The sequence below is a fragment of the Pseudomonas sp. B19(2017) genome, assembly GCF_002113165.1.
GTDB lineage: Bacteria > Pseudomonadota > Gammaproteobacteria > Pseudomonadales > Pseudomonadaceae > Aquipseudomonas.
Genome location: NZ_NEJR01000020.1, coordinates 1 through 56,617, shown reverse-complemented (window position 1 = coordinate 56,617; position 56,617 = coordinate 1). Strand labels below are relative to the sequence as shown.

Below are 56,617 nucleotides of genomic sequence, written 5' to 3'. Positions count from 1 at the left end.
GTCGCGCACGTACAGCGGCAGGCTTTCGCCGCAGTGGGTGCCATTGACCGCCAGCTGCACCTGGTGGCCCTCGCGCACCAGGCGTTCGGCGATACCAGGGCCGATCCAGTCGCAACGCCAGTCGATCACCAGCACTGAACGCCCCGGCTTTGCCTCGTTGCGCAGTATCTGCCAGGCATCCACTACCTGAAGCTCACCGGTGCGCTCGAAGGCTGGCCAGTAGGGGGTGGCACCGGTGGCGGCGATCACCAGGTCGGGGCGTTCTCGCTCGACCAGTGCGCGATCGACCCGGGTGTTGCGCACCACTTCCACACCCGCCAGGGCCAGTTCCCGTTGCAGGTTGGTGCTGGCGCCACCGAACTCGCTGCGCCGAGGCAGCAACTGGGCCAGCAGCACCTGCCCGCCGAGCTGCGGGCCCGCCTCGTACAGCGTGACCTGGTGCCCGCGCGCCGCGGCCACGGCGGCGGCTTTCATGCCGGCGGGTCCGCCGCCGGCCACGAGGATGCGTTTGGGGCGGGTGGTGGGTGTCAGTTGCCCATACTGCAATTCGCGGCCGGTTTCCGGCCGCTGGATGCAGGAAATGGGCAGGCCACGGTGGAAGTGGCCGATGCAGGCCTGATTGCAGGCAATACAGGCGCGTACGTCCTCGACCTGGCCATGCTCGGTCTTGTTCGGCATTTGCGGGTCGCAGATCAGCGCGCGGGTCATGCCGCAGACATCGGCCTGGCCACGGGCGAGGATCAGTTCGGCTTCCTGTGGCTGGTTGATGCGCCCGGTGACGAACAGCGGGATGCCCAGGCGTTGCTTGAAGGTGCCGGCCTCCCGGGCCAGGTATGCGGGCTCGATGGCCATCGGTGGCACGATATGTACGGCACCACCCAGGGACGCCGACGTGCCGGCAACGATGTGCAGGTAATCGAGCTGGCCCTGCAAGGCAACCGCGGCGGCCAGTGACTCGTCCTCGCTCAGCCCTTGGCTGTCGCGCTCGTCGGCACTGATGCGCAGGCCGATGATGAACTGTTCGTCGGTGGCCGCGCGCACGGCGGCCAGTACTTCGCGCAGGAACCTCAGGCGCTGCTCCAGTTCACCGTTGTAACCATCTGTGCGCTGGTTTACCCGTGGGTTGAGAAACTGCGCGGGCAGGTAGCCATGGCTAGCCACCACTTCAACGCCGTCCAGCCCGGCCTGGTGCAGGCGGCGTGCAGCGCTGGCATAACCCTGGACGATCCCGTCGATCATCGCCTGGTCCAGTGCGCGCGGCATCACCCGGAAGCGTTCATTCGGCACCGCGGATGCCGAGTAGGCCACCGCCAGCAAGCCGTCCGCCGATTCCATGATCTCCCGCCCGGGGTGGAACAGCTGCGACAGCACCACGGTACCGTGCTCATGGCAGGCCTCGGCCAGCTGGCGGTAGCCGTCGATGCAGGCATCGTCGGTGGCCATCAGCACATGCGAGGTGTAGCGGGCGCTGTCATGAACCCCGGCCACCTGCAGCACGATCAGGCCGACACCACCAGCAGCGCGGGCGCGCTGGTAGGCGATGAGCTTGTCGTTGACCAGGTTGTCGGTGGGCAGGCAGGTGTCGTGGCCGGTTGACATGATGCGGTTTTTCAAGCGTTTGCCGCGGATCTGCAAGGCGTCGAACAGGTGAGGGAAGGCGGTCTGCATACAGGCGGCTCCGGTGCGCTGTCGTTCTTGTTTTCCCTATAAAAATGCAGCCACAGTAAAAAATCAAACAATTTATTTACTGTGCGCGACTAGGCTTTCACGTCAGCAGGACCAGGATGAACGAATTCAACGCACCGAGAAACGAGTGGAACAGTGGTGGTGTTGCACAATGATGGGCTGCAACTGTACGGGTCCCGGTTTGCGGAATAACCTTATGCTGTAACGAAATATGTCTGAAACGCCTGAAGAAGGAAGTCGCAATGCCGCTCAAGGACCTGCTCATCGCCCTGGTGGTGATTGTCGCCTGGGGAGTCAACTTCGTGGTCATCAAGGTTGGCCTCGATGGCTTGCCGCCGATGTTGCTGGGGGCGTTGCGTTTCCTGCTGGTGGCGTTTCCGGCGATCCTGCTGGTCAAGCGGCCCAAGCTACCCTGGCGCTGGCTGATCGCCTACGGTGCGACCATTTCGTTGGGGCAGTTCGCGTTCCTGTTCCAGGCCATGTATAGCGGCATGCCACCGGGGCTGGCCTCGCTGATCCTGCAGTCCCAGGCGTTCTTTACCCTCGGCTTCGCCGCGCTGTTTCTCGGTGAGCGGCTGCGCCTGGCCAGCGTGCTGGGGCTGCTGGTGGCAGCCAGCGGCCTGGCGCTTATCGGCAGCGAAGACGGTGGCCATGTGCCGATGCTGGCGTTGGTACTAACCCTGTGCGGCGGCGCCATGTGGGGTTTGGGCAACATCATTACGCGGCGCTTTGGCTCGGTTGACCTGGTGGCGCTGGTGATCTGGGGCGGGCTGATCCCGCCACTGCCGTTCCTGGCACTCTCCTGGTGGCTGGAGGGGCCGGAGCGCATTGGCCATGCGCTGGCCAATATCGGCTGGAGTTCGGTATTGGCCCTGGTTTACCTGGCGTTTGTCGCCACCATGCTCGGCTACAGCCTGTGGAGCAAACTGCTGTCGCGCCACCCGGCGGGCAAGGTAGCGCCGTTCTCGCTGCTGGTGCCAGTGATTGGCCTGAGCTCGTCGGCGTTGTTGCTGGGTGAGCGTTTGACCGCGACCCAGGGTTGGGGCGCCTTGCTGGTGATGGCCGGGTTGCTGGTGAATGTATTTGGCGCCCGCATTGGCCAACGGCTGCGCGCGGTCAGCGCGTAGTCGCCCCCTCAAGCCTGCGCGGTCCCTGTGGGAGCGGGCGTGCCCGCGAACACGGGCGAAGCCCGTGCCAACCAATGCGGTGCCTGCTTCGCGGGCGCGCCCGCTCCCACATTGGAGGCGTATCTGCGAGGGGCATTGCGCTCTGTTAGAATCGGCCTCTTTTGCCAGGCCAATGGAGCGCACCCCATGATCATTTCCACCACCAGCCAGCTTGAAGGCCGCCCGATTGCCGAATACCTGGGCGTGGTCAGCTCCGAATCGGTGCAGGGTATCAACTTCGTGCGCGATTTCTTTGCACGTTTTCGCGACTTCTTCGGTGGCCGTTCGCAAACCCTGGAAAGCGCACTGCGCGAGGCCCGGGAACAGGCCACCGAAGAACTGAAGGCGCGGGCACGCCAGTTGCAAGCCGATGCGGTAGTGGGGGTGGATTTCGAGATCAGCATGCCGTCGGTACAGGGCGGCATGGTCGTGGTATTTGCTACCGGCACGGCGGTGCGCTTGAAGTAGAGCGGTCTGCCGCTGGTCGGGTCCGGGGCTTTAGCCCAAGCGGTCCACAAATGACCAGCTAGTCTCACTTTCACAGGTCGCGTTTGGTTGAGCAACTGTTCTGGTTGCCGACGCGTCCGCCACTGGAGGGAGACAGGGCATGAGCGAATCCTTTTTCGAAGACCTGAACGACGTGTTCCCGATCAATAGCCAGGTGCGTTGCGGCCAGGCGGCATTTCGCCTGGGCTTCGCCCACATGACGCTGGATGATTCCGAACAGCTCCAGCCTGCACACCTGCAGCGCAGCAAAAAAGGCCGCTTCATGCCGCGGGTTCCGCTGAAGAAGTGATCCCGCTCCAGCACAACCCCGCCGAGTGGCGGGGTTTTTATTGCCTTTTCTTGATCCGCCTCATGGAATCGCCGGGTAGCGCTCGCAGGATGGCCAAGGCTGTGGTTTTCTTGCGCGGCATTCCAGCAACGGAGGATTGAATGCTCATGCGAGTCAGGGAAGAGACCTATTGGCAGTGGGCCGACGCCCAGCTGCACAGCCGCTGCCATGATGAAGCGCTCAGTGACGGCACCACGCTGGACGTGCAGGTGCGTTTGTCGCGCCTGGGGGCGACCCAACTGTTTCTGGGGCTCTATGCCAGTGATGGGCGAGCATTGCTGGAGGAGTATTACCCTACGCGGCCAGGCGAGACCATGACCCGCGCTCTGGTGTGGGGCGTTGACCGCGCCCGGGCGATGGCAACCGGTGCCCTGCCGCTGCCGGAACCCCGCAGGCGCCAGGCATGAAAAAGCCCGGCCTATGCGGCCGGGCTCAGGTAAGGCTGGGAACCCTCAGTTAAGCGGTTCGATCACCTTGACTGCCTGCTGCTCACGGGCAGCGGGCCATTCTTGTTGCAGGGTCTGCAGGACGCGACCAACGAACTCGGTGTCGGCGGCGGCCTTCTTGCCGACGTAGCCTTGGCCACGGCGGTAGACCTTGAAGCGGGCACGCATGCTGGGCAGGTGCTCTTCGAATTCATCTTCGACGGTGTTCGGTGGCAGGCGGTCGAGGCGCACTTCACCGGTCTGGCTGACCCACAGCAGATGGTCGTCAAGGCTGTCCTTGCGTACCGCGAACAGCTGGGCCAGTTGGTCGATAGTCGGATTGTTGTTCAGGTTCATCATAAAGCCCCCATTACCCAGTCGTAGGTGATTTTTCACAGTTGGCGCTACCACGGTGTAGCGCACTACCAAGGCTGCTACAGCAGCATCGCAACAGGGGCTTTCTCACGCTGCCTTTTGGACAGTTTCCCTCTCCACGGACGGCCTGCGTTACCGCGCAGGCCGTCTGGAACACCCTTGCCACCGCTCCCGATCGGGGAGACAGCTTCATCATGCCCAAGGGCGATGAACGGCGTCAACCATTTTGTAGTGAATATTTTTTCTCACTACATCGTGTCGTTTTGTTCGACAATCGCTGCCCGCACTACAGCCCGGACAGAATGTCGAAAGCAGCGCGCACCCGGACTTCGTTCGGGTAGTTTCGGTTGGCCAGCAACACCACGGCCAGCTGTTCGGCGGGTACGAAGGCGGCGTAGGCGCCAAAACCATTGGTTGAACCGGTCTTGTTGTACCAGGCTGCCGGCAGCGGTGGCAGGGCTGGCTGCAAGCGCGTGGTGGCCTGCGGTTCACGGATGAGCTGCGGGCCGTTGCCATCGACCAGTGTGCTCAGCATGACCGGGTAGGGGTAGCGCTCCCAGCCCAGCCCCTGGATCATGGCGCCGACCTGGAAGTAGCCCCGCCGGGTAATGGCCGTGGCTTGCGCCAGCGCCGGTGGCAGGCCCGCCGGCTGCATGTGCAGGCGCACATAGCGCAGCAGGTCGCTGGCGCTGGTCTTGATGCCGTAGGCTTCGTCGGCGTAGGGGCCCGGGCCGACACGCACCGGTTTGTCGGCGCTGTCGTAGCCTTGGGCGTACAGCCCCTGGGCGCTGGCCGGGACCTGCAGATAGGTGTTTTCCAGGCCCATCGGTTTCAGCAGGCCCTCGCTCATCAGCGTTGCAAAAGGCTGGTGCTGTGCGCGCGCAGCCAGGTCACCGAACAAGCCCAGGCTGGGGTTCGAATAGCAGCGCTGGGTGCCAGGTTTGGCGCGGGGTTGCCAATGACGGAAGAAATCGACCACCTGCTGCGGGGTCTGCACCGCGTCGGGGAACTGTAACGGCAGGCAGTCGGCACTGTAGGCGCCCAGTTCCAGCACGCTCGCGTCGCCGATGGGGGCGCCGGCGAGGGCCGGGTGATAGCGCTTGGCCGGGGCATCGAGGTCCAGCTTGCCTTCGGCACTGGCCAGTGCGGCCAAGGTGGCGGTGTAGGTCTTGCTCAGCGAACCGATCTCGAACAGCGTGTCGCGACTGACCGGCACATTGTCGGCCTTGCTGGCCACGCCATAGCTGAAGTAGTGCGCATGGTCGCGCGCATAGATCGCCACGGCCATGCCGGTGATGCCTTGCGCCTGCATCAGCGGGCGGATGATCTGGTCTACCTTGGCCTGCAACTGGTCGTCGGCCTTTGCGGCACTGTGGCCCAGGGTGAGGGTGATGGCAGCTGCAAGTGCAGCCAGGCGGGAGAAGGGCATGGGCGGGTCCTTTGCTGGAGCGTGTCCGTTGAGCGACACCGGTGGGGGTTCCGGCGTTAGCGGCGAAAAGCCGGAGACCTTATCGTCTGCCCTTGCACAATGACAAGACGGAAACTGTGATGAAGTATTTGCGCATGTTATTCGACAATTTCACCCTGGCCTTGCTCGGGGTGGTACTGATTGCCACAGTGCTGCCTTGCTCGGGCGACGGCGCGGTGTATTTCGGTTGGTTGACCAACCTGGCCATCGGCCTGCTGTTCTTCCTGCACGGTGCCAAGCTGTCGCGCGAGGCGATCATCACCGGTGCCGGGCACTGGCGCCTGCACTTGCTGGTGTTCGCCTGCACCTTCGTGCTGTTCCCGCTGCTGGGCCTGGCGTTCAAGCCATTGTTCGTGCCGCTGGTGGGCAACGAACTGTACCTGGGCGTGCTCTACCTGTGTGCGTTGCCGGCTACCGTACAGTCGGCCATTGCCTTCACCTCGCTGGCGCGTGGCAACGTGCCGGCGGCCATCTGCAGCGCGGCGGCATCCAGCCTGCTGGGAATCTTCCTTACGCCGTTGCTGGTGACGCTGTTGCTGGGGGCCAGCGGTGATACCGGTTCTGGCCTGGACGCAGTGCTGAAGATCACCCTGCAGCTGCTGGTGCCGTTCGTGGCCGGGCAAGTCGCCCGGCGCTGGATCGGCGCCTGGGTCAAGCGCAACGCGCGCTGGCTGAAGGTAGTGGACCAAGGCTCGATCCTGCTGGTGGTCTATACCGCGTTCAGCGAGGCGGTGGTCACCGGGCTGTGGCACACGGTATCGCCGCAGCACCTGGCCGGGTTGTTTGCCGTGTGCGGGATATTGCTGGCGGTGGTGCTGTACGGTACCCGGCTGCTGGGCAAGCTGCTGGGCTTTGACCTGGAAGACCGCATTACCATCCTGTTTGCCGGTTCGAAGAAGAGCCTGGCTACCGGGGTGCCAATGGCGCAGGTGCTGTTCGTCGGCAGTGGCATTGGCGCAATGATCCTGCCGCTGATGCTGTTCCATCAGATCCAGCTGATGGTCTGTGCGGTGCTGGCGCAACGTTATGCCAGCCGTGAGCCGGTGGCTGAAGAGGCTTCTGCGGCGTCCTGACAGGGCACTGGCCTATCTGGCCTGCCCTGACCCACGCTCGCGCAGCGCCTTGCTTACCTCGGCCTCGATCTTGTAGGCCGGCGCTTCCAGGTCGTCGTAGTTGCGCGTGTAGCGCCGGGCGAACTCTTCCACACCCAGCTGCTGATACTGCTGCACATGCTTGAGCTCGTGCGCCCACAACGCGACGTTGTCCTCGGCATCGGCGGGGCGGCGGAAGATGATCGTGTCGATCAGCGTCACGGCGTTCACGTCAGGGTTCTGCAGCAGCGCATTGGCCGCGCTCATCTGCTGTTCGTCACCCACCCGGAAGCGCGCCGCGTCGAGCACTGCAAAGTCATACCAGGGTTCGAGTTGCGCACGGATATGCAACGGGATCGGCTCGACGCCGCTGGCAGTGGCTTCGTCGCGAGCCTGCTGCAAGGCGTAAGTCAGGCTGGAAGAAGCCAGCACTTCCACGTCCTTGAAAATCTGCCCGGCTTGCCCGGGGTCGATGGGCGCACAGAAACACCCCATCAGGCACACTTGGTACTGCCCCGGCGGGCAGGCCTGTTCGGCGAACGCAGGCAGGGCCAGCAGCAGCCCCAGCAGCCCCAGCAGTAGACTAATCCGCTTCATGCAGGGCCTTCTCGACAAAGTGGCGGCTGGCGTCCAGTACTTGCGACTGCACGCTTTCAGTGGCCAGCATGCGCCCAACCAGCAAGGCGCCGACGCACTGGCTGATCAGCACCCAGGCCAACTCGTCGTCCTCCAGGGTCGCGCTCCAGGCCCGGTGCAGTTCCACCAGCCAATGCTCGGCCACCTCGCGCACGGGGGCCTGGGCCCGGGCAATCTCCACCCCCAATGGCGGCAGCGGGCAGCCGCCTTCGGCATTGTGCAGGTGGGCCAGGCTCAGGTACTGCTGCAGGCAACGGCCCAGGCGTTCGCGGCTGGCCTCCTGGTTGGCCAGCCGCGCCAGCGGGCTGTTGCACAGTTCTTGCCGCACGACCTCGGTGAACAGGTCGTCCTTGGACGGGAAGTGGTTGTAGAAGGCGCCGCCGGTCAGGCCGATCGCCTTCATCAGCCCGGCCACGCCGGTGCTGGAAAAGCCTCCGCGTTTGGCCAGCGCGCCGCTGCTGGCCAGCAGCCGCTCGCGGGTTTGCTGCTTGTGTTCGTTGGTGTAGCGCATTCACTTGCCTCTGCTGGCGGGCTTGACGATAGCGGCGATCATAACATAGCGTTCGTTTACTAAACGATCATTCACCAATGGAGGCAGGCATGGCAGAACAACAAAAAGTGGTGCTCGTGATTGGTGCGGGGGATGCTACTGGCGGCGAGATCGCCAAGCGCTTTGCCCGCGAGGGCTACATTGCCTGTGTTACCCGGCGCCAGGCAGAAAAGTTGCAGCCGCTGCTGGACGATATCCGCGCTGCTGGTGGCCAGGCCCACGGTTTTGGCTCCGATGCGCGCAAGGAGGAGGAGGTAGCGGCGCTGGTCGAAACCATCGAGCGTGATATCGGCCCGATCGAAGCCTTTGTGTTCAACATTGGTGCCAATGTGCCCTGTAGCGTACTTGAGGAAACCCCGCGCAAGTATTTCAAGATCTGGGAAATGGCCTGTTTTGCCGGTTTTCTCACCGCCCAGGCGGTGGCCCGGCGCATGGTCCAGCGCGAGCGCGGCACCATCCTGTTCACCGGCGCCACCGCTGGCACCCGTGGCGCGGCGGGCTTTGCGGCATTCGCCGGGGCCAAGCACGCCCTGCGTGCCTTGGCGCAGAGCATGGCGCGCGAGCTGGGGCCGCGCAACATACATGTCGCCCACGTGGTGGTGGACGGTGCCATCGACACTGCTTTTATCCGTGACAATTTCCCCGAGCGCTACGCCCTCAAAGATCAGGATGGCATCCTTGACCCGGCCCATATCGCCGACAGCTACTGGTTCCTGCACGCCCAGCCCCGCGACGCGTGGACCTTCGAGCTGGACCTGCGCCCCTGGCTGGAACGTTGGTAAGCACTTTTCACCAAGCAAGGACCGTAACCATGCACAAGACTGTCGACTTCTTTTTTGACCTTGGCAGCCCGGCCAGCTACCTGGCCTGGACCCAGCTGCCTGAACTGTGTGCCCGCCAAGGGGCCACGCTGCGCTACCGGCCGATGCTGCTGGGCGGGGTTTTCCAGGCCACCGGCAATGCCTCGCCGGTCATGGTCCCGGCCAAGGGCCGTTACATGTTTACCGACCTGGCGCGCTTCGCCACCCGCTACGGGGTTCAGTTCGAGCTGCCGCCGGGGTTCCCGGTCAATACCTTGACCCTGATGCGCGGGGCAGTGGGCACTCAGCTGCGTTCGCCGGAGCGCTTCGAGGCGTTACTGGGGGTGCTGTTCAATGGCCTTTTCGTGCAGCGCCGCAACCTGGGCGATAGCGCCGTCCTCGACGATACGCTCAGCCAGGGCGGCTTCGACCCGCAGGCATTTCGCGCGCTGGCGGCTGATGAGGAGGTGAAGGCTGCGCTCAGGCACGTGACCGAAGAGGCCGTGGCGCGCGGGGTGTTTGGTGCGCCGACCTGCTTTGTCGGTGACCAGATGTTCTTCGGCCAGGACCGCCTGGACTTTGTCGAAGAGGCCCTGCGTGAGGGCGCAAGCAGCCGTTCCAGCTGAGTGCGTGTGGGAGCGGGCGTGCCCGCGAAGGCCCCCGCACGGTGCCTGGCACCGGCTGCGCCGGTGTTCGCGGGCATGCCCGCTCCCACAAAGACCGCGTACGTCGGGGCTGGGAAAGGGCAGCCCCTTCACCACGCAATCAGAAGTTCGCCGGGGTATTGGCGCTGATGATCTCGGCCTCGTCCGGGCCGATGTTCTTGAAGCTGTGCGGCAGGGTGGTGGGGATGTAGTACCCGTCGCCCGAGTTGAGCACGCTCACCTGGCCATCGACCCACAACTCGACGGTGCCGCGGGTGACCAGGCCACACTCTTCGCCTTCGGCATGCACGATCGGTTCGCCCGAATCGGCACCCGGTGCATACAGTTCACGCAGCATGCGCATCTGCCGGCCTTCGACGCTGGCGCCAACCAGCAGCATGCGCAGGCCGTTGCGGCCCAGGTCTGGCTGTTCGCCGCCTCGGAACACGTAACGCTCTTCGCGCACCGGCTCGTCGAAACTGAAGAACTCCGCCAGGCTCATCGGAATGCCTTCGAGCAGTTTTTTCAGGGAGCTGACCGAAGGGCTGACGCGATTCTGCTCGATCTGCGAGATCGTCGAATTGGTCAGCCCGCTGCGGCGGGCCAGTTCCCGTTGGGAGAGGTTGTTGCGTTCACGCACCAGTTTGAGTCGCGTCCCCGTGTCCATAGCCGCCTTGTAATCAGAGGTGTCAATAATAATGAGCGATGCGCATTAAAACACACTCTGCACGCTTGCGCGCTGTGCTTGTCAGGCCCGCTGATCGCGTGGCATCGGCCATAAGCCGACCAGCAGCAACAGCGCCGCCACCGCCAGGAATGGCAAGCGTGGATCGAGCGCATAGGCCAGGGTGCCGGCCAGCGGCCCGATCACTGCGCCCATGCCCTGGGCAGCACCGATGGAGCCGGCCGTGGCGCCTTGCTCGGAGGCGTGCATGGCATTGGCCGCCAGCGCCGAAAACGCCGGGAAGACAAAGCCCATGCCAGCCGCCGCGACGAAATAGCAAACCCACAGCCAAGGCGCCGTGGTGGCCAGCGAGCCGCAGGCAAAACCCAGGGCCGAAACCGTGGCACCAACCCGGATCATCTTCAACGGCGGCCATTCCAGCTGGCGCAGCAGCACCTGCGCCATGATCAGCGCCACACCTACCGTGGTCAGGGCGATGCCGGCGGCCTGGGCAGCTTCGGCAGGGCCCAGGTGCAGGCGGTCGAGGGCAAAGAAACCGACAATGATCTGCGATACCGTGACGCTGAGCATGGCGCTGAACGCCACCAGCAAGGGCCGGCGCAGGCGCGGGTCGTTCAGCCGCACCGGGCTGGGGGCATGGCTGTGCGGCAGCGCTTGCGGCTTGAGGGTGAACAGAAGGACCAGGAAGGCACTGGCCGGCAGCAGCGACATGATATGGAACGGCAGGCTCAGGCTATGCCGCGCCAGCAGCGCCGCCAGTGCCGGCCCAACCACCAGGCCGACGGCATTGGCCGCACCCAGCGAGGCCATGGCCCGGGCGCGTCGTTGCGGTTCGACATGATCGGCGATCAGCGCATTGCAACCTACCGGGATAGCAGCATAGAAAGCGCCAATACAACCGCGCGCGACCATGAGGCCGATAAAGGCCAGGGTCGCCCCCGGCAGCCAGCGCAGCGCGCCTTCGACGAACAGGCACAGCAGCCAGTAGGCGAGGGTGAAGCCGGCGCTGCCCAGCAGCAGGATGCGCCGTCGGCCCAGGCGGTCTGCGGCGCGCCCCCAGGGCCGCGCCAGCAGTACCCAGATCACGCCGGCCACGGTCACGGCGGCACCAGCTTGCCAGGTGGCCATGCCGAGCTGGCGAGCGATCGGGCCGATCAGGGCGACGAAGGCCATCATCGACATGGTACACGCCATGTTGGCCAGCAGCAGGGGGCGCAAGTCCAGGGTGCTGGTGGGTGCGAGTGTGGCAGGATCCTTTGCGGCATTCATAGGGCAGTCCGGGGTGGTATGGCGAATAGAAAAAGCCGATCTTGTTAGGAATCGTTATCGACTGTCGGCCCCTGGGCTGCCGAGCATCATTCGCTGCGGCGCAGTGGGCCAGGCCACATGCTACGCAACACGCCATCGCGGCGCACCCACGCGTGCACCAATGCCGCGCCCACATGCACCAGCACCGTGGCGAACAGCAGGTAGCCGGCCCAGCCATGGGCCTGACGCAGCACGGCATACAGCTGCAGGTCATGCGGGGCGATCGCCGGCAAGCCCAGCGGGCGCGGGTAGCCACCAGCCGACAGCATGGCCCAGCCCAGCAGCGGCATGGCAAGCATCAGGCCATAGAGCACCACGTGGGATGCCCCGGCGGCCCAGCGTTGCACGGTAGGCAGGTCGCGCGGCAGGGCCGGGTGGGGGAGTGCCAGGCGTACGCCGATGCGCAGCAGCACCAGTACCAGCAAGGCCAGGCCAGTCGCCTTGTGCAACCCGATCAGCACGGGGTGGCGCGGCGAAAGGTCGACGACCATGCTCACACCGATAAACAGCATCGCCAGGATCAGCACGGCCATCAGCCAGTGCAACAGGCGGGCGAGGGGGTGGAAGGCGTCGGTTTTCATGGGTGGGCTCCGGTGCCGAGCGATTCGCGGCTGCGGCGGTTGAAGGATTCCGAGTAGGCGGCAGAACGGGCGGCAAGGATCGGGTCGGCGGAGGGCTGGATCCCATGAGGCAGGATCAGCGGGTCGAAGTTGAGGTCGCGGCAGGCGCCTTGCTCGGGGCCGTCGACCTGCTCCAGTACCAGCGTGCCGGCGTCCACGCTGCGCCGCTCGGCAGGCCAGGGGCTGGCAGGGTCGTCCACCGCATCGCCAGGTTCCGCCAGCACCAGGCGCAGGGTCCAGCGTAGCGGGCCTTGGGCCAGGCGTTGCTGCAGGTCATGCTGCAGGAACTGTTTGTCATCGACTTGGCCAGGCAGTGCGGCAAACGCTGTTTGCGGCTCCAGTTGCCAGCGCACGGGGTGAGCCGCGCCGCTTGCGTCGATCAGGCGAAAGGCGTTGATGCTGTGGTACTGCGTGCTGGCGAAGCTGTTGCTGGGCTTGTAGCCCGCCGCCCATTGGCGAAACGCCGCGCTCTCCGGGTGGGCGGCGAAAAACGCTTGCAGTTTGCCCGGGTCCGGTTTGCCGGTGGCCGGGTCTGGCGCCCCCGCCAGCACTTGCTCATAGAAGGCTTGTGGCGTGCTTACCGCCAGCACCGGAGGGTTGTTCATGCCAGTACGCCAGACCTGCCCGTCGTCGGTGCTCAGCTCGATGGCCAGGCTGCGCACCGGTATGCCGGTGTCCGGCGCGAACGGGTTGGCACCGCCGATGGCGAAACGGCCGGTCACCGGCACCCGCGGCTGGCTGAACGCCCGCGCCGTGGACAGGCTGGCGGCCTGCCCGCTGGGCTGGAAGTAGCCGCTGACGCACAGGCCTTTGGCGTGGTTCTTGCGGTAACCCGGGTAATGCCCGGCCTGGGCTTCGAAGGTGTCGATGATGCGCTGCGGGGTCAGGCGGGGCTCGCCGAGCCAGCCGGCGGCATAGGCAAAGGCGGCGCCCGCGCCCAGCACCACGGCGCCGATGGCGGCCAGGCGCAGGGCCTTGGCCGGGCCGTGCAGGGGTGAGTTCATGGTGATGGTCCGGTTCAGTGAAGGTGCAGGTACGACGGCGCAGGGAAAAACTTATTCCCTCGCCGGGAATAAAATTTCCTCACAGGCGTCTGCCTCTTACACTGACAGCCCCAAAGGCCGGGACTTTGCCATGCATGATCTGGACGACCACCAGTGGCGCGAGCTGCTGGCCCGCCTGCGCCGCTTTGCCGTGTGGCTGACCCGTGAGTCGGGCAGCGCCGACGACCTGGTGCAGGCCACGGTCGAGCGGGCCTTGAGCCGGCGCGACCAGCAACGCGACGCCGATGCCCTGCGGGCCTGGCTGTTCACCATCCTGTATCGGCTGTTCCTCGACGGTAAGCGCCGTGAGCGCCTGCATGCGCGCTGGTTGTCCTGGTTCGGCCGCGCCGAGCGCGACGACGAGCCGGTCGGCGGCAACCTCGAGGCGATTGTGCTGGCCCAGGCCGATTTGCAGGCCTTTGCCCGGCTCACAGCTGAGCAGCGGGCGTTGCTGCTGCTGGTCAGCATCGAAGGTTTGAGCTACAAGGAGGCCGCCCTGGCCCTGGGCATTCCGATCGGCACTGTGATGTCGCGCCTGTCGCGCGCCCGCAATGCCTTGCGCGAACTGACCGAGGGCAACCCACAGCCACCGGCCTTGCGGAGACTGAAATGACCCGCCTGATCCCCAGCGAAGATGAATTGCATGCTTACGTCGACGAACGCCTGGAGCCTGTGCGCCGGGCCGAGGTGCAGGCCTGGCTGGCGGCCAACCCGCAGGCTGCGGCCAAGGTAGAGGGCTGGCGTGCCGACGCTCGCCGCCTGCGTACGGCGCTGGCCGGGTTTGGCGATGTGCCAGGGGCTGCGCAGCTGGACCTGAGGCAGTTGCGCCGGCAATTGCGCCAACGCCGCCAGCGGCGCTGGGCCACGGCGGCGGTGTTGTTGTTGGCGGTCGGTGTGGGCGGCCTGGGCGGCTGGCAGGTGCGCGACGCGACCTTGGCGCGTGGCGACCTGCCGATGGCAGATGCCGTCCAGGCGCACCGTTTGTTCGCCGGCAGCCAGGCCCTGGATATCCAGGCCAGCGACCCGGGCCGGTTGCGCGACTGGCTGGGGCGCCATTTCAGCCGCGTGGGCCAGTTGCCGGACCTGGCGGGTTATGGCTTCAAACCGGTGGGCGCGCGCCTGCTCAGCAATGAGCAGGGGCCGGCGGCGTTGCTGGTGTTCGAGGATGCCAAGGGCCAGCGCATCAGCCTGTTCCTGCGCTCACCAGGTGATCACTATCGGCGCATGCCGGACGGGCATCGCGTGGATGGCCAGCTGGAGGCGAGGTATTGGTCGCATGGGGCCTACAACTTTGCTCTGGTCAGCGCGGCGGACGATGTACGCGGGGCGGGGGTGGGGGAGGCGTTGCGGTTGGGGTTGTAAGCAAGGAAGGTTGCTTGAACCGTCTTCACTCCTGTCATTTCGGGGCCGCTTTGCGGCCCATCGCCGGCAAGCCAGCTCCCACCCCGACCGTATTGACCCCAAACCATGGGCAGTACCTGTGGGAGCTGGCTTGCCGGCGATGGGCTGCGTAGCAGCCCTGGGCGATCAGCTCAATTCCAGCCAGATCGGCGCATGGTCCGAGGGCTTTTCCATCCCGCGCAGTTCATAGTCCACACCCGCATCCTTGATCCGCGGCACCAGGTGCTGCGAGGCCATGATCAGGTCGATGCGCAGGCCGCGCTTGGGCTCGTCCTCGAAGCCGCGGCTGCGGTAGTCGAACCAGCTGAAGCGGTCGGTCACCTCCGGGTACAGATGGCGGAAGCTGTCCACCAGCCCCCAGCCTTTCAAACGTTCCATCCACTCGCGCTCTTCTGGCAGGAAGCTGCACTTGCCGGTCTTGAGCCAGCGCTTGGCGTTGTCCGGGCCGATGCCGATGTCGCAGTCCTGCGGCGAGATATTCATGTCGCCCATCACCAACAGTGGCTGGTCATTGCGGAACTGGCCTTCCAGCAGCGCCTGCAGGTCGCTGTAGAAGCGCTGCTTGGCCGGGAACTTGGTGGGGTGGTCACGGCTTTCACCTTGGGGGAAGTAGCCGTTCATGATGGTGATCGGGTTGCCTTCGGCATCGGCGAAGGTGCCCCAGATGAAGCGGCGCTGGGCGTCTTCCTCATCGCTGGCGAAGCCCTTGTACAGGCTCAGCGGCGCCTGGCGCGACAGCAGGGCCACGCCATAGTGGCCCTTCTGACCATGGTAATGCACGTGGTAGCCCAGCGCCTGCACGTCGGCCAGCGGGAACTGATCGTCACTGACCTTGGTTTCCTGCAGGCCGATCACGTCCGGCTGGTGCTTTTCGATCAGCGCCGCCAACTGGTGCGGGCGGGCGCGCAGGCCGTTGATGTTGAAACAGACGATCTTCATGGAAAGACAATCCTGGTAAAAGGCGCGATGCTAGCCGACATCGCTTGCCATCACCAGCATGGCGGCTTCGGCAGGCTGCTGCTAACGTCCTTCCCAGGGCACCGTACGCCCATTCCAGGAGGACTGCCCGCAATGCCCGAAACCACTGCCGTTCCGGCCCGAGTCTGCCTGCTCGATGATGGCTACAGCCGCGAGGCGCGTTCGCTGTTGTACAACGCCTACCGTCATGAACCTACCTTCGCCTACATCTTCGAGGCCCAACGCCCAGGTTATGAGCAGCGCCTGCGGGTGATGGTGCGCGAATGGGTACGCCAGCATTTCTATCTGCAGTTGCCTGCCATCGGCCTGCTGCTGGAGGATCGCCTGATCGCCCTGGCGCTGATCGTGCCGCCGCTGCGCCGGCTGGGGGTGGCCGACAGCTGGGCCTGGCGCCTGCGTATGGTATTGGGTACCGGCCTGCGCTGCACACGCCGCTACATGGACTACCAGGCCGCCCTGGCCAGCTGCCTGCCCACCGATCAGGTGCATGTGCTGCCGCTGTTGGGCGTGCACCCGCAATTTCAGGGCAAGCACTACGGTGAGCAATTGTTACAAGCTGTTCATGACTGGTGCGCAGAGGACCCTGGCACCCAAGGTGTGGTGCTGGACACCGGCAACGAGCACTACCTGGCCTTTTACCAACGCCAGGGTTATGAGGAAATTGGCGAGGTAGCTGTAGGACCAATCCGGGAGAGGGTGTTCTTCCATCCCAATCCGGTCTCCTCCAGTTCTGCTTTTGCCTGAGCAGACAGTGCGGCGGCTCCCATGAGCGCCCGGCTCTGGTAGCATGCGCCGCATGACGTATTCAGGAAGATTGACCTGGGGCCTGGTTATCTGGGCCGCCAGTTTCGCAGCATGGGGCCAGAGCGAGTTGCTGGTAAAGGTCAAACCGGCCAACAAAGCGCTCAAGGCCAATGTCGAAGGCTATATCGGTACCCTTGGCAACCGCGATGAAGAAGCACTGCTTCGTTTCAGTCGCGGCGCCCAGGAGCAGGCGCGCAAAGCCGCGCAGGCACTTGGCTACTACCAGGCGCGGATCGACACCGAGGTCAAGCCCGCCAGCGAGGCTGACCGTTCCCCGCAACTGATCATCACCATCGACCCCGGCGAGCCAATTCGCCTGCGCAACGTGACCGTGCGCATCGAAGGCCCCGCCAGCGAGATGAAAGCCTTTCGCGTGCCCGACAGCAAGGCCCTGCGCGCGGGCGAACAGCTCAACCACGGACATTACGAAGATGCCAAGCGGCTGATCCAGAATCAGGCGTCGCGCTATGGCTTCTTCAGCGGGCGTTTCAGCCGCCAGCGCCTGGCGGTCGACCCCCAGGCCGGGGTGGCCGATATCGAGCTGGTCTACCAGAGCGGCCCGCGCTATCACCTGGGCGCCGTCACCTTTGGTGGCGACACACCGCTGGACGACGACCTGCTGCAGCGCATGGTCTCGTTCAAGCCGGGTACACCTTACGACTCGGAACTGATCGCCGAGCTGAACAATGACCTGCAATCGAGCGGCTACTTCGAAGGCGTGCGCGTGGATGCTGCGCCCACCGCCGCCGTGGGCGAAGAAATCCCGGTGGATGTCCGCCTGGAAACCCGCAAGCCGCGCACCATGGGCCTGGGCCTGGGCTTCTCGACCGACGTCGGGCCACGCGGCAAGGCCAACTGGACCCGCCACTGGGTCAACCCGCAGGGCCATAGCTACGGCTGGGAAACCGAACTGTCGGCACCCCGGCAGAACGTCGGCCTTTGGTACGACATCCCCCTCGACCCGCCGCTGACCGACAAGTTGCGCTTTGCCGGCGGCTACCAGAACGAAGAAATTGCCGGCACCGATACCCTCAGCAAGCTGCTGACGGTGGGCCCTGAGTGGCACAGCAAGCTGCCCAGCGGCTGGCAGCGGGTGATTTCTCTCAAGTACCAGCGCGAGGAGTACCGCCTGGGTGATGACTCAGGGCTGAGCAACCTGTTGATGCCCGGGGTGAGTTACGCCTTCCTGCGCAGTGACAACCGTATCGACCCGCATAACGGTTACCGTCTGCAGTTCGATGTGCAGGCGGCCAAGGAAGGGCTGGTCTCCGACACCAACCTGCTGCATGGCAACGTGCTGCTCAAGGGCCTGACCACCCTTGGCCATAACCACCGCCTGCTCGGCCGGGTGCAGTTCGGTGGCAGCGCGACCAATGGCTTCAAGAACAACATTCCGCCGTCGCTGCGCTTTTTCGCCGGTGGCGACCAGAGCGTGCGTGGCTACGACTACCAGACCCTGTCGCCGAAGAACAGCGACGGCGACCGCATTGGCGGGCGCTATCTGGTCGCCGGCAGTGTCGAGTACCAGTATTCGCTGACCGAAAAGTGGCGGCTGGCTACCTTCGTCGACCAGGGCAACTCGTTCAATGACCTGGAGCTCCCAAGCCTCAAGACCGGTGTCGGTTTTGGCGTGCGCTGGGTGTCGCCGGTCGGGCCGCTGCGCCTGGACCTGGCCAAGGCGCTGGACGATGAAGGAGGAATTCGCCTGCACTTTTCCATGGGGCCTGAGCTGTGAAACGCGTGACCAAGTACATTCTGGCGGGCCTGCTCGGGGCAGCCGCAAGCCTTGGCCTGGCACTCGGCCTGCTTCTTGGGACCGAAGCCGGCAGCCGCTGGGTGCTGGGCAAGGTGCCGGGGCTTGAGGTGGCTGACTTCCAGGGCCGCCTGGCCGGAAGCTGGCAAGCCAGCCGGCTGAGCTGGGCCGATGCCGGCAACACAGTGGAGGTACAGGCACCGCTGCTGGCCTGGTCGCCGGCATGCCTGCTGCGCTCTACCTTGTGCATTGACCACTTGCAGGCGCAGCGCATTGACATGGCCTTTACACCCAGCGCCGAATCGGCCGACAGCGGCCCGTTGCAGTTGCCGGCCCTGCGCTTGCCGCTGGCCATCGAACTGGGTGAGGTCAAGGTTGGCCAGTTGCGCATGGATGGCAGCGACCTGCTTGGCGACCTGGAATTGCAGGCGCACTGGACCAATACCGGGCTGCGCATCGACAGCCTGCACCTGCAGCGCGATGACCTGCAACTGAACCTGCAGGGTGACCTGCAGCCTGAAGCCGACTGGCCGGTGCAACTTCAGGCGCAGCTGCAACTGCCCTCAGTAGACGGCAAACCGTGGCAGCTGGCGCTGACCGCCACCGGCGAGTTGCAGAAGACCCTGAAACTCGCCGGCACCAGCAGCGGTTACCTCGACGCCACGCTGAGCGGGCAATTGCAGGCGTTGGCCGAGCACCTGCCGGCGACCTTGCAGATCCGCGCCGAGGCATTCAAGCCGGCTGCCTCGTTACCTGACACTTTGCAGTTCAACCAGCTCAAGCTCGATGCCAGCGGCGATCTGCTCAAGGGCTATCAACTGTCGGGGGCGGCCAGCCTGCCGGCCGAGCAGTCGCCGATCGCCTTGCTGTTGTCCGGGCTGGTAGACAGCAAAGGCGCCAGGCTCGATGCCCTGGACCTGAACGCCAGCGATACCCAGCGGGTCAGGTTGCAAGCCACGGCTGACTGGCAGCAAGGCCTGGTTGCCGACGCCCAATTGGACTGGCAGGACTTCCCGTGGCTGCGCCTGTATCCACTGGAAACGCCGCCGGAGGTGACACTCAAGCGCTTCATGGCCCAGGTGCATTATCGCGATGGCAACTACCAGGGCACCTTCAATGGCGACCTGGATGGCCCGGCCGGCGCGTTCAGCCTGGCCAGCCCGTTCGAAGGTGACCTGAGCCAGGTGAAGCTGCCGCAGTTGGCGCTGAGTGCCGGGCAAGGCAAGGCTGCCGGCAGTGTCGCCGTGCGCTTTGCCGACACCCTGGCCTGGGATGTCGACCTGCAGTTGTCGGCGCTCGACCCGGCCTATTGGCTGGCCGAGCTGCCGGGCACCCTGGCGGGGCCGCTGCGCAGCAAAGGCGAAATGAAAGGCGACGCCCTGAGCCTCGATGCCCAGCTTGACCTGAAAGGCCGTTTGCGCGGTCAGCCGGCAATGCTCAAGGTGGAGGCCCAAGGGGCAGGGCAGAGCTGGACCTTGGGCGCGCTGGCAATCCAGCTGGGGGATAACCGCATCAATGGCAGTGGCAGCCTGCAGCAACGCCTGGCCGGGCGGGTCGACCTCGACCTGCCGCGCCTGGGCCAGTTGTGGCCAAGGTTGCAGGGCCAGGTCAAGGGCCGGCTGGATGTCGCCGGTACCTTGCAGGCTCCGCAAGGTACGCTGACCCTGCAGGGCCAACGGCTGGCCCAGGCGGAAAACCGCTTGCAGCAGCTGGACCTGGATGCCCGCCTGGACAATGCCCAGCGTGGCGTGATCGAGCTCAAGGCCAGCGGCATTCACCTGGGTGACACGGCATTGGGCACCTTGCAGGCCAACGGCAAAGGCGACATTCGCCAGCAAGCGCTGACCCTTGCGCTGGATGGCCCGCAACTCAAGCTCGACCTCGGCCTTGATGGGCAGCTGAACAATGGCGACTGGCGTGGGCGCCTGGCCAGCGGGCGGGTCCAGGCCGGCGGCCAGGACTGGCAGTTACAGGCGCCGGCGCGCCTGCAGCGGCTGGCCAGCGGGCAGCTGGACTTTGCTGCGCATTGCTGGCGCTCCGGCCAGGCCAGCTTGTGTGGCGACGATCAGCGCCTGGCCCCCGAGCCACGCTTGCGCTACCACCTCAAGCAGTTCCCGCTGGACAGCCTGGCCCAGTGGCTGCCGAAGGACTTCGCCTGGCAGGGCCTGCTCAATGCCGACATCAATCTGGACATCCCGGCCAGTGGCCCCAAGGGCAACATCGTTGTCGACGCCAGTGGCGGTACCCTGCGCGTGCGCGACAAGGACCGCTGGCTCGACTTCCCGTACCAGGCGCTGCGCCTGGACAGCACGCTGGCGCCACGGCGCATCGATACCCGCCTTGCGTTCCGCGGCGAGCGCCTGGGCGAGCTGAACGTCAACACGCGCCTTGATCCACTGGGCAAGAACAAGCCGCTGTCGGGTGATTTCCGCCTGGCCGGCCTTGACCTGTCGGTGGCGCGCCCGTTCGTGCCGATGGTCGAGCGCCTCGCCGGACAGCTCAATGGCAGTGGCCGGTTGTCGGGCACCTTGCTGGCACCCCAGGTCAACGGCAATCTGATGCTCAGCGGCGGCGAAGTCAGTGGCGCCGAGCTGCCGGTCAGCCTCAAGGACCTGTCATTGCAGGCCTTGATTGCCGGCGAGCAGGTACAGCTCGATGGCGGATGGCGCAGTGGCGAGGCGGGGCGGGGCCAGTTGAGTGGCAACCTCACCTGGGGCCAGGCGTTGGGCATGGACTTGCGTCTGCAAGGCCAGCAGCTGCCCGTCACGGTCGAGCCCTATGCGACACTGGAGGTCGCCCCCGACCTGAGCTTGCGCCTGATCGACGACAAGCTGGCGGTGACCGGCAAGGTGCAGGTGCCCAAGGGCACGATCACTGTACGCGAGCTGCCACCGTCCACGGTCAAGGTCTCTGATGACACGGTGATCGTCGGCCAACAGACCGAAGAGGGCAAGCCACCCATGGCGATGGCCATGGACATCGATGTCGAGGTGGGCCGCGACAAGCTTTCGTTCAGCGGATTTGGTCTCACGGCCAACCTGCTGGGCCATGTGCACATCGGCGACAACCTCGACACCCGTGGCGAGCTGAGCCTGGCTGACGGCCGCTACCGTGCCTACGGCCAGCGCCTGACCATCCGCCGTGCGCGGCTGCTGTTCGCAGGCCCGATCGATCAGCCGTACCTGGACATTGAAGCGATTCGCAAGGTCGATGACGTTATTGCCGGTATTCGCCTGAGCGGCAGCGCCGAGCAGCCCACCAGCAAAGTGTTCTCGGAACCGGCCATGAGCCAGGAGCAGGCGCTATCGTACCTGGTACTGGGGCGGCCCCTGGGCGCCTCCGGCGAGGACAATAACATGCTCGCCGAGGCAGCCTTGGGCCTGGGCCTGGCAGGTAGCGCCGGCATCACCGGTAGCCTGGCCTCGAGCCTGGGCATAGATGACTTCCAGCTGGACACCGAAGGTTCGGGCAATACCACCAGCGTGGTTGCCAGTGGCAACCTCACCGAGAAACTGAGCCTGCGCTACGGGGTGGGGGTGTTCGAGCCCGCGAACACCATTGCATTGCGCTACAAGCTGAGCAAGAAGGTCTATCTCGAGGCAGCCAGCGGGCTGGCCAGCTCACTGGATATCTTCTACAAAAGGGATTTCTAGTGTGCTGTTTCGCAAATGGCGCAGTGGCGAGTCAGGCTGCGTCATAGAGCCACGGCAGCTTGCAGGCCTTGTTCTCAGCGAGTAGCAACCTGCCGTTGCCGTCGTAAACGAATGCCTTGCTGTTGTTCTCGTTGTGTGGGCGCACGAGCTGACCGAGCTATTCTCATTGAAAGGTGACGGTGGTGTCATTGGAGTTGTGGCGTTGATCATTCGAATGCGATCCATAAACCCCACCTACTACAAGATGGGGCCTAAGGTTATCGTCGATCGATACTGTGTGCCGCAGTAGCTGAGTAGCACGTTGTCGTTGATCTTGTGTGGCGAGTGCTGGTTCGGTCCCGGTGGCGCGTCGGGGTCCAGCAGGTTGCTCGCCGGGTCGAAGGCGAATGTCTCCTTGCTGTAGTTGTGGGTGGCTTCGAGTAGCCGGCCCACGGGGTTGTTGTTGCCCGCTAGGTCGTAAAACCGCTGCAGCTTCCAGTCCCTATTCTCGGCGAGCAGCAGTCTGCCGTTCCCGTCGTAAGCGAAGGTTTCGGTTTCCCATTCTTTGCCGCCACGCTGCCCAGCGTGCTTTCGACCAAACGGCCTATGGGGTCGTAGTCGAAGTGCGTGCGGTAGTAGGGCGTCGACCCTTAGTTGGGTCGAACGCCTTGATGGATGATTGTGGTTGCAGATATTAGTCCGTTTACCTGTTTGATGTAGTGTGTAAACGATTTTAAAGAGTCATGTATTAATTGAGTGGTGCCTCAAGGCTGTTACTGTTAAGGTGTGTTGGTTGGTTTTTTCTCATTGATTTCGCTCAACAATAAGTCGCCATGATCGTTCTCGGCGAGAATCCAGGTTAGTTCTTTGTTTACTATGTAGTATTCGAAATATCTGCATTCGTTAAGTATGTGAGGTACTTTCTCTAGTGGTGCGCTGAAAATAAATTTATTTTCATTGTCTTCATCGATTATTAGCCAAATATCTTTAGTGCTGGCTGGGGCTAGCTCGCTTAAATGCATGGGCGCGGAGTTGTCATCAAAAACCTGAATTGTGGGTGTTGTTGAAAATGATAGCCACCAGGCTCTTGGGTTGCCTCTAACAAACTTTTTTTCAATATCTTTCAAGAATGCTTCTTTGTTTTTTGGTTCTTCATACGGTAGCCCGTGCTTGCTGAAGGCTAAAGATAGTTCGTCGTGTAACGTTAGGTTGGTAGCGTTCATAAATTTATCTAGGTCAAAAACTCCGGCTATCAGGCTATTTAGCTTTGTCGCTGTTTGGTGCCTATAGGGTGCTCGTTGTAAAGATTGTCAGTCGGGTCGTTGATGCCAAGTATGTGTCGTGGCTCGGCAGGATTCGGCTTGTGAATGAAAGTTATCTCATCAATCAATTCATCGCCTTCTTTCGCAAATATTGAGATGTATCGCTCTACTTTATGATTCATGGTTCGCCGTTGAGGTTAGTATTAGCCATTGACCTAATTACTACGCCTCCGTGAGTGGTTGCGTCACCCATCCTCACAATGTTCTTCACATAAAATCTCTCCTGAGAAATCGCTGCAAATCTATGTTGCTTGCTGTTGTTGTGTTTACGTGTGTATCACGAAGTGATGGAAAGTCGTGGTGGCCTGAGCTCTGTCAGTTGATGCGTTGGCGGGCATTGGGGCGGAGCATCAATTGATGCTCCGTTCAATATCATTACAAATATGGCTGTCGAAGTACTGCAAATACTCTGACGAATTCTTCGTTGCATGCGTCGTCGAAAAATCTACTTTCGTAGAAGGAGAATATAGGTTCTAAGTGGCATTCTATAAATATTTCTCTGATCAAGTTTAATTCCGGCGAATTTTTTTGTGATCCACTTGAGGTTAAGCGTTTTAAGAAGACTTCTCTTGACTCTCTTGCGTGTATAAAGAAATGAGGTATCGGGGGTTCTTCAGGGTTGGTTGTGGTGAAATCAGTAAAGGTTAACGCGTAGAATCGGGTGTTAGTGCGAATTCTGTTTAGTCGAGCGAAAAGCATGGCTGAGTTTAAAGTGAAAAAAGCAGTGTTTACTAAGAATGCTGTGATGGCTGGAGTTTGGAATTCGCGGGTTAGTTTGGATATTTTTTTGTATCGAGATACAAGAGGGATCTCCTCAAATGATTCGTATTCGTCAAAGAATGTGCTTATTTCGTTCCAGGGTTCGTTCTGAGTTATTTCTTTGAAAGTGCTTTGTATGTTCATCATTTTTCAATTTCCCAGCCATGAGTATTAAGCCATTCTATCGTCTTTTTCGAGAATGTGACTTCTCCTTTTCCTTTGTCGTGAATGGATCCGTCTTGGTTGTACCCCGAGCCGCAGGGGCAATGTGCATGCCATTGGCTTTTGGGTACGTCCTTTTCCGGGGCGTCAATTCTTGTAATTTCCGTGGGAGCTTGTTCTCTTCTTACTTTCTGTTGTGCTTGTTTTTCTTGAAGACGCCGCACGACAATTTGCAATAAAGAATTAATAGCCAAACACCACCAGGGCGTTTAAACCGCGAACTTCGTGGGAAGTTTCCTACAAGCCACCCCGATCAATTTTTATTGCATCGGGCTCAACCTCCTTAAATAGAGCGCTCGAAACAATAAACATGAAGTTTAAAGATTGGTTCATGCAGGAGCTGCAGACCCTCCGGGAGCTGGGTGACGACTTTGTCGAAGACGAGCCGCGCCTGGCGCCTTTCTTGGGGCGCACCGCTTCGGACCCGCAAAGTGAGCACGTGTTGGAACACTTCGCCTTCCTGACCGCTCGCCTGGTCATGAAACTTGAAGACCACCTGCCCGAGCTGACACACCCCTTGCTGCAACTGCTCTACCCCAATGTGCTGCGGCCGCTGCCGAGCATGACGGTGATGCAGTTCCAGCCAGTCGACCATGCGCTGAGCGAAACCCAGGTGCTGGCCAAAGGCACACCGGTGTTCTCCCGGCCGGTTGAAGGTGTGAGCTGCGAATTCCGCACGTGTGCGGAGCTGGCCATCGCACCGCTGGAGATCCGCCGCATCACAATGCAGCCAAGTGCCGACGCCCCTGTGGTGCGCATCGACCTGGGCGCTCTGTCCGAACAGCCACTGCGGCGCATGAAGTGCGACCACTTGCAGTTCCATCTGGCTGGTGGCGGCCGCAACGCACTGAACCTCTATCAGTGGTTGGCGCAGCATCTGGACAAGCTCTATCTGCACATCGGCCAGCAACGCTTTGCGCTGCCGCCTTCGGTGACCTTCGTCGGTTTCGAGGTCGATGAAGCCCTGCTGCCAAGCGCAGGCGAGCAGATGGACGGCTACCGCATCCTGCACGAGTTCTTTTGCTTTCCCGAGCGCTTCCATGGCTTTCGCATCGAGGGACTGGGGGCCTACTGGCCGGATGAAGCTGCCGAACAAATCCAGTTGGAGTTGCGCTTCAACGCCCCCTTTCCGACTGACATCCTGATCGATCCGACGACGGTCCTGCTCAACTGCATCCCCGCCATCAACCTGTTCACCTGCCCGGCCAAGCCTATCCCGCTGAATGCAGAGGCAATCCGTGACCGCATACACGTGGGCCGGCAAGGCAGCGATAAGGATGAGATCTTCAGCGTCGATCGTGTCAGCAGCCAACGCCAGAGATCCAAGGACCACGTACAGGAGTTCACGCTTTTCGAATCACTGCACCGCAATTTCCCACTGGGTGAGCGAATACCCACCCGCTACTACCAGCTGGATATCGAGCAGGAACCGGTCAACGACACGGTGCAACACAAGATCCGCCTGGTGCATCACAACCTTGAACCCTATCTGGGCGAACAGGAAGAACTGAGCATCGATCTGACCTGCAGCAACGGCGCTCTGGCGCAGCAGCTCAAGGTGGGCGAGATCGACCTGACGACCCAGGACACGCCGTCGTTCGTCACCTATCGCAACCTGACCCCGCCCACTCGCAGCTACCCGCCGATGCTGCAAAGCGGTGGCCAGGGTGAGCGTCACTGGGCGCTGATCTCCAACCTGGCCTTGAACAATTTGTCGCTGTCCTCCCCAGCTGCGCTCGCCTCAGTCCTGCGAGTGTACGACTTCGTTGGTGTCCATGACCTGCAACAAGCCCGCAGGACCGCCCAGCGCCTATGCGAGCCGCCATGCCTACGAGATGGCGGACTACCGCGTCGAAGATGCATTGGGTCGGGTGTTTACAGGAAAGCTGGATAGCGAGGGATTCGCTAGCGTGGCCGGGCTCGCTGCTGGACCGGCCAAGGTGACATTGGGCAAGGATCCGACTGACACATGGTCGCCAGCGAGCGAGATCAAAGAGCCTAGCGATGCTGCGGTTAGTTCGAAAACCGCTGAGCTCGCAGCCAGGGCGGTCGAGCAGGTTGCAACTGCAGTCCTCTCGAATGCTGCATCCCCCAATTCCTCGATAGCCAAGGGGCTGCTCAACCAACCCCTTGTGAACCGCGCCTCCGAAGAACTGGAGACCTTAGTCACCGCCGCCGCGGGGAAAACAAGACTATGACCGCACCTTCCACACGTCCACACGAGACGGCCGTCGCACCTATCAGAGAGATCCCCCCGGAAGACATTGAAGAAAGTGCGAACAATGTTGACCTCTGGCTCAGGCAACTCAGCGAAAACAGGCTGACCCTCGCCGATCTGAAGATGGCGGCTGAGTTCATTCCCATCGCTAACAACATCATGGCGGCTGTAGACGCCGTCAGCGATATGATCACGCTCGCAGAGAACGAAAACAGAACGCTGCTCGACTGGGTCAGCCTCGGCATAAACCTGATAGGCGTAATTCCAGTCCCGCCCGTGATGGCCTTTGCAAGAAAGAGCCTAAGACCTGCCCTGCACCTAGCCAAGCAGCAGGTCAAAGCAAATCCGAAAGCAGCAATCGGCGAAACCATAGTAACCGTTCTGACCGGACACTTGAACGCGACAATCCTCGGCGAGCTGGAGAACTTCGTCGCCTTCGCAGAAGCCGAACTGTCGCAAATGCTTGCGAAATGCGGCGCGTCTGCGAAGACATTGATGCTTACGATCGCCAAGGGTATCGACGACTTCCTGAAAGGACAGCTGAAGCATGCGCCGGCAACCAAAAGTGACGATCTATCGTGGCTGGAGGAGATTGCAAAACATGCGACGCTTCCGCTGGAAGTCGCTACCGTTGCGGCGCTGAATAGCTTATCGAGACTGATCCCCCCTTACATAAAAGCAATTGGCTTCAAATACGTTGCATTACTTCGACACCTTGCTACCGAGGTGGAGCGAAATCTTAAGGACCTTGGCAACGCTCAAGTAGCCAACAGCATTGGCCACATCCTATTAATGCTGCGAAACGCCGCTGGGCGCAAACGTGCTCAGCTCAATACCAGTGTTCCTCCAACCGGCGTAAGGCAAGCCAGAGGGGTTAGTCGTCAGAACGAACTGGGCGCGATCAACAGGCAGCCTGGCCCGAGGCAGGATGCAAAGCCCGAGAAGAATGGCGCCTGCGCTAGTACATGCCACAACATCACTTTCGCGCGCGGCTCTGAGCAGTTAATTCACACTGATTTTACGCTTCCTGGACCCTTTCCAGTTTCGTGGGCGCGCAACTACCGATCCAGTCAGTCCGCCCTTGATGGTGGCCCATTGGGCACACCCATGGAGCTGACTGACGAGAATGGACAAATGGCTTGGAGCGGGAAATATAAGGCTTGGGGCTTAGTTGGAGAAAAAATAAGTGACATAGCCGAACCGACAGGCATAGACAATGCGTTGCGCTTTCAGGGACAGTACTTTGATATTGATACAAAACTGCATTACAGCAGGCATAGATATTACGACGCGAATATTGGCCGATTCATCAGCACGGATCCGATTGGATTAAAAGGAGGATTGAACCTATATACCTATGCACCCAACCCACTTGAGTGGATCGATCCACTAGGTCTGGCGAAAGTTAAACCAGGCGGCACGCCAAAGTGTTAGTGCTTATTTCATAGTGGTAGGAGTTGATAAGTAATTTCGGGTGCTGTTACTGTCTTTTGCGGTTCGTGCCTTGAGCGTGCGTCAATTCATCGAAAGTGCAGTCGGTAAGGTTTGCCGCTATGAAAGTGAAGAAGGACAGTCTGCTGCGTGGCTTATCGTTGTTGCAGCGTCAGGCGATGCCCGTAGTTGTTATCGCCACAGTGCTCTGCGTGGCAGCTGCCGTGATCGGGGTATGGTGGTGGGGGCCGCAGTGGCAGTGGCGTGACCAGCAGCCACTGGCCGAGCAGCCCATGCGTATTGCCGTCACCGTGCTGCTTGTGGTGTTACCGCTGCTGGTGTGGAGCGCGTGGGTGCACCGTCGCAATCGCTTGATCGTGCGAGAGCAGCAACGACAGCAGCGTGAGGTGGAGGACCCCTGCCTGGTGTACCTGCAGGCCCAGCAGCGCGCCCTCGATGGCAGCCTGACTCGCTTGCGCGACAGCCAAGGCAGCCGCGGGCATCGCTACGATGTGCCGTGGTACCTGATCCTGGGCGAAGAGAATGCGGGCAAATCGAGCTTTGTCAGCCGCTCGGACCAGCGCTTTGCCTTGGCTCGCACCGAGCGCAGTTCGACGCAACGGGCCAGCACCGATCCAGACCTGCTGTTCGATATTGACTGGTGGGTGGGGGACGATGCGGTGCTGATCGATCCGCCCGGCGAGTTCATCAGCCAACCGGAGCGGCCCGTGCCGGTTCCCGATCCGCTGCCGCCTCCGGCAACGCTTGCAGACGGTCAGAACGATGCGCCTGTACCTGCAGAGGCCGCTGCCCCCGTCGAGCTCAAGTCGGCCGATCGGCCAGGGCTGCCGGCAGGTATCGAGCGCCGCCTGTGGCGGCACATGATCGGTTGGTTGGCGCAGAATCGCAGTCGTCGGCCGCTCAATGGCGTGGTTCTGCTGGTGGACATGACCAAGCTGTCCGCGCAAACCGAAAAAGAGCGGCGTGACCTGGCCTTCGTGCTGCGCGCTCGCCTCACGGAACTGGGTGGCGAGTTAGGCACGCGCCTGCCGTTGTACGTGGTGATGAGCAAGTTCGACCTGCTGGACGGCTTTGAGGAACTGTTTGCCAAGCTGCCTGCACGCGAGCGCGAAGAGGTGCAGGGCTTCACCTTTACGCTGGCGTCGGTGAAGGATTTCGACAGCTGGCTGGAGGAGCTGGGCGAGGCCTACCAGCACTTCATCGAGCAGCTTGAGGACACGCTGGAATCCGCCAGTGGTGCGATGCCTCCAGCGGCGCGCAAACGTGCCTACTCGCTGCTCAGGGAGCTGAGTGGTGTCCGCAAGATGTTGCTGAGTTTCCTGGGCGAAGTGTTGAGCAGCAATCGATACACCACGCCTGCGCTGGTGCGAGGGCTGTACTTTTCCTCGGTCTACCAACGCGGCGAGGTACGTAACCTGCTCGCGGACGCCTCCGCTCGTGCTTTTGCCTTCAACCCACCGGCGCTGTCAACCAAGCCACAAGGCACCTCGGTGGTCTATTTCGCTCAGCAGCTGTTGCAACGTGTGATCTATCCCGAGGCTGGCCTGGCCGGCGACAACCAACGGGTGGTCGAGCATAAGGCCCGGTTGTTGAGAGGCGGCGCCATTGCTGCGAGCGTGTGCGGGTTGGCCATGGCCGGTGGTTGGCTGTACTTCTACAGCGTCAACCGTGACAAGGCCGAGCAGGTGCTGGAGAAAAGCCAGGCGTTCACCAACACCCGCGCCGACGGCAAAGGTGACCTGACCGGGCGCAGCCTGCTGGCACCGCTGGATGAGATCCGCGATGCGGTGAGCCTGTACGGTGACTATCGCTCAGGCTGGACCGTCTTCACGGACATGGGCTTGTACCAAGGCAAAGCCATCGGCCCACAGGTGGACCAAGCCTACCTGAATGCACTCGCCCGGCGCTTTCTACCGGCGATCGCGGGTGGCGTGGCGGCGACCATCCAGCGGGCGGCACCCGGTAGTGACGAACAGCTGGCCGCCCTGCGCGTGTACCGCATGATCGAGGATCGCGCCAATCGCCGACCGGAACTGGTTGAGCAGTGGATGGCCCGCGAATGGCAGCAGGTTTATCCCGGTCAGGGCCAGTTGCAGGCCGCGCTGATGCGTCATCTGCAGTACGGCCTGGCTTATGCTGATGTTGAATTGCCAGATTACCAGCGTGTGGTGGCGGATGCTCAACAGCAACTGCGCAAGCTGCCCCTGGCTCAACGCGTTTACATCAGCTTGAGGCAGCAGGCCCAGGAGCAATTGCACGGCGAATTGGACCTGCGCAACGAAATCGGGCCGGCCTTCGATATCGTTTATGTGCCGTTGACTGAGCGCAACCATCAGGCGGCCGTAGATGGCAGCCTGTCGCTGCCACCGCTGCTCACTGCGCGGGGCTTCCGGGACTACTTCGACCAACACAGCCAGAACGTGGCAGACCTCGCCCTGATCGACCAATGGGTATTGGGCGAGCGGCGCACCCTCGACTATTCCGAGGTGGACCGCCAGGCACTGACGGAGCGCTTGCGCGCCTTGTACAGCGCCGATTACATCGACAGTTGGCGGCGGGTGCTGAACCAGTTTTCGGTTACAGAATTTACCGACATGACCCATGCGTTGAGTGTTTTGGAGCAGGTTACCGGCCCGGCAGCGCCCATGCGGCGATTGTTGGAAACGGTGCGCGGCAACACGCTGATCTACCCTGAGCCTGCGGACAGCGAGAAGCAGCCACAAAGCACTCAACCAGGCCGCCTACAGGCCATGGGGATCTATCGGTCGTTTGCCGGGCTTTCGGGGATGCTCGATGTGCAGGGTGACAAGCCGTCCTACTATGACGAAACCCTGCAAGCCGTCAGTGCCGTGTACGACTATGTGAAAGCGGTGCAGGACAACCCGAATCAGGGCAAGGCCGCCCTGGCGGTGGCGCTGAGTCGGTTCTCGGAGAAAGAACCTGATCCCATCCGTAACCTGCAGCGCGTTGCCACTGGCTTGCCGGAACCGCTGAACCGGCATGTTCGACAATTGGCCCACCAGACATCTCAGGTGTTGATGGTCATGGCGCTGCGCGAGCTGGAGCAGCGCTGGGAGGCGGAGGTGTACAGCGTCTACCAGGAGCGCCTGGCTTCACGCTACCCCATCGATCCGGCCGGGCCGGATGTTTCGCTCAAGGACTTCGAGGCGTTTTTTGGCCCGCAGGGGCAGCTCAAGCGCTTTGAGGATCAGTACCTCACAGTGTTTTTGAAAGACAACCTCAATGCGCTCTATTCCAGCGCCGATGACGGCTATCTGGTGCGGCCTGAGGTGATGGAGCAAATGAAGCAGGCGGAATCGATTCGCAACGCGTTCTTCGACAACCGCGGTGAATTGAACGTGAGTTTTGGCCTGGAGCCGGTAGCCATCAGCAGCGGGTTGCGCGGCAGCGTCTTTGGTGTGGATGGTCAACTGCAGGCATTTGCGGACAAGAGTAAAGACCCGATTGGCATGATCTGGCCAGGCCCTGGCGAGGAGAGTGGGCATAGCCGCGTCACCTTGGTACAGGCAGCGGGTACGACGGTCAGCCTGGGCTATCAGGGGCCGTGGTCGTTCTACCGCCTGCTCAGTCGAGGTGGCTTGAACGCTCGCACGCCTACCAGCGTCGATCTAAGCTTCAGAATTGCTGGTGAGACTGGGCGTTACAAGTTCCACGCCACCGGCGCGAACAACCCCTTCACTCGCCAGTTGTTTGCAGGGTTCGCGTTGCCGCAGCGGTTGTTGCGCGACGGTGCGGCAGAGCGCTGACATAGACCCAAAATGAAAAATCCCGATGCCTGGAGTGGATCGGGATTCTTCTTCAGCTACACCAGCGGTTCAGTCTGGCCTGATCGCCCAGAGCTGCATTTCAAGGTTCGGGAACTCCCCCGCGATGTGGAAGCCAAAGCCACTCGCATCCTTGAACTGCTGCCAGGTTTCGTGCTGTCGATCCAGCTCGAAGTACACGAAGCCGGAGTGATGAGGCAGATAGCGGGGCGTTACCAGCTGAGGGATCAACGGTAAACCCGGCATTTGCAGTTGGATGAAGTGGTGCAGCTTCTCAAGCGGGGCGACCTTGCCCTGCTGCTGGAACCGCTTGCGCAGATCGTCGCCGGGCAAGTCGGCACGCACGGCAAGAATGAACGTCGCATCCTCCAGCAGCTTGCGCTCATGCAGAACGGCTGTCAGTTCACCGTACTTTCTCTGCTGGATCGGCAGGGAAACGGCCCGAGGCTGCAGGACGGTGCTCAGTGATCGGCGCAGGGTTTCCTCCAGCACATGGAAGGACTCTGAGAGGTTGTCATGCTGGTAGGCGGGGTATTCCATGGGTAACCGACCGTCATCGGTGAACGTCACCAGTTCACCGCAGGCCTGGCCCAGGGCGATATGCAGCTGTTCGGGGTGCACGTTGCGGCGACGCGCCAGGTGATGGAAGTAAGGGTGTAGGCGGTTCAGTACCTGCAACAGGGCGAAATCGGTGACATCGGCGATGCCGGACTGGCCGGGTGAGCAGATCCGTTCGGCGAGGTTGCGTGCGCGTTCTCGGATGAGCCCCGTGGTTTCCTCAAGGAACCGGTGCAGGGCAGGGGCGCCCTTGAGGGAAACGCTGGTGGGGTAAAAGTGCTGATCGAGCAACAGGCTGCCGTCGGCGCGCTTGTCCAGGACCTTGGCCGTTGCAAGGCAGCTGTAGGCGCTGTTGTCGTCATCCTGAAGCTTGAGCTGCAGGTTAGGAATGGCGACATCCAGGATCATCGAATCGCCGCTGCCGCCGTGGTTGTCCATGACGGGAACGCCTTTGGCGATGAAGCGGCCGTTCACATCCTCGCTGTCGGGCCAGCGTACTGCAGGGGCGCCTGGAGCATGCAAGGGAAGTGTCAGGTACACCTTTTTATTGGCAGTGCCTTGGGGAATTTCCAGTGGCGCGGGCGGTGGCATGTCACCGGGGATGTCGAAAACCGTGCCATCGGGCATCACGCCACGAGCGCGGACGATGGCCACCTTGCCGAAGCTCAGGTACTCCGCATTCAACTCCAGTTCGCTGAACCCATAGAAGGCATCGTTCAAACTGGACACGCGTTGTTGCAGTGCCGATTCGGCGGCGAAGGCCATCTGCTGGAAGTGCTGGGGTTTGACGAACACGCCTTCTTTCCACAGTACAGCGTTACGTGAAGTCATCGGGTATTCCTTCTTTCAATAGGGCTTTACGGGTTGCGGAGAAGTTCGCTGTCCTGACGCAGTTCGACGCCGTTGTTCTCGAAGTGGACGTGCACGGTGTGGCTGTAACCGCGGGGCTTGATGCGTATGGAATCCTTCCACTTGCCCTGTGGGTCATCCAGGCTCGCCACGACAGCGATGTAACGCGTCCGCTCGTTGATCTCTTCATGCTCAATGAACTTGAAATGGCCCGGCATCAACCGGAAGTCGTCAACGCTGATCAGGGTGCTGCCCAGTGCTTTGTCCAGATCTTCTTCCAATTGCTCATACGTGGCGTCCAGCAACAGGGAGTCGTCCCTGAGTTGAAGCACTTTGAACGCGATGGAGGAAGGTGCTTGTCGCTGCGCTTGGCTGGCGGGCTCTGGCGTCTCGGATTGCGCTGCTGTGTAACTGGCCAGCTGGGCAGGCGCACTGGGTGAGGCGAGGTAGTTCTGGTGCAGTTGTTCAGCCAGCGCCCCCATCTTGTCGGTCAACCCAACAGCATCTGTGGCACTGAGGGTCACTGCCAGCCTCGCCGATTGGTCAGGCGGCGGAGCAGGCTCCTCCAGGGTTGCGTGAGCTGAGCGGGCAACAACAGGTGGATCAGCCGCATACAGACTGAGCCCCACATGGCTGATGTCATTGTTGGGCCCGCCGACAGGGAGTGTCGGGTCCTTGATCAACTGGTACGCCTTGCTGATCGAGGTACAGCCGCTGAGTGCCAAGCAGGCCAGAGCCAGGCCGATGCGCTTGTTCATCGCATCTCCCCGCCGAAGATCTCGGCGATGGTGGGGTCAATGCGGGATTGCGCGACCCGGTCCAGATACGCCTGGGGATCAAGCTCATCTGTATGAACGGGCTCTGAGGGGCGGAACAGACTCAATGTATCGGTAGCCGGTTCGCCGAGGACCTGCAGTGGACACAGGCGCTGTGTGGCCTGCATGGCTGAAAGTGGATTGTTGGCAGAATGAAGTTCCGGCCGTTCTTCTACCTCGTTCTCATTGCCCAAGCGAATGGCAATCTGGTAGTCGCCGATTTGCAGCCTGTCGTTGTGCCTGAGGCGGATGGGCGTGCCAGATAGTAGAGCGGTGTCACTGCCGTTCATGAAGCTCATGCTGCTGTGGTTAATGAGGCAGAAATGGCCTTCATGCCAGCGGATTTCGCAGTGCACCGGCAGGATGCGTGCCTTGCGGTCATGCAGCCGCCAGGTCGCTTGCGTGCCGAGGGTGCCACCTGCTGTATCGAAGCGGTGCTGTGGCTCGCTGCCATGCAACAGGGTTTGTGGGTTGAGGACGGCCAGGGTCAGGTTGGGGGAGAGAACATGTGAACTCATGCGCGTACCATGATGCGAACAGGGGGGGGAGTGGAGTCTTTGTGGTCAGCTATGAAGCTGGTCCAACCCAGGTGAGTGCCATGCTCGGCCCGGAGGCTGAAAGGCGGCGCCTCTTCGGCACGCATGCGCAATTCCAGGTCGTACGCCCCGACATCGCGAAGCAGAAACTCCACCAGCCGGGCCAAGCGGTGGTAGTTTTCACCGCTGGGAAGGAATTCGCGAAACTGCTGTTGGTCCAGCCCTGCGATCACGATAGTGAACTTGCTGCTGCGTGACTCGGTGCTGCCGCCCACCAGGAAGTTGTCGTTGAGCGTGCAATTGCGCAAACCCAAGCCATTGCGCTGAGACTGCGGTATCCGCACGACGCGTTTCTCGAACTCGCGGATCGTCACGTCCTGAAGGTCGAAGCAGTGCGCGATCATGCCAGCCACCATGCCCGGTGATCGGCTGCGGCTGGCGATCATTCCCACGAAGCTCAGCAACCGGCTCCAGGGCAGGGGAGTCGCCCCGCGCAATGCCGCGTCATCCAGACCGATCATGGCAAATACGTAGCGGGAGAATCCGTCCGTGGCACCCGGTTGGAAGCGCCGGTAATAGCGATACTTGCGCCAGCCCTGATGCAACAGGGTATGCAGGCGATGATTGAAGAAGTTGAAGTAGGCCGGGCGTACACCGATGCCCTGCGCATTCTCATAGGCCACTTGGTCAAGGTAATAGCTGGGCAGCGGCGAGTCGGTGCCATGCAGGCCCAGGAAGGTGACTTGGATGCGGTAGCGATCATCCTTCAGACGGTCGGCACTCAGCACATCTGCGACGGGGAAGGACAGTTTCGGCGAAACCTCCAGTCGCAGCCGTCGTCGTGTCTCGTGAGACAGTGGGCGTTGCTCAAGATCATCCCCGTGGATTTGATACATTAGCTCCAAGAGCTGGAAGTACGAATACTGGTGGGCGTTGTTTAACAGGATAACCCTCAATCGCACGGATAGCCGCTCAGAAGGCTGGCGCTGCGCAGGTAGGCTTGGGGTGTCTCGCGCATGCCGTGTGGCAGCGTGCGCCAGTCGACCAGCAGGCATAGCGCATGCAGCGGCTGCCCGTCGCGATGGCCGATGACCATCCCGGCGAAGCTGCGGCGATACAGCGCCTGGGTCTGGTGCAGCGGGCGTGCCTGGTCGGCCCGGGCCAGGGTTTTCCTGGCCAGTTCGGGCAGTTGCGCCGGCGGTACGCTGAAATGCAGCGGAGCACCCTTGTCTTGCAGGTAACCCGCCTGGCGCACGCGCTGCCAGAGTTGTTGCCATTGGCTGGCGCCAGCGTGGGTAGCCAGTTCGCGGCCGAGTTCGAGCAGTTGCTCGGTCGGGACCTGGCGGGTGTCCAGTGCATGAAGGGAAAAGGGTGTCAGAAACAGCGAGGCGAACAGCAGGGGTTTGTACATGGAGCCTCCGGCATGAGTGGGAGCCCCATGCTTTCAGGCAGGCGCCGCCCCACCCAGCAGGAAATGCAGCGCCGGGGCCGGTGGCCGTTGTATCATTGCCGCGGCTTGTTGCGAGCCATTTGCCCCTGATGTTGCAAGGAACCTTCGATGACACACGTGCAGCGCCTCAAATATTCCCTTCTGATCATCCTGGTGGTACTGGGCCTGATGCTGGGCCTGTCCCACCTGCAGAAGGAGGGCACGATCAGTGAGCAGACCTTCCAGATGCTGGCCATCGCCATCGCCGTGGTGGTCGTGGTGATCAACGGTATTCTGCGACGCAAGGTCAAGCCTTGAGCCTGGCGGGCCGGCCAGTCATGGCCGGCCATGCGCTCAGCGCGAAGGCGTTTGCTCCAGCACGGCGCGCGCCTGGGGGTTGAGGCTGTAGCATTTGTCGCTGCCCAGCTGGATGACGCCCTCGGCGCACAGCCGCTTGAGCACTTCGCGTACGCTGAGGAATGACAGGGGGATGTCCAGTTGTTCCAGCTGCGCATGCACGCCGCGTACGCCAATGCTACGGCCATTGCGGTCGGCGGCGTGCAAGGCATCGATGACTTTCAGGCGGATCAGGCTGGTGCGCAGGCCGAAGCTGCGCAGTAGCTCGCGGATCTGTTCGTTGCCGATGCGTTCGTCAGCCAAAACGCCCTGTCCATTGGGCGCGTTGCCTGGGACGCGCCCAGCCTGGGTCGAGGTATGCGGGTTGTACATGTGAATGCTCCTTTTCGTGGACGAACCCGAAATATGGGTGCCTCACTTACTAGGACGAATGAGAACGGAAAAACTGCAGCCCGATCGCAAAAAAAATGCCTGGTTCTGTTCAAGACGTTCCATTGGCTTGTAGTACGTAAAATTTTCATTTGGCCATTCGTCTGATCGGGATGACCCCGAATCCGAGGAGTGCCTGTGTTTCCACTTTCCCGTCCCATGACTTGCGCTGGCCTGGTCGCGGCCCTGGTAGCCGTCAGCGTCGCTGCAGTGCCGGCGCAGTCCGCCGCAGCCGATGCCAGTGCGCAAATTCGCCGAACCAGTTACGGGGTGCCGCACATCGTGGCCAAGGACGAACATGGCCTGGGCTATGGCATCGGCTACGCCTACGCCCAGGACAACCTTTGCCTGTTGGCCAATGAAGTGCTGACCGTGAGCGGCGAGCGCTCACGCTACTTCGGTGCCAAGGGCAAAACCCTGGAGCAGCGTGACAACCTGGCCAGCGATGTGTTCTTCACCTGGCTCAACACGCCGGCGGCAGTCGATGCGTTCCTGCAGGCGCAGCCGGCGCCGGTAAAGGCGCTGCTGGCAGGCTATGCCAGCGGTTACAACCGTGCGCTGGCCGAGCGCCGCAGCCAGGGTTTGCCCGCCGAATGTGGCAGCGGCGAGTGGCTGCGGCCGATCAGCAGCGAAGACCTGGTCAAGCTGACCCGTCGGCTGCTGGCTGAAGGCGGTGTCGGGCAGTTCGTCGAAGCACTGGCGGGTGCGCAACCGCCAACATTGGCCAGCCGGCAAGCGTCGACAGGGTTCGCCACGGCGCTGGCCCGGCAGCAACGTTTTGCCGCGGAGCGCGGTAGCAATGCAGTGGCCGTCGGGGCGCAGCGTTCGGCCAATGGACGCGGCCTGTTGCTGGCCAACCCGCACTTCCCGTGGATGGGCGGCATGCGCTTCTACCAGATGCAGCTGACCATTCCCGGCCAGCTCGATGTGATGGGGGCAGCATTGCCGGGCCTGCCAGTGGTCAATATCGGGTTCAACCAGCATCTGGCCTGGACGCACACCGTCGACACGTCGAAGCACTTCACCCTGTACCGCCTGCAGCTCGACCCCAAGGACCCGACCCGCTACCTGCTGGATGGCAAATCGCTGCCGCTGACCCGGCAAACCGTCAGCGTTGCGGTCAGGGCCGAGGATGGCGGCCTGAGCCAGGTGCAGCGCCAGATCTACAGCTCGCAGTTCGGCCCGCTGGTGCAGTGGCCCGGGCGCCTGGACTGGGATGCACAGGCGGCCTACAGCCTGCGCGACGCCAACCTCGAGAACACCCGGGTGTTGCAGCAGTGGTACCAGATCAACCGTGCCGACAGCCTGGCGACGTTGAAAGGCTCGATTGAACAAGTGCAGGGCATTCCCTGGGTAAACACGCTGGCGGTGGACCAGGCTGGCAAGGCCTTGTACCTGAACCAGTCGGTGGTGCCTTATGTGGATCAGCAATTGCTGGATGCATGCAGCAACCCGCAGGCACAGGGGCGCCTGGTGGTACTGGATGGATCACGCAGCGCGTGCCAGTGGAAGGTGGATGCGCAGGCCGCACAGCCGGGGATCTTCCCCGCACGGCTGCTGCCAAGTCTGGAGCGCGAAGACTTCGTGCAGAACTCCAACGACCCGGCCTGGATGGCCAACCCGGCGCAGCCGTTGACCGGTTATTCGCCGCTGGTCAGCCGCAGTGACCAGCCGCTGGGCATGCGTGGCCGCTTTGCCCTGCACCGCCTGCAGGGTAAAGCCCGGTTGGGTGCTGACGACCTGCAGCGCATGGTGACCGATGATGAGGTTTATCTGGCCAGCCTGGTACTGCCAGACCTGCTGCAATGGTGCAAGGGCGCCGATGCGGATGTGCGGGCTGTATGCAGTAGCCTGGCGACCTGGAATGGCAAGGCTGACCTGGAGAGCGGCATTGGCCTGGTGCATTTCCAGAACCTGTTCGATGCCTTGGCCGAGCACCCGGAAAGCTGGCGGGTGGCCTTTGACCCGGCCGATCCGCAGCATACCCCGCGTGGGTTGGCGGTCGAGCAAGCAGCCGTGCGCAAACTGCTGCACCAGGCCGCGCTGGCTTCGCTCAAGCAGGTGAGTGACAGCGGTATAACAGGGGAGGCGCGTTGGGGGCAGGTGCAACATGCGAGCAATGGCACGCCGGTGCCGGGTGGCCCGCAGGCATTGGGCGTATACAACGCGATCTACAGCGTGCCGCACGGGCAGGGCAAGCGGCTGGTGGTCAGTGGTACCAGCTACCTGCAACTGGTCAGCTTTACCGACAAGGGGCCAGAGGCTCGTGGGCTGCTGGCGTTTTCCCAGTCCAGCGAGGCGGCTTCGGTGCATGCCAATGACCAGACCAAGGCGTTTGCGGCCAAGCAACTGGCGGTAATTCCGTTTACCGAGGCGCAGATCAAGGCGGATCCCGAGTACCGGGAAGTGGTGATCAGCGAGCGGGACAAGGGGGCAGTGGTTCAGCAGTAAGGCATTCCGGCCTCTTCGCGGGCTCGCCCGCTCCCACAGGTGCTGTACTGCTTTCAAGGGCGACGCAATCCCTGTGGGAGCGGGCGTGCCCGCGAAGCAGGCACCGCGGTGCATGGCACGGGCTTCGCCCGTGTTCGCGGGTAACCCCCACAGGGATCGCACCGCCTGTAACCTTGGTGCAATACCTGTGGGAGCGGGTTCACCCGCGAAGAAGTCGACTCGATCTGTCAGGAAAACTCGAACGGCGCCAGCTGGAACCCTTGCTCGTCAACCTGCAAGGCCCAGCCCCGGCGGTCCCAGTCGCCCAGCACGATACGCCGTGCCGGTTGCCCGTCCACCACCAGCTTGTGTATCGCCGGCCGATGGGTATGCCCATGCACCAACGTGCGCACACCATGCGCCGCCATCACCTTCGGCACTTCCTCCGGCGTGACATCGACAATCTCGGTGGACTTCATTCGCGTTTGCGTGCGGCTTTCGCTGCGTAGCTTGCGTGCCAGCTTGTAGCGGGCCGACAGCGGCAGGTGCCGCAACACCCACAGGCTCAGCCGGTTGCGCAGCAGACGGCGCATTTTCATGTAGGCCAGGTCGCGGGTGCACAAGGTATCGCCATGCATCAGCAGCACCTGTTCACCGCCCAGTTCGATCACGCAGGGGTCGTGCAGCAACCTGCAGCCGGCAGCGTCGCAGAAGGCCTGGCCGATCAGGAAGTCACGGTTGCCATGCATCAGGTAGATGGCCGTGCCGCTGTCGCTCAGCCGACGCATGTCGTGGCAGACCGACTGCTGGAAGGGGGTCATGGCATCGTCGCCGATCCAGGCTTCGAAGAAGTCGCCAAGGATGTATAACGCCTGGGCGTGACGGGCGCGGCCATCGAGCAGATCAAGAAACGCCCGGGTAATGTCCGGGCGTTCTTCTTGCAGGTGCAGATCGGAGATCAGCAGGATCACTCAATGATCTCGGCTTTCTCGATGATGACGTCGTCTTTCGGCACGTCCTGATGGCCAGCCTTGGAACCGGTGGCGACCTTTTCGATGGCGTCGACGATTTCACGGCCTTCGATCACTTCGCCGAATACCGCGTAGCCCCAGCCTTGCACGTTCTTGCCGCTGTGGTTGAGGAAGTCGTTGTCGGAGGAGTTGATGAAGAACTGCGCCGAGGCGGAGTGCGGCTCCATGGTACGTGCCATGGCGATGCTGTACTTCTTGTTTTTCAGGCCGTTGTCGGCTTCGTTCTGGATGCTGGCGCGGGTTTTCTTCTGGCTCATGCCCGGCTCGAAGCCGCCGCCCTGGATCATGAAGCCCTTGATTACGCGGTGGAACACGGTGCCATTGTAGTGGCCGTCCTTGACGTACTGAACGAAGTTTTCGGTAGTCAGCGGCGCTTTCTCGGCGTCCAGTTGCAGGACGATGTCGCCGTGGTTGGTGCTCAGTTTGACTTTGGACATGCTGAAACTCGCTCTTTCAAGGCAATCGGGAATTAGGGTGCGCAGGGCGCGGGTTATCACCTGACGCAGGATCAGGCGATCGCGACACATGGCGCGCACTGGCCATTTTGCCAGGCTGCGGCAAAAAGCCGTGATAAATCACGCCAGTTTGTCCGGGCCCGGCTGTCAGCAGCTTGACTGCTTCGGCTATGATAGGCCCTTTGATTCAATCGGCCTACCCAGGCCGGACACGTGCATTCAAGGATCCTATGAGCAAGCCCACTGCCGACAACGCGCCCAACGCCGCTGCCAAAGGCGCCCCCGCTGTCCCTGCGAACTTCCTGCGGCCGATCATCCAGGCTGACCTGGACTCGGGCAAGCACAGCAGCATCGTCACCCGTTTCCCGCCGGAACCCAATGGTTACCTGCACATCGGTCACGCCAAGTCGATCTGCGTCAACTTCGGCCTGGCCAAGGAGTTCGGGGGCGTTTGCCACCTGCGTTTCGACGATACCAACCCGGCCAAGGAAGACCAGGAGTACATCGACGCCATCCAGAGCGATGTCAAGTGGCTGGGCTTCGACTGGGCCGGCGACGTGCGCTACGCCTCCGACTACTTCGACCAGCTGCACGACTGGGCGGTCGAGCTGATCAAGCGTGGCAAGGCCTACGTTTGCGACCTTACCCCTGAGCAAGCCAAGGAATACCGTGGCAACCTCAAGGAACCGGGCAAGAACAGCCCGTTCCGCGAGCGTAGCGTCGACGAAAACCTCGACCTGTTCGCCCGCATGAAGGCCGGCGAGTTCAAGGATGGCGAGCGCGTGCTGCGGGCCAAGATCGACATGGCCTCGCCGAACATGAACCTGCGCGACCCGATCCTGTACCGTATTCGCCATGCCCACCATCACCAGACCGGTGACAAGTGGTGCATCTACCCGAACTACGACTTTACCCATGGCCAGTCGGACGCCATCGAGGGCATCACCCACTCGATCTGCACCCTGGAGTTCGAAGGGCATCGTCCGCTGTACGACTGGTTCCTCGACAACCTGCCGGTGCCGGCACACCCGCGCCAGTACGAGTTCAGCCGCCTGAACCTGAACTACACCATCACGTCCAAGCGCAAGCTCAAGCAGCTGGTCGACGAAAAGCACGTTGAAGGCTGGGACGACCCACGCATGTCGACCCTGTCCGGTTTCCGTCGCCGCGGCTACACCCCGGCCTCGATCCGCAATTTCTGCGAAATGATCGGTACCAACCGTTCCGACGGCGTGGTCGACATGTCGATGCTCGAGTTCAGCATCCGTGACGACCTTGACCGCACCGCGCCGCGCGCCATGTGCGTGCTGCGCCCGCTGAAAGTGGTCATCACCAACTATCCGCAAGGCCAGGTCGAGCAGCTCGAACTGCCGCGCCACCCGAAGGAAGACATGGGCGTGCGCGTGCTGCCGTTCTCCCGTGAGCTGTACATCGATCGTGACGACTTCATGGAAGAGCCACCGAAGGGCTACAAGCGCCTGGAACCGGCCGGTGAAGTGCGCCTGCGCGGCAGCTACGTGATCCGCGCCGACGAGGCGATCAAGGATGCCGATGGCAACATCGTCGAGCTGCGCTGCTCGTACGACCCGGACACCCTGGGCAAGAACCCCGAAGGCCGCAAGGTCAAGGGCGTGATCCACTGGGTGCCGGCCGAGGGCAGCGTCGAGTGCGAAGTGCGCCTGTACGACCGCCTGTTCCGCTCGCCGAACCCGGAAAAGACCGAGGAGGGCGGCAGCTTCCTGGACAACATCAACCCCGGCTCGCTGCAAGTGCTCAGCGGCTGCCGTGCCGAGCCGTCGCTGGCACAGGCGCAGCCCGAGGACCGCTTCCAGTTCGAACGCGAAGGCTACTTCTGCGCCGACCTGAAAGACAGCCAGCCGGGTCGCCCGGTGTTCAACCGCACCGTCACCCTGCGTGACTCCTGGGGCAGCTGAGGAACCGCCGTGCTTACCATCTACAACACGCTGAGCAAAGCGAAGGAAGTATTCAAGCCGCTGGATGGCAACAAGGTGCGCATGTACGTGTGCGGCATGACCGTATACGACTATTGCCACCTGGGCCATGGCCGCAGCATGGTGGCTTTCGACCTGGTCACCCGCTGGCTGCGCAAGAGCGGCTACGAGCTGACCTACGTGCGCAACATCACCGACATCGATGACAAGATCATCAACCGGGCCAACGAGAACGGCGAAAGCTTCGACGCCCTGACCGCCCGCATGATCGACGCGATGCACGAAGACGAGCGCCGCCTGAACATCCTGCCGCCGGACCAGGAGCCACGGGCCACCGACCATATTGCCGGCATGCACGCGATGATCCAGACCCTGATCGACAAGGGTTACGCCTACGCCCCCGGCAACGGCGACGTGTACTACCGCGTCGGCAAGTTCGTCGGCTACGGCAAGCTGTCGCGCAAGAAGATCGAAGACCTGCGCATCGGTGCCCGTATCGAGGTTGACGAAGCCAAGCAGGACCCGCTGGACTTCGTGCTGTGGAAGGGCGTCAAGCCGGGCGAGCCGAGCTGGGAATCGCCATGGGGCCCGGGGCGCCCGGGCTGGCACATCGAATGTTCGGTGATGTCCACCTGCTGCCTGGGTGAGAGCTTTGACATCCACGGCGGCGGCAGCGATCTGGAGTTCCCGCACCACGAGAACGAGATTGCCCAGAGCGAGGCGGCCACCGGCAAGCAGTACGCCAATGCCTGGATGCACTGCGGCATGATCCGAATCAATGGCGAGAAGATGTCCAAGTCGTTGAACAACTTCTTCACCATCCGCGACGTGCTCGAGAAGTACCACCCGGAAGTGGTGCGCTACCTGCTGGTGGCCAGCCACTACCGCAGCGCGATCAACTACTCGGAAGACAGCCTGCGCGATGCCAAGGGCGCACTGGAGCGCTTCTACCACGCTTTGCGTGGCTTGCCACGGGTGGCGGCCAAGGGTGGCGAAGAATTTGTCGAGCGCTTCAGCGTGGCGATGAACGACGACTTCGGCACCCCCGAAGCCTGCGCCGTGCTGTTCGACCTGGTGCGCGAGATCAACCGCCTGCGCGACAGCGACCTGGACGCGGCTGCCGGCCTGGCCGGTCGCCTGCGCGAGCTGGGTGATGTGCTGGGTGTGCTCCAGCTGGAAGCCGATGACTTCCTGCGTGCCGGTGCCGAAGGCAAGGTGAATGCCGCTGAGGTCGAAGGCTTGATCCAGGCGCGCCTGCAGGCGCGTGCGGACAAGAACTGGGCCGAGTCCGACCGCATTCGCGACCAGCTGACTGCCATGGGTGTGGTGCTGGAAGACGGCAAGGGCGGGACTACCTGGCGTCTGGCTGACTGATCGGTTTCAAGGGGGCTGCTCTGCAGCCGTCGCGACACAAGGCCGCTCCTACAGGATCAGCGCCGCATTCAATGCTTGCGCGATCCTTGTAGGAGCGGCCTTGTGTCGCGATGGGCCGCAAAGCGGCCCCGCTTTTATTTAGCCAACCCGGCCAACGGGCAGTGCAACACCAACCTGGCCCCACCCAGCTCGCTTTCTCCCACTTCCAGCCCGAAGCCATGCAGGTCGACGATCGCCGCAACGATCGACAACCCCAGCCCGAACCCCGCATGGCGATGGCCTTCATCGCTACGGTAGAAGCGCTTCAGCACTGCCGCCCGTTCCTCTTCAGGAATACCCGGTCCACTGTCCTCGATGGCCAGCTGCAGGCCCTTGTCATCCTGCGTGGCAGTAATCCGTACCAGCCCACCCTCGGGCGTGAACTTGATGCCGTTACCCACCAAGTTGGCCAGCGCCTCGAACAGCAGCTCGCGGTCACCGTGCAATGCCGGCAGCTCATCCGGTTGCCGCAGTTCCAGGCGGATGCCGCCATCTTCGGCCAAGGGCAGGTAGAAGTCGTGCAACTCCACCAGCAGTTCGTGCGGGTCAAGCTGGACGAAGCCGGCCCGCCGCTGGCGGTCTTCCAGTTCGCTGATGCGCAACAAACCGCGAAAACGCGCCATCAGCGTGTCGGTTTCGCCGATTGCCTGGTCCAGCGCCTCGGCCTGGGTGGAGTCCACCTCACTTTGCTGGCGAATGCGGTACAGCTGGGCGCGCAGGCGGGTGAGCGGGGTGCGCAGGTCGTGGGCGATGTTGTCGCACACGCCCTTGACCTCGTGCATCAGCCGCTCGATGCGATCGAGCATGGCGTTGACGATGGCCGCCAGCATGTCCAGCTCATCACGGCGGGCTGACAACGGCAGGCGGTGGGTAAGGTCGCCGGCGACGATCAGTTCGGCCTGGGCCTGGATCGCGCGGATGCGCTTGAGCGGCCGGCGCCTTAACAGGTACCAGCCGGCAAAGCCCGGGATCAGGGTCAGCGAGATGCCCCAGAGCAGGGCATGCAGGATGATCCGGGTGACCACGAACAGCGAGCCGTTGTCGCGCACCAGCACCAGCCAGCGGCCATCCTGCACCTTGATCGCTACCGCGTCGCAGCTGTCGCGTGGCATGTGCGGGTCGTCGGCGTCCAGGCAGCGTTTGAGTTCGTGAACCTTGCCGTCCAGCCCCAGCTCTGGCGGGACGGCGCGAATGCGCCCGCCAATCGGGTTGAGCTGGCTGTCGAACAGGCCATAGGCGTCGAAGCTGCGTTCTTCGAAGGCCTGGCTGGCGACCAGGGCGTCGTCCAGCTGTTTACCGCTCATGTGTGCGAACAGGTGCTGGCGTTGCAGCATGGAATGGCGGGTGAGCTTGTTCAGGTAGCTGGACACCTCGAAGTACAGCACCCCCATGAGGATGCTGCTCCAGGCCACGAACAGAAAGCTGTACAGCGCAAGCAGGCGGCTGGTCGAGGAGCTCCAGCCTTTAGACGGGTTCAGCAATGGCATAGCCGGAGCCCCGTACCGTACGGATCAGCGGCTGCTGGCCGGGTGAGTCGATTTTCTTGCGCAGGCGGCCGATGTGCACGTCTATCAAGTTTGTGCCCGGGTCGAAGTGGTAGCCCCAGACTTCCTCGAAAATCATCATCCGCGTGATCACCTGACCGCTATGGCGCATCAGGTACTCCAGCAACTTGTACTCGGTGGGCAGCAGATTGAGGGTCTGTTCGCCACGGCGGGCCTCGTGGCTGATCAGGTCCAGTTGCAGGTCGGCAACCTGCAGGCGGGTCTGGGTCATGGGCACGCTGTTGCGGCGTAGCAGTACTTCCACTCGCGCGGCCATCTCGTCGGAGGCGAACGGTTTGGTCAGGTAGTCGTCACCCCCGGCACGCAGGCCGCGTACCCGCTCGTCGACGTCGGAGAGAGCGCTGATCATAAGAATCGGCGTGGCGATCTTGAGGCTGCGCAGGGTGGTAACGATGGTCAGCCCGTCGACCTCGGGCAGCATGCGGTCCAGGGTGATCAGGTCGTAGCCGCCGGCAATGGCTTTGGCCAGGCCTTCACGGCCATTATCGGCCCAATCCACCTCCAGGCCGTGGCTGGTAAGTTCGGCGACGATTTCCTGGCCGGTGACGGCGTCGTCTTCGATGGTCAGTACGCGAGGCATGCTGGTTCCTGGGCATCTAATGGAGACTTGATTGTGCCAAAGAATAGCCAAACGGCGATTTAAGAAAAATTCATCTGGCTGCCTGGCGCCATGAAGTAATCCCTTGTGGGATCAACTGTCTTGCAAAAACTCAGAAGCTAGCGCGGTCCTTGTGGGAGCGGGCGTGCCCGCGAAGCAGGCAGCGCGATGGATGGCACCGGCTGCGCCGGTGTTCGCGGGCATGCCCGCTCCCACAGGTATCGTGCAGCTTTGGAATGATGTTTCAGCGTGCGCCGATGCCTTCAGCATGCATGATCTGCGCAATGATCGGCACTGGGGTCATCAGGTGCGAACGCATCATGGCACTGGCGCGCTTGGCGTCGCGGGCCAGGATCACTTCCACCAGTGCCGCATGCTCCTGGCGCTTGAGCTCCAGGGCCTGTTCGGAAAACACCGTCTGGGTCAACCACAGGTGCCGGTAGCGCTCGGCCTGGTCGAACAGGTAGGTGCGCGCCTGCAGCAGGTGCTTGGAGCCGCAGCCCGATGCAATCGCCGTATGGAACGCCTTGTGCCGCTCGTCCCAGACATCCAGGCGCTGCTCGCGGGTCTTGACTTCCACCACCTTGGCCAAGGTATGCGAGTGGGCCAGTACCGACGCCTCCCAGGCGTCGTCGCCACGCTCGATGGCCAGGGTGATGATCATTGCCTCCAGGTTGGCACGGGCATCGTAGATATCGTTCATCTCGTCCAGCGACATGGGCGCCACGCGGTAGCCTTTCTGGCTGATCGCATTGACCAGGTGCTCGGCCACCAGCTGCGAAAGTGCTTCCCGCAGTGGGCCCACGCCCAGGTCGTAGCGTTCCTTCAGGGTGCTCATCAACAGCTTTTCTCCGGGCTTGAATACGCCGCGGATGATGTCCTTCTTGAGCCTCTCATACCCGCTGAATGCTGAGTTTTGTCGGGGGGCGAGCGCTTCCAAGGTCCTGTTCCTCAAACCGTTTTGACGATCATACCGAAAGCGTTCGCCGGCGAAAAACAATGGACAAACTTGTGTTTTGTCGCTGAAGAATAAAAATGTAGACATTTTTGGATTGTGGCGATATTTTTACCTCGCCCGCACTGATCCAGGTCATGACCGGACGGCGCCACCCACCTTTTTTGCCAGGACACTGCCATGAACGCTTTTACGCAGATCGACGAACTTGTGATGCCGCTGCCGCTCGAACCGCGTGGTTACACCATCGCTCCCTCGAAACAGTCGCCACGCCTGCTTGAGATCACCTTTGCCCGTGAAACGGTCGAAGCGTTCGTCCAGGCCGTTGCCCAGTGGCCGGTGCAGGCGCTGGAATACAAGTCGTTCCTGCGTTTCCGTGTTGGCGAGATCCTCGACGAGCTGTGCCAGGGCACCCTGCGCCCGGTGCTGCTCAACACCATCCTCAACCGCGCCAGCGGCGGCATGCTGATCACCCCGGTCGGCCTGGATGACGTGAGCCAGGCCGAGGACATGGTCAAGTTCACCACCGCCTGCGCACACCTGATCGGGCGCTCCAACTACGATGCCATGAGCGGTCAGTTCTATGCCCGCTTCGTAGTGGTCAACAGCGACAACTCCGACAGCTACCTGCGCCAGCCGCACCGGGTCATGGAGCTGCACAACGACGGCACCTTCGTCAACCAGATCACAGACTACGTGCTGATGCTGAAAATCGACGAAAAGAACATGGAAGGCGGCAACTCGCTGCTGCTGCACCTCGACGACTGGGAGCAGTGCGACGAATTCTTCCGTCACCCGCTGGCCCGTCGCGAAATGCGCTGGACCGCACCGCCGAGCAAGAAAGTGTCCGAGGATGTGTTCCACTCGGTGTTCGACACCGATGCCGAAGGCCGCCCGACCATGCGCTACATTGATCAGTTCGTGCAGCCGGAAAATTACGAGGAGGGCATCTGGCTGAACGCCTTGTCCGAATCGCTGGAGGGCAGCGCGAAGAAGCTTTCGGTACCGGTGGGCGTGGGTAGCTTCCTGCTGATCAACAACCTGTTCTGGCTGCATGGCCGCGACCGCTTCACGCCGCACGAAGGCCTGCGCCGCGAGCTGATGCGCCAGCGCGGCTACGTAGCCTTCCCCAAGCCGCTGTACCAGCGCGGGCAATAATGACAGGGCGCGGGGCGGGCGCCCGCCCACGCGTCTTTGCACAAAACGATGCCACCAGGGCCCGCGCGGGCCTTGGTGAGCCAGTCAGGCAATGCCTGCGTGTGAGGTAAGGCTGTGTACGATTTCATCATCATTGGCGGTGGCATTGTGGGCATGTCCACGGCCATGCACCTGATCAAGGTCTACCCGGATGCGAAGATTCTCCTGCTGGAGAAAGAGTCCGGCCCGGCCCGCCACCAGACCGGCCACAACAGCGGCGTGATCCACGCCGGCGTGTACTACACCCCCGGCAGCCTCAAGGCGCGCTTCTGCCTGGAAGGCAACAAGGCCACCAAGGCCTTCTGCACCCGGCACGGGATCCGCTTCGATGAGTGCGGCAAGCTGCTGGTGGCCACCAACGACCTTGAAATGCAGCGCATGAAGGCGCTGTGGGAGCGCACCGCGGCCAATGGCCTGGAGCGCTACTGGCTGTCGGCGGCCGAGCTGCGCGAGCGCGAGCCCAATATCGTTGGCATGGGTGGCATCTTCGTGCCCTCCAGCGGCATCGTCAATTATGCTGAAGTGACTGCGGCCATGGGGGCCGAGTTCCAGCGCGCCGGGGGTGAAATCCGCTATGGCGCCGAGGTGGTCGGCCTGCAGGAACTGGCCAGCGAAGTGATCGTACGCACGCAGGCTGACGAATTGCGCAGCCGTTTCCTGGTGACTTGCTCGGGCTTGATGGCCGACCGCGTGGTGAGCATGCTGGGCTTGCGTACCGAGTTCGTCATCTGCCCGTTCCGGGGCGAGTACTATTTGTTGCCCAAACAGCACAACCAGATTGTCAACCACCTGATCTACCCGATTCCCGACCCGTCCATGCCGTTCCTGGGGGTGCACCTGACGCGCATGATCGACGGCACCGTCACCGTCGGCCCCAACGCCGTGCTGGCGATGAAGCGCGAGGGCTACCGCAAGACCGACGTCAGCCCGGCCGACCTGTTCCAGACCCTGACCACCCCGGGCATCCTCAAGGTGCTGGCGAAGAACTTCCGCCCTGGCCTGATCGAGATGAAGAACTCGCTGTTCAAGGGTGGCTACCTCAAGCAGGTACAGAAGTACTGCCCGAGCATCACCAAGGCCGACCTCACGCCATACCCGGCCGGCGTGCGTGCCCAGGCCGTGTCGCGTGACGGCAAGCTGATCGACGACTTCCTGTTCGTCAACACCGCGCGCAGCGTCAATGTGTGCAACGCACCATCGCCGGCCGCCACCTCCGCCATCCCGATCGGTGCCTACATCGTCGACAAGGTATGCGAGCAGGTCGGCCGGCAGGGCGGCAGTTTCCCCAAGGCCGACCTGGCGCCTCGTCAACGGGCTGGCGGCTGACCTGCCCGTAACACGTTCTGCGGTTTCGTTTTACTCAACCCGTACTGCCCTACTCACCATCTGGGGCAGGGCGGGCTTTTTCGCGCCTGCGTCGGTGACGTGCAAGCCGGCGGCCCCTGCGTGGGCATGACAAAAACAACAAGGTAGCGCCATGCAAACCCACAAGAACAATTTGAGTCATGGATTGAAATCCCGGCATGTCACCATGCTGTCCATTGCCGGCGTGATCGGCGCCGGCCTGTTCGTCGGCTCCGGCCGCGCCATTGCCGAAGCAGGGCCCGCCACCATCCTGGCCTATATCCTGGCCGGCGCACTGGTGGTGCTGGTGATGCGCATGCTGGCCGAAATGGCCGTTGCGTCGCCAGACACCGGTTCGTTCTCTACCTATGCCGATCTTGCCATTGGCAAGTGGGCCGGCTACACCATCGGCTGGCTGTACTGGTGGTTCTGGGTACTGATCATCCCCATCGAGGCCAACATCGCCGCCACCATCATAAATTCCTGGGTCCCGCAGCTGGAGATCTGGGTCCTGTCGTTGGTGATTACCCTGTTGCTGACCGCCACCAACCTGTTCAGCGTGAAGAACTACGGTGAGTTCGAGTTCTGGCTGGCGCTGGTGAAGGTGGTGGCCATCGTCGGTTTCATCGCGCTGGGGGTGTGCGCCATCTTCGGCCTGCTGCCAGGCTCCGGTGTCAGTGGCGTATCGCGCCTGTGGGATAGCGGCGGTTTCATGCCCAACGGGTTTGGTGCGGTGCTGAGTGCCATGCTGATTACCATGTTCTCGTTCCTCGGGGCCGAGGTGGTAACCATCGCTGCCGCCGAATCCGACGAGGCAGGCAAGCATATTTCCAAGGCCACCAATTCGGTGATCTGGCGCATCACGCTGTTCTACATTCTGTCGATCTTCATTGTCATCGCGCTGGTGCCCTGGACCGACCCGCGCCTGGCCACCGAAGGCTCCTATGTCACGGTGCTGGACACCCTCGGGGTACCGAATGCCAAGGCGATCATCGACTTCGTGGTGCTGACCTCGGTGACCAGCTGCCTCAACTCCTCGCTGTACACCGCTTCGCGCATGGTCTATTCGCTGAGCCGTCGCGGTGACGCCCCGGCCTGCGCCCAGGTGACCAGCCGCAGTGGCACGCCGGTGGTGGCGGTGCTGCTGTCTACCGGTGCAGCGTTCCTGGCGGTGATTGCCAACTACCTGGTGCCGGCCAAGGTGTTCGGCTTCCTCATGGCAAGCTCCGGCGCCATTGCCCTGCTGGTGTACCTGGTGATCGCCGTTTCCCAGCTGCGCCTGCGCCAGCGCCTGACCGCACAGGGCAAGACGTTGGGCTACCGCATGTGGCTGTTCCCGTGGCTGACCTGGGGCGTGATCCTGTTCATCAGCGGTGTGCTGGTGTTGATGCTGTTCCGTCCGGACCACCGCCTTGAAGTGGTATCGACCATGGTGCTGGCGGTGCTGGTGGTGTGTTCGGGCCTGCTGGTCACGCGGCGTCGGGCACGCGGGGCACCGGTGACTCGTGTGGGGCAGAGTGCCTGAAGTACGGCCTTACGATTGGGTCATTGCAGACAGACGAGCAAGTCGCATCAGGCTGTGAGAGGATGTCCGCCATCACAGCCAGGACCCCGAACACAGCCTGATGAAGACACCGAAAAGAATCGAACCCCTGATCGAAGACGGCCTGGTCGACGAAGTCCTGCGGCCGTTGATGAGCGGCAAGGAAGCCGCCGTGTATGTGGTGCGCTGCGGCAGCCAGGTACGCTGCGCCAAGGTCTATAAAGAAGCCAACAAGCGCAGTTTCCGCCAGGCCGCCGAGTACCAGGAAGGCCGCAAGGTACGCAACAGCCGTCAGGCCCGGGCCATGGCCAAGGGCAGCAAGTACGGCCGCAAGGAAGCCGAAGACGCCTGGCAGAACGCCGAAGTGGCGGCGCTGTTCCGCCTGGCCGGCGCTGGCGTGCGGGTGCCCAAGCCTTACGACTTCCAGGACGGCGTGCTGTTGATGGAGCTGGTCACCGATGCCGACGGGGACGCGGCCCCACGCTTGAACGACGTGCACCTCGAGGCCGACGATGCCCGTACGTACCACGCCTTCGTCATTCGCCAGATCGTGCTGATGCTATGTGCCGGGCTGGTGCATGGTGACCTGTCCGAGTTCAACGTGCTGCTAGGCCCGGACGGGCCGGTGATCATCGACCTGCCGCAGGCGGTGGATGCCGCGGCCAACAACCATGCCTTCAGCATGCTGCAGCGCGACGTGGCGAACATGGCCCATTATTTCGGGCGCTTTGCGCCGGAGCTGAAAAGTACCCGCTATGCGCAGGAAATCTGGGCCTTGTACGAGGCCGGCAAATTGCTGCCTGATAGCGAATTGACCGGCGTGTTCGAGGATGACGAACATGAAGCCGACGTAAATGGCGTGATGCGCGAAATTGACGCAGCCCGGCTGGATGATGCCCGGCGCCGCGCGGCGCGCGCCGAGGCAGAGCATGGGGCGGCGAGGGCAGAGGAGCCTGCGCCGCCCTGGCTTCAGTAATAGGTTGTCTGCACTGGCCTCTTCGCGGGTAAACCCGCTCCCACAGGATCGCGCTGTACTTGTGGGAGCGGGTTTACCCGCGAAGAGGCCGGCACAGGAAAAATGCAGCCATTGCCTTTGACGCAAGACAATATCTCGTCATCTGGCCTTTTCACTGGCGCGTGACAGGCATAAGGTATACGCCGTTCAAATTCCCTGGAGCTGTCATGTCCAACCAATTTCCGTCCGTTCGTCCACGCCGCCTGCGCCAGAACGAGTCCCTGCGCACGATCTTCCAGGAAACCGAGTTCCGCCTTGAAGACCTGATCCTGCCGATCTTCGTCGAAGAGGGCATCGATGACTTCGTGCCGATCACCAGCATGCCAGGCGTCAACCGCATCCCCGAGAAGCTGCTTGCGCAGGAAATCGAGCGCTATGCCCGCGCCGGTATCAAGTCGGTTATGACCTTTGGCGTTTCGCACAACCTGGACGCCGTCGGCAGCGACACCTGGAACGAAAACGGCCTGGTCGCGCGCATGTCGCGCATCTGCAAGGACACCGTGCCGGAAATGGTGGTGATGTCCGACACCTGCTTCTGCGAATACACCAGCCACGGCCACTGCGGTGTGCTGCACGACCACGGCGTGGACAACGACGCCACCCTGGCCAACCTGGGCAAGCAGGCAGTCATCGCCGCCGCTGCCGGTGCCGATTTCATTGCCCCGTCGGCGGCGATGGACGGCCAGGTCCAGGCCATCCGCAGCGCCCTGGACGGTGCCGGCTTCCACGACACCGCGATCATGGCCTATTCCACCAAGTTCGCTTCGTCGCTGTATGGTCCGTTCCGTGAAGCCGGTGGTACCGCGCTGAAGGGCGACCGCAAGAGCTACCAGATGAACCCGATGAACCGTCGCGAAGCCGTGCGTGAGTCGCTGCTCGACGAGCAGGAAGGGGCCGATGTGCTGATGGTCAAGCCGGCCGGTGCCTACCTCGACGTGATCGCCGATATCCGTGCAGCATCGCGCCTGCCGCTGGCGGCCTACCAGGTAAGCGGTGAATACGCGATGATCAAGTTCGGTGGCCTGGCGGGCGCCATCGATGAAGGCCGGGTGGTGCGTGAAAGCATCGGCGCGATCAAGCGTGCCGGTGCCGACCTCATCCTCACCTACTTCGCCATGGACCTGGCCCGCGAAGGTATCTGACCGCGAGCCGCTGCCCCTGCAAGCCGCTGTCATCGCAGCGGCTTTTTCTTGCTGCGCAGCAACCGGCGAGGAAAATCACAAAAAAGCGGTAAGCGCTGAATTATTTAGTGTCCCGTTGTATCTCATCCCTTAGAGCATTCATCGACAGGGATACGGACATGAAACCTCGCAAGAAAAACCTCCAGCCAATCGGCCTGAAGGACATCACCATTGTCGACGATGGCAAGATGCGCAAGGCAATCACCGCGGCCGCATTGGGCAACGCCATGGAGTGGTTCGACTTCGGCGTCTACGGCTTCGTCGCCTATGCCCTTGGCAAGGTATTCTTCCCCAACGCCGACCCAAGCGTGCAGATGATCGCGGCGTTGGCCACGTTCTCGGTGCCGTTTCTGATCAGGCCTCTGGGCGGGCTGTTCTTCGGTGCCCTGGGTGATCGGTTCGGGCGGCAGAAAATCCTTGCTGCAACCATCGTGATCATGTCGCTCAGTACCTTCGCCATCGGCCTGATACCGTCCTATGCCAGCATCGGTATCTGGGCGCCGATCCTGTTGCTGCTGGCCAAGATGGCCCAGGGCTTCTCGGTGGGGGGCGAGTACACCGGTGCGTCGATCTTCGTCGCCGAATATGCCCCCGATCGTAAACGGGGGTTTCTCGGCAGTTGGCTGGATTTCGGCTCGATCGCCGGGTTCGTGTTGGGTGCCGGTGTGGTGGTGTTGATCTCTACGGTGCTGGGTGAGGAAAAGTTCCTCGAATGGGGTTGGCGCCTGCCGTTCTTCCTCGCCTTGCCGCTGGGCATCATCGGCCTGTACCTGCGTCATGCGCTGGAGGAGACGCCAGCCTTCCAGCAGCACGTCGACAAGCTGGAGAAAGGCGACCGCGAAGGCCTGGCGACCGGGCCGAAAGTGTCGTTCAAGGAAGTGGCCACCCAACACTGGCGCAGCCTGGTGACGTGCATCGGCGTGGTGATCGCCACCAACGTCACCTACTACATGTTGCTCACGTACATGCCCAGCTACCTGTCGCACAACCTGCATTACAGCGAAGATCATGGCGTGCTGATCATCATCGCGATCATGGTCGGCATGCTGTTCGTGCAGCCCATGATCGGGCTGCTCAGCGACAAGTTCGGCCGTCGACCGTTCATCATCGTCGGCAGCGTCGGCCTGTTGGTGCTGGCCATCCCGGCATTCATGCTGATCAACAGCGGCGTGCTGGGGGTGATTTTTGCCGGGCTGCTGATCATTGCCGTGCTGCTGAACTTCTTCATCGGCGTGATGGCCTCGACACTACCGGCAATGTTCCCCACACACATCCGCTACAGCGCCCTCGCCAGCGCCTTCAATATCTCGGTGCTGATCGCCGGCCTTACCCCGACCATCGCCGCCTGGCTGGTGGAGAGTACTGGCAACCTGTACATGCCGGCCTATTACCTGATGGTGATCGCGGCCGTGGGGCTGGTCACCGGCCTGACCATGAAGGAAACCGCCAACAAACCGCTGCGCGGCGCGGCACCGGCAGCATCGGATATCGAGGAAGCGCGTGAGCTGCTGCAGGAGCATCACGACAACATCGAGCAACGGATCGAGGACATCGATGCGCAGATTGCCGAACTGGAGGCCAAGCGCAAGTTGCTGGTGCAGCAGCACCCGCGCATCGAGTGATCAGTGCGGCATGTAGCCACGCAGCCATGTCCGCGGAATGAACCGCGACACCAGGGCCAGCACGCAGGCCAGCGCGCAGCTGCCGGCCAGCGCCTGCAGGCCCAGGTGGTGCTCTAGCCAGGCACCCAGCGCGGCGCCCAGCAGCATGCCGGCCCAAGGTACCAGTTGCACCCGCCAGCCATTGCGCCGTTCGCCCAGCAGCCAGCGCCCCAGCCCGCGACCGAAGCGTGACAGGGCGCCGGTGACATAGGTCAGGCCGATCGGCAGGCCGTTCACCTGTTCGACCACGGCATTGATCATGCCCATGGCCAGCGTGGCAGCGAGTAACGCTGGAAAGGTCACTGCCAAGGGCCATGCGGCTGCAAAGGCCAGCAGGGCAGCGACCACAAGCAGCACCGGCCAGGCCCGACGGCGGAAACCGCGCGCCAGCAGCACGCCCAGGGCGTTGCCGACGACAAAGCCCAGCACCGCAGCACTCAGGCGCAGCACCAGGGGCAGGTCCGCATCGCTGATGGCGACGGCCAGGCGCGTAGTGTTACCGCTCATGAACGACACGAAGTCGCCCAGCGCCAGCAGGCCGATGGCATCGGTCATGCCGGCCAGCACCGACAGGCCGGCGACCAGGCCGAGGCCGACACGGCCACGCAGCACCTGCAGGCGCAGCCGCTTGGCTGTGCGCGCGGGGAGGGTATTGGGCAGCATGCTCGGGAACTCAGCGAGGCATTTCGCGGGCCAGGGTACTCTTGATGGTGCGTTCCACGACATCGACCAGCACCATGGTCTGGTGGTCCACTTCGATGTTGAGCAGCTCGCCGGCCTTGTAGCCAGGGAAGGTGGTCTGGCGCAGGGTTTCCGGGATCAGGTTTATGGTGATCACGTTGTCCTCGACATCGGCTACGGTCAGGCTGCAGCCGTTGACCCCGATGAAGCCGCGCGGGAACACGTACTTGCCCCATTCCGGTGGCATGCGGAATTTGATGAAAGCACCGGTTTCCTTGATCGACAGCTCGACGATTTCGGCGGTGGTGGCGATGTGGCCGGCCATCAGGTGGCCGCCGACTTCGGCGTTCATCTTCGCCGAGCGTTCGATGTTGACGCCCTGGCCGGCCTTGAAGTTGCGCAGGTTGGTGCGCTCGAGGGTGGCGGTCATGGCGTCGAACCTGACCTGGGTGCCATTGATCTCGGTAACTGACAGGCAGGTGCCTTCGACACTGACGCTGGCGCCGATCTTCAGCTCGTCGAGCAGTTCCGGGGTGAGGTCGATGGTGAACTGGTTGTGGCCCGGGTAGGTGGTCACATCAAGCAGAGGGCGGACGGCCTGGACGATGCCGGTGTACATGGAGTTGCTCCTGGGCACGAAAAATAAAACTACCGAACGCTATGCCCGTGGAGCGGTAAAAGCAAGCCGGCCATTTGTCTGGAGCTCTAAACCCACAGGTACGGCGCACTCCGTCAGCTGCAGGTGACCCTGTGAGAGCGGGCATGCCCGCGAAGCAGGCGACGCGGTGAATGGCACCGGCTGCGCCGGTGTTCGCGGGCGCGCCCGCTCCCACAGGTATGGCGCATTCCTTCAGTTGGTCAGGTCCCTGTGGGAGCGGGCATGCCCGCGAAGCAGGCGACGCGGTGGATGGCACCGGCTGCGCCGGTGTTCGCGGGCGCGCCCGCTCCCACAGGTATGGCGCAAT

General features: G+C 62.4%; 51 protein-coding genes (1 of these 51 cut by a window edge). 25 read left to right on the top strand and 26 right to left on the bottom strand.

Annotated elements, in window-relative coordinates; translation table 11 throughout:
* Positions 1-1,668: the 5' portion of an FAD-dependent oxidoreductase gene (locus CAF70_RS22340; protein ID WP_085626614.1), read on the bottom strand. 285 nt of this gene lie to the left of the window's left edge; 1,668 of the gene's 1,953 nt are visible here — the first part of the coding sequence; the start codon lies at positions 1,666-1,668; the stop codon falls past the left edge of the window.
* Between the two features lie 260 nt (positions 1,669-1,928).
* Between CAF70_RS22340 and CAF70_RS22335 the strand changes: the two genes are divergently transcribed.
* The 4 genes from CAF70_RS22335 to CAF70_RS22320 all read left to right on the top strand — a co-directional run bounded on the left by CAF70_RS22335 (position 1,929) and on the right by CAF70_RS22320 (position 4,094).
* On the top strand, positions 1,929-2,813 hold the full coding sequence (locus tag CAF70_RS22335) for an EamA family transporter (RefSeq protein ID WP_085626613.1): 885 nt from the start codon (positions 1,929-1,931) through the stop codon (positions 2,811-2,813).
* A gap of 186 nt (positions 2,814-2,999) precedes the next feature.
* Positions 3,000-3,320 carry a YbjQ family protein gene (locus CAF70_RS22330; RefSeq protein ID WP_003258990.1) on the top strand — a complete coding sequence of 107 codons (321 nt, stop codon included), beginning with the start codon at positions 3,000-3,002 and terminating at the stop codon, positions 3,318-3,320.
* Between the two features lie 139 nt (positions 3,321-3,459).
* Entirely contained in the window at positions 3,460-3,648 is a 189-nt protein-coding gene (locus CAF70_RS22325; RefSeq protein ID WP_085626612.1) for a hypothetical protein, read from the top strand.
* A gap of 140 nt (positions 3,649-3,788) precedes the next feature.
* Positions 3,789-4,094 (top strand): hypothetical protein, encoded by a 306-nt coding sequence (locus tag CAF70_RS22320; protein WP_085626611.1) that lies wholly within the window; start codon positions 3,789-3,791, stop codon positions 4,092-4,094.
* Between the two features lie 45 nt (positions 4,095-4,139).
* Here the strand turns inward: CAF70_RS22320 and CAF70_RS22315 are convergent, their stop codons facing one another.
* Both CAF70_RS22315 and ampC read right to left on the bottom strand, forming a co-directional pair.
* Positions 4,140-4,472 (bottom strand): hypothetical protein, encoded by a 333-nt coding sequence (locus CAF70_RS22315; RefSeq protein WP_003253895.1) that lies wholly within the window; start codon positions 4,470-4,472, stop codon positions 4,140-4,142.
* Between the two features lie 301 nt (positions 4,473-4,773).
* Positions 4,774-5,916 carry a class C beta-lactamase gene (gene ampC, locus CAF70_RS22310; protein WP_085626610.1) on the bottom strand — a complete coding sequence of 381 codons (1,143 nt, stop codon included), beginning with the start codon at positions 5,914-5,916 and terminating at the stop codon, positions 4,774-4,776.
* A 119-nt stretch (positions 5,917-6,035) separates the two neighbouring features.
* Between ampC and CAF70_RS22305 the strand changes: the two genes are divergently transcribed.
* Positions 6,036-7,028, top strand: coding sequence for a bile acid:sodium symporter family protein (locus CAF70_RS22305; protein WP_085626609.1), 993 nt, complete (start codon positions 6,036-6,038; stop codon positions 7,026-7,028).
* Positions 7,029-7,040: 12 nt separating this feature from the next.
* Here CAF70_RS22305 and CAF70_RS22300 read toward each other — a convergent pair whose 3' ends face one another.
* Positions 7,041-7,643: a DUF4157 domain-containing protein gene (locus CAF70_RS22300; protein WP_085626608.1), complete on the bottom strand. Its 603-nt coding sequence runs from the start codon at positions 7,641-7,643 to the stop codon at positions 7,041-7,043.
* A complete protein-coding gene (locus CAF70_RS22295) occupies positions 7,630-8,193 on the bottom strand; it encodes a TetR/AcrR family transcriptional regulator (RefSeq protein WP_085626607.1) in 564 nt (187 codons plus the stop codon). Before CAF70_RS22295 ends, CAF70_RS22300 begins: the two co-directional genes overlap by 14 nt.
* A gap of 89 nt (positions 8,194-8,282) precedes the next feature.
* On the opposite strand from CAF70_RS22295, the gene CAF70_RS22290 reads away from it, so the two are divergent.
* Together CAF70_RS22290 and CAF70_RS22285 are read left to right on the top strand one after the other, a co-directional pair.
* On the top strand, positions 8,283-9,014 hold the full coding sequence (locus CAF70_RS22290) for an SDR family oxidoreductase (protein ID WP_085626606.1): 732 nt from the start codon (positions 8,283-8,285) through the stop codon (positions 9,012-9,014).
* 29 nt (positions 9,015-9,043) lie between these two features.
* The gene (locus CAF70_RS22285; RefSeq protein ID WP_085626605.1) at positions 9,044-9,658 is read left to right on the top strand and encodes a 2-hydroxychromene-2-carboxylate isomerase; all 615 of its coding nucleotides are present in this window, start codon (positions 9,044-9,046) and stop codon (positions 9,656-9,658) included.
* 139 nt (positions 9,659-9,797) lie between these two features.
* Here CAF70_RS22285 and CAF70_RS22280 read toward each other — a convergent pair whose 3' ends face one another.
* The 4 genes from CAF70_RS22280 to CAF70_RS22265 form a co-directional block, all read right to left on the bottom strand.
* Positions 9,798-10,343, bottom strand: coding sequence for a cupin domain-containing protein (locus CAF70_RS22280; protein ID WP_003248033.1), 546 nt, complete (start codon positions 10,341-10,343; stop codon positions 9,798-9,800).
* Positions 10,344-10,424: 81 nt separating this feature from the next.
* The gene (locus CAF70_RS22275; RefSeq protein ID WP_085626604.1) at positions 10,425-11,630 is read right to left on the bottom strand and encodes an MFS transporter; all 1,206 of its coding nucleotides are present in this window, start codon (positions 11,628-11,630) and stop codon (positions 10,425-10,427) included.
* A gap of 86 nt (positions 11,631-11,716) precedes the next feature.
* Entirely contained in the window at positions 11,717-12,250 is a 534-nt protein-coding gene (locus CAF70_RS22270; protein ID WP_085626603.1) for a cytochrome b, read from the bottom strand.
* Complete coding sequence (locus tag CAF70_RS22265; RefSeq protein ID WP_085626602.1) at positions 12,247-13,299, bottom strand: catalase family peroxidase; 1,053 nt, start codon at positions 13,297-13,299, stop codon at positions 12,247-12,249. Before CAF70_RS22265 ends, CAF70_RS22270 begins: the two co-directional genes overlap by 4 nt.
* Positions 13,300-13,423: 124 nt before the next feature.
* Between CAF70_RS22265 and CAF70_RS22260 the strand changes: the two genes are divergently transcribed.
* A complete protein-coding gene (locus CAF70_RS22260; RefSeq protein ID WP_085626601.1) occupies positions 13,424-13,945 on the top strand; it encodes a sigma-70 family RNA polymerase sigma factor in 522 nt (173 codons plus the stop codon).
* Positions 13,942-14,694 carry an anti-sigma factor gene (locus tag CAF70_RS22255; RefSeq protein WP_085626600.1) on the top strand — a complete coding sequence of 251 codons (753 nt, stop codon included), beginning with the start codon at positions 13,942-13,944 and terminating at the stop codon, positions 14,692-14,694. Before CAF70_RS22260 ends, CAF70_RS22255 begins: the two co-directional genes overlap by 4 nt.
* 165 nt (positions 14,695-14,859) lie before the next feature.
* Here CAF70_RS22255 and xthA read toward each other — a convergent pair whose 3' ends face one another.
* Positions 14,860-15,672 carry an exodeoxyribonuclease III gene (xthA, locus tag CAF70_RS22250; protein WP_085626599.1) on the bottom strand — a complete coding sequence of 271 codons (813 nt, stop codon included), beginning with the start codon at positions 15,670-15,672 and terminating at the stop codon, positions 14,860-14,862.
* Between the two features lie 132 nt (positions 15,673-15,804).
* Between xthA and CAF70_RS22245 the strand changes: the two genes are divergently transcribed.
* Genes CAF70_RS22245 through CAF70_RS22235 form a run of 3 tightly spaced genes read left to right on the top strand, consistent with a single transcriptional unit; the run spans position 15,805 to position 21,921 of the window.
* Complete coding sequence (locus tag CAF70_RS22245) at positions 15,805-16,455, top strand: N-acetyltransferase (RefSeq protein ID WP_085626598.1); 651 nt, start codon at positions 15,805-15,807, stop codon at positions 16,453-16,455.
* Positions 16,456-16,507: 52 nt separating this feature from the next.
* The gene (locus CAF70_RS22240) at positions 16,508-18,250 is read left to right on the top strand and encodes an autotransporter assembly complex family protein (RefSeq protein WP_085626658.1); all 1,743 of its coding nucleotides are present in this window, start codon (positions 16,508-16,510) and stop codon (positions 18,248-18,250) included.
* On the top strand, positions 18,247-21,921 hold the full coding sequence (locus CAF70_RS22235; RefSeq protein WP_085626597.1) for a translocation/assembly module TamB domain-containing protein: 3,675 nt from the start codon (positions 18,247-18,249) through the stop codon (positions 21,919-21,921). The genes CAF70_RS22240 and CAF70_RS22235 overlap by 4 nt, the downstream gene beginning before the upstream one ends.
* Positions 21,922-22,679: 758 nt before the next feature.
* Here CAF70_RS22235 and CAF70_RS27265 read toward each other — a convergent pair.
* The 3 genes from CAF70_RS27265 to CAF70_RS22220 all read right to left on the bottom strand — a co-directional run bounded on the left by CAF70_RS27265 (position 22,680) and on the right by CAF70_RS22220 (position 24,397).
* Entirely contained in the window at positions 22,680-23,123 is a 444-nt protein-coding gene (locus CAF70_RS27265) for a DUF6756 family protein (RefSeq protein WP_143491654.1), read from the bottom strand.
* 474 nt (positions 23,124-23,597) lie between these two features.
* A complete protein-coding gene (locus CAF70_RS28230) occupies positions 23,598-24,125 on the bottom strand; it encodes an Imm15 family immunity protein (RefSeq protein WP_371915961.1) in 528 nt (175 codons plus the stop codon).
* The gene (locus CAF70_RS22220; protein ID WP_178076416.1) at positions 24,125-24,397 is read right to left on the bottom strand and encodes a hypothetical protein; all 273 of its coding nucleotides are present in this window, start codon (positions 24,395-24,397) and stop codon (positions 24,125-24,127) included. Before CAF70_RS22220 ends, CAF70_RS28230 begins: the two co-directional genes overlap by 1 nt.
* Before the next feature lie 116 nt (positions 24,398-24,513).
* Here CAF70_RS22220 and tssF point away from each other — a divergent pair, with 116 nt between their 5' ends.
* The 3 genes from tssF (at position 24,514) to tssM (ending at position 31,640) form a co-directional block, all read left to right on the top strand.
* Positions 24,514-26,097, top strand: coding sequence for a type VI secretion system baseplate subunit TssF (tssF, locus tag CAF70_RS22215; RefSeq protein WP_158090321.1), 1,584 nt, complete (start codon positions 24,514-24,516; stop codon positions 26,095-26,097).
* A gap of 300 nt (positions 26,098-26,397) precedes the next feature.
* Positions 26,398-27,855 carry an RHS repeat-associated core domain-containing protein gene (locus tag CAF70_RS22205; protein WP_256573310.1) on the top strand — a complete coding sequence of 486 codons (1,458 nt, stop codon included), beginning with the start codon at positions 26,398-26,400 and terminating at the stop codon, positions 27,853-27,855.
* 119 nt (positions 27,856-27,974) lie between these two features.
* Positions 27,975-31,640 carry a type VI secretion system membrane subunit TssM gene (tssM, locus tag CAF70_RS22200; RefSeq protein WP_085626593.1) on the top strand — a complete coding sequence of 1,222 codons (3,666 nt, stop codon included), beginning with the start codon at positions 27,975-27,977 and terminating at the stop codon, positions 31,638-31,640.
* A 69-nt stretch (positions 31,641-31,709) separates the two neighbouring features.
* Here tssM and tssK read toward each other — a convergent pair whose 3' ends face one another.
* Genes tssK through CAF70_RS22175 form a run of 5 tightly spaced genes read right to left on the bottom strand, consistent with a single transcriptional unit; the run spans position 31,710 to position 35,827 of the window.
* On the bottom strand, positions 31,710-33,047 hold the full coding sequence (gene tssK, locus CAF70_RS22195; protein ID WP_085626592.1) for a type VI secretion system baseplate subunit TssK: 1,338 nt from the start codon (positions 33,045-33,047) through the stop codon (positions 31,710-31,712).
* Positions 33,048-33,073: 26 nt separating this feature from the next.
* Positions 33,074-33,823, bottom strand: a complete 750-nt coding sequence (gene tssJ, locus CAF70_RS22190) for a type VI secretion system lipoprotein TssJ (RefSeq protein ID WP_085626591.1) — start codon at positions 33,821-33,823, stop codon at positions 33,074-33,076.
* A complete protein-coding gene (locus tag CAF70_RS22185) occupies positions 33,820-34,398 on the bottom strand; it encodes an FHA domain-containing protein (protein ID WP_085626590.1) in 579 nt (192 codons plus the stop codon). Before CAF70_RS22185 ends, tssJ begins: the two co-directional genes overlap by 4 nt.
* Positions 34,395-35,363: a type VI secretion system baseplate subunit TssG gene (tssG, locus tag CAF70_RS22180; protein WP_256573312.1), complete on the bottom strand. Its 969-nt coding sequence runs from the start codon at positions 35,361-35,363 to the stop codon at positions 34,395-34,397. Before tssG ends, CAF70_RS22185 begins: the two co-directional genes overlap by 4 nt.
* Positions 35,364-35,368: 5 nt before the next feature.
* The gene (locus tag CAF70_RS22175) at positions 35,369-35,827 is read right to left on the bottom strand and encodes a hypothetical protein (protein WP_085626589.1); all 459 of its coding nucleotides are present in this window, start codon (positions 35,825-35,827) and stop codon (positions 35,369-35,371) included.
* A 147-nt stretch (positions 35,828-35,974) separates the two neighbouring features.
* Here CAF70_RS22175 and CAF70_RS22170 point away from each other — a divergent pair, with 147 nt between their 5' ends.
* Positions 35,975-36,163 (top strand): hypothetical protein, encoded by a 189-nt coding sequence (locus CAF70_RS22170; protein ID WP_085626588.1) that lies wholly within the window; start codon positions 35,975-35,977, stop codon positions 36,161-36,163.
* A 36-nt stretch (positions 36,164-36,199) separates the two neighbouring features.
* On the opposite strand, the gene CAF70_RS22165 is transcribed toward CAF70_RS22170, so the two are convergent.
* Positions 36,200-36,574, bottom strand: a complete 375-nt coding sequence (locus tag CAF70_RS22165) for a fe2+ zn2+ uptake regulation protein (RefSeq protein ID WP_085626587.1) — start codon at positions 36,572-36,574, stop codon at positions 36,200-36,202.
* Positions 36,575-36,790: 216 nt separating this feature from the next.
* On the opposite strand from CAF70_RS22165, the gene CAF70_RS22160 reads away from it, so the two are divergent.
* Complete coding sequence (locus CAF70_RS22160) at positions 36,791-39,082, top strand: acylase (protein ID WP_178076417.1); 2,292 nt, start codon at positions 36,791-36,793, stop codon at positions 39,080-39,082.
* Positions 39,083-39,309: 227 nt separating this feature from the next.
* Here CAF70_RS22160 and CAF70_RS22155 read toward each other — a convergent pair whose 3' ends face one another.
* The gene (locus CAF70_RS22155) at positions 39,310-40,032 is read right to left on the bottom strand and encodes a UDP-2,3-diacylglucosamine diphosphatase (protein WP_085626585.1); all 723 of its coding nucleotides are present in this window, start codon (positions 40,030-40,032) and stop codon (positions 39,310-39,312) included.
* Positions 40,029-40,529 carry a peptidylprolyl isomerase gene (locus tag CAF70_RS22150; protein ID WP_063914838.1) on the bottom strand — a complete coding sequence of 167 codons (501 nt, stop codon included), beginning with the start codon at positions 40,527-40,529 and terminating at the stop codon, positions 40,029-40,031. The genes CAF70_RS22155 and CAF70_RS22150 overlap by 4 nt, the downstream gene beginning before the upstream one ends.
* Before the next feature lie 248 nt (positions 40,530-40,777).
* On the opposite strand from CAF70_RS22150, the gene CAF70_RS22145 reads away from it, so the two are divergent.
* Both CAF70_RS22145 and cysS read left to right on the top strand, forming a co-directional pair.
* Positions 40,778-42,481, top strand: a complete 1,704-nt coding sequence (locus CAF70_RS22145) for a glutamine--tRNA ligase/YqeY domain fusion protein (RefSeq protein WP_085626584.1) — start codon at positions 40,778-40,780, stop codon at positions 42,479-42,481.
* A 9-nt stretch (positions 42,482-42,490) separates the two neighbouring features.
* Positions 42,491-43,873, top strand: a complete 1,383-nt coding sequence (gene cysS, locus CAF70_RS22140; RefSeq protein WP_085626583.1) for a cysteine--tRNA ligase — start codon at positions 42,491-42,493, stop codon at positions 43,871-43,873.
* A 134-nt stretch (positions 43,874-44,007) separates the two neighbouring features.
* On the opposite strand, the gene CAF70_RS22135 is transcribed toward cysS, so the two are convergent.
* The 3 genes from CAF70_RS22135 to csiR form a co-directional block, all read right to left on the bottom strand.
* Positions 44,008-45,399: a HAMP domain-containing sensor histidine kinase gene (locus tag CAF70_RS22135; protein WP_085626582.1), complete on the bottom strand. Its 1,392-nt coding sequence runs from the start codon at positions 45,397-45,399 to the stop codon at positions 44,008-44,010.
* Positions 45,377-46,057 carry a response regulator transcription factor gene (locus tag CAF70_RS22130; RefSeq protein ID WP_085626581.1) on the bottom strand — a complete coding sequence of 227 codons (681 nt, stop codon included), beginning with the start codon at positions 46,055-46,057 and terminating at the stop codon, positions 45,377-45,379. The genes CAF70_RS22135 and CAF70_RS22130 overlap by 23 nt, the downstream gene beginning before the upstream one ends.
* A 262-nt stretch (positions 46,058-46,319) precedes the next feature.
* Positions 46,320-47,015 (bottom strand): DNA-binding transcriptional regulator CsiR, encoded by a 696-nt coding sequence (csiR, locus tag CAF70_RS22125; RefSeq protein WP_015270630.1) that lies wholly within the window; start codon positions 47,013-47,015, stop codon positions 46,320-46,322.
* A gap of 195 nt (positions 47,016-47,210) precedes the next feature.
* Here csiR and glaH point away from each other — a divergent pair, with 195 nt between their 5' ends.
* From glaH to proP, 6 genes are all read left to right on the top strand, one after another.
* Positions 47,211-48,188 (top strand): glutarate dioxygenase GlaH, encoded by a 978-nt coding sequence (gene glaH / locus CAF70_RS22120; RefSeq protein ID WP_085626580.1) that lies wholly within the window; start codon positions 47,211-47,213, stop codon positions 48,186-48,188.
* Positions 48,189-48,302: 114 nt separating this feature from the next.
* Entirely contained in the window at positions 48,303-49,553 is a 1,251-nt protein-coding gene (lhgO, locus tag CAF70_RS22115; protein ID WP_085626579.1) for an L-2-hydroxyglutarate oxidase, read from the top strand.
* 151 nt (positions 49,554-49,704) lie between these two features.
* Positions 49,705-51,096 carry a GABA permease gene (gabP, locus tag CAF70_RS22110; protein WP_085626578.1) on the top strand — a complete coding sequence of 464 codons (1,392 nt, stop codon included), beginning with the start codon at positions 49,705-49,707 and terminating at the stop codon, positions 51,094-51,096.
* 100 nt (positions 51,097-51,196) lie between these two features.
* Complete coding sequence (locus CAF70_RS22105; protein WP_085626577.1) at positions 51,197-52,090, top strand: PA4780 family RIO1-like protein kinase; 894 nt, start codon at positions 51,197-51,199, stop codon at positions 52,088-52,090.
* Between the two features lie 206 nt (positions 52,091-52,296).
* Complete coding sequence (hemB, locus tag CAF70_RS22100) at positions 52,297-53,271, top strand: porphobilinogen synthase (protein ID WP_013972900.1); 975 nt, start codon at positions 52,297-52,299, stop codon at positions 53,269-53,271.
* A 158-nt stretch (positions 53,272-53,429) separates the two neighbouring features.
* On the top strand, positions 53,430-54,932 hold the full coding sequence (gene proP, locus CAF70_RS22095) for a glycine betaine/L-proline transporter ProP (RefSeq protein ID WP_085626576.1): 1,503 nt from the start codon (positions 53,430-53,432) through the stop codon (positions 54,930-54,932).
* On the opposite strand, the gene CAF70_RS22090 is transcribed toward proP, so the two are convergent.
* Both CAF70_RS22090 and CAF70_RS22085 read right to left on the bottom strand, forming a co-directional pair.
* Positions 54,933-55,634 (bottom strand): YoaK family protein, encoded by a 702-nt coding sequence (locus CAF70_RS22090; RefSeq protein ID WP_085626575.1) that lies wholly within the window; start codon positions 55,632-55,634, stop codon positions 54,933-54,935.
* A gap of 10 nt (positions 55,635-55,644) precedes the next feature.
* Positions 55,645-56,271: a riboflavin synthase subunit alpha gene (locus tag CAF70_RS22085; protein WP_085626574.1), complete on the bottom strand. Its 627-nt coding sequence runs from the start codon at positions 56,269-56,271 to the stop codon at positions 55,645-55,647.
* Between the last annotated feature and the right edge of the window lie 346 nt (positions 56,272-56,617).

Coding starts and splice junctions, on each gene's coding strand:
- CAF70_RS22335 (WP_085626613.1), top strand. CDS start 1,929: ATGCCGCTCAAGGACCTGCTCATCGCCCTGGTGGTGATTGTCGCCTGG.
- CAF70_RS22330 (WP_003258990.1), top strand. CDS start 3,000: ATGATCATTTCCACCACCAGCCAGCTTGAAGGCCGCCCGATTGCCGAA.
- CAF70_RS22325 (WP_085626612.1), top strand. CDS start 3,460: ATGAGCGAATCCTTTTTCGAAGACCTGAACGACGTGTTCCCGATCAAT.
- CAF70_RS22320 (WP_085626611.1), top strand. CDS start 3,789: ATGCTCATGCGAGTCAGGGAAGAGACCTATTGGCAGTGGGCCGACGCC.
- CAF70_RS22315 (WP_003253895.1), bottom strand. CDS start 4,472: ATGATGAACCTGAACAACAATCCGACTATCGACCAACTGGCCCAGCTG.
- ampC (WP_085626610.1), bottom strand. CDS start 5,916: ATGCCCTTCTCCCGCCTGGCTGCACTTGCAGCTGCCATCACCCTCACC.
- CAF70_RS22305 (WP_085626609.1), top strand. CDS start 6,036: ATGAAGTATTTGCGCATGTTATTCGACAATTTCACCCTGGCCTTGCTC.
- CAF70_RS22300 (WP_085626608.1), bottom strand. CDS start 7,643: ATGAAGCGGATTAGTCTACTGCTGGGGCTGCTGGGGCTGCTGCTGGCC.
- CAF70_RS22295 (WP_085626607.1), bottom strand. CDS start 8,193: ATGCGCTACACCAACGAACACAAGCAGCAAACCCGCGAGCGGCTGCTG.
- CAF70_RS22290 (WP_085626606.1), top strand. CDS start 8,283: ATGGCAGAACAACAAAAAGTGGTGCTCGTGATTGGTGCGGGGGATGCT.
- CAF70_RS22285 (WP_085626605.1), top strand. CDS start 9,044: ATGCACAAGACTGTCGACTTCTTTTTTGACCTTGGCAGCCCGGCCAGC.
- CAF70_RS22280 (WP_003248033.1), bottom strand. CDS start 10,343: ATGGACACGGGGACGCGACTCAAACTGGTGCGTGAACGCAACAACCTC.
- CAF70_RS22275 (WP_085626604.1), bottom strand. CDS start 11,630: ATGAATGCCGCAAAGGATCCTGCCACACTCGCACCCACCAGCACCCTG.
- CAF70_RS22270 (WP_085626603.1), bottom strand. CDS start 12,250: ATGAAAACCGACGCCTTCCACCCCCTCGCCCGCCTGTTGCACTGGCTG.
- CAF70_RS22260 (WP_085626601.1), top strand. CDS start 13,424: ATGCATGATCTGGACGACCACCAGTGGCGCGAGCTGCTGGCCCGCCTG.
- CAF70_RS22255 (WP_085626600.1), top strand. CDS start 13,942: ATGACCCGCCTGATCCCCAGCGAAGATGAATTGCATGCTTACGTCGAC.
- xthA (WP_085626599.1), bottom strand. CDS start 15,672: ATGAAGATCGTCTGTTTCAACATCAACGGCCTGCGCGCCCGCCCGCAC.
- CAF70_RS22245 (WP_085626598.1), top strand. CDS start 15,805: ATGCCCGAAACCACTGCCGTTCCGGCCCGAGTCTGCCTGCTCGATGAT.
- CAF70_RS22240 (WP_085626658.1), top strand. CDS start 16,508: ATGACGTATTCAGGAAGATTGACCTGGGGCCTGGTTATCTGGGCCGCC.
- CAF70_RS27265 (WP_143491654.1), bottom strand. CDS start 23,123: ATGAACGCTACCAACCTAACGTTACACGACGAACTATCTTTAGCCTTC.
- CAF70_RS28230 (WP_371915961.1), bottom strand. CDS start 24,125: ATGAACATACAAAGCACTTTCAAAGAAATAACTCAGAACGAACCCTGG.
- tssF (WP_158090321.1), top strand. CDS start 24,514: ATGAAGTTTAAAGATTGGTTCATGCAGGAGCTGCAGACCCTCCGGGAG.
- CAF70_RS22205 (WP_256573310.1), top strand. CDS start 26,398: ATGACCGCACCTTCCACACGTCCACACGAGACGGCCGTCGCACCTATC.
- tssM (WP_085626593.1), top strand. CDS start 27,975: ATGAAAGTGAAGAAGGACAGTCTGCTGCGTGGCTTATCGTTGTTGCAG.
- tssK (WP_085626592.1), bottom strand. CDS start 33,047: ATGACTTCACGTAACGCTGTACTGTGGAAAGAAGGCGTGTTCGTCAAA.
- tssJ (WP_085626591.1), bottom strand. CDS start 33,823: ATGAACAAGCGCATCGGCCTGGCTCTGGCCTGCTTGGCACTCAGCGGC.
- CAF70_RS22185 (WP_085626590.1), bottom strand. CDS start 34,398: ATGAGTTCACATGTTCTCTCCCCCAACCTGACCCTGGCCGTCCTCAAC.
- CAF70_RS22175 (WP_085626589.1), bottom strand. CDS start 35,827: ATGTACAAACCCCTGCTGTTCGCCTCGCTGTTTCTGACACCCTTTTCC.
- CAF70_RS22170 (WP_085626588.1), top strand. CDS start 35,975: ATGACACACGTGCAGCGCCTCAAATATTCCCTTCTGATCATCCTGGTG.
- CAF70_RS22165 (WP_085626587.1), bottom strand. CDS start 36,574: ATGTACAACCCGCATACCTCGACCCAGGCTGGGCGCGTCCCAGGCAAC.
- CAF70_RS22160 (WP_178076417.1), top strand. CDS start 36,791: ATGACTTGCGCTGGCCTGGTCGCGGCCCTGGTAGCCGTCAGCGTCGCT.
- CAF70_RS22150 (WP_063914838.1), bottom strand. CDS start 40,529: ATGTCCAAAGTCAAACTGAGCACCAACCACGGCGACATCGTCCTGCAA.
- CAF70_RS22145 (WP_085626584.1), top strand. CDS start 40,778: ATGAGCAAGCCCACTGCCGACAACGCGCCCAACGCCGCTGCCAAAGGC.
- CAF70_RS22135 (WP_085626582.1), bottom strand. CDS start 45,399: ATGCCATTGCTGAACCCGTCTAAAGGCTGGAGCTCCTCGACCAGCCGC.
- CAF70_RS22130 (WP_085626581.1), bottom strand. CDS start 46,057: ATGCCTCGCGTACTGACCATCGAAGACGACGCCGTCACCGGCCAGGAA.
- glaH (WP_085626580.1), top strand. CDS start 47,211: ATGAACGCTTTTACGCAGATCGACGAACTTGTGATGCCGCTGCCGCTC.
- gabP (WP_085626578.1), top strand. CDS start 49,705: ATGCAAACCCACAAGAACAATTTGAGTCATGGATTGAAATCCCGGCAT.
- CAF70_RS22105 (WP_085626577.1), top strand. CDS start 51,197: ATGAAGACACCGAAAAGAATCGAACCCCTGATCGAAGACGGCCTGGTC.
- hemB (WP_013972900.1), top strand. CDS start 52,297: ATGTCCAACCAATTTCCGTCCGTTCGTCCACGCCGCCTGCGCCAGAAC.
- proP (WP_085626576.1), top strand. CDS start 53,430: ATGAAACCTCGCAAGAAAAACCTCCAGCCAATCGGCCTGAAGGACATC.
- CAF70_RS22090 (WP_085626575.1), bottom strand. CDS start 55,634: ATGCTGCCCAATACCCTCCCCGCGCGCACAGCCAAGCGGCTGCGCCTG.
- CAF70_RS22085 (WP_085626574.1), bottom strand. CDS start 56,271: ATGTACACCGGCATCGTCCAGGCCGTCCGCCCTCTGCTTGATGTGACC.